Origin of the sequence: Aneurinibacillus tyrosinisolvens (assembly GCF_001015055.1) — a bacterium.
Classification (GTDB): Bacteria; Bacillota; Bacilli; order Aneurinibacillales; family Aneurinibacillaceae; genus Aneurinibacillus_A; species Aneurinibacillus_A tyrosinisolvens.
Map to the genome: position 1 here is coordinate 1 of NZ_BBWZ01000038.1, position 48,495 is coordinate 48,495.

General features: G+C 45.8%; 44 protein-coding genes, 1 pseudogene and 2 other annotated features. Of the genes and pseudogenes, 42 read left to right on the plus strand and 3 right to left on the minus strand.

Going from position 1 to position 48,495, the window contains the following annotated elements:
* Positions 1 to 488: 488 nt before the first annotated feature.
* From pstS to tuf, 38 genes and pseudogenes are all read left to right on the plus strand, one after another.
* The gene (gene pstS, locus MBEAL2_RS22670) at positions 489 to 1,619 is read left to right on the plus strand and encodes a phosphate ABC transporter substrate-binding protein PstS (protein WP_201780841.1); all 1,131 of its coding nucleotides are present in this window, start codon (positions 489 to 491) and stop codon (positions 1,617 to 1,619) included.
* A 96-nt stretch (positions 1,620 to 1,715) separates the two neighbouring features.
* On the plus strand, positions 1,716 to 2,639 hold the full coding sequence (pstC, locus tag MBEAL2_RS22675) for a phosphate ABC transporter permease subunit PstC (protein WP_047154519.1): 924 nt from the start codon (positions 1,716 to 1,718) through the stop codon (positions 2,637 to 2,639).
* A complete protein-coding gene (gene pstA, locus MBEAL2_RS22680; protein WP_047154520.1) occupies positions 2,639 to 3,517 on the plus strand; it encodes a phosphate ABC transporter permease PstA in 879 nt (292 codons plus the stop codon). Before pstC ends, pstA begins: the two co-directional genes overlap by 1 nt.
* A gap of 20 nt (positions 3,518 to 3,537) precedes the next feature.
* Positions 3,538 to 4,305 (plus strand): phosphate ABC transporter ATP-binding protein PstB, encoded by a 768-nt coding sequence (gene pstB, locus MBEAL2_RS22685; protein ID WP_082130105.1) that lies wholly within the window; start codon positions 3,538 to 3,540, stop codon positions 4,303 to 4,305.
* 93 nt (positions 4,306 to 4,398) lie between these two features.
* On the plus strand, positions 4,399 to 5,082 hold the full coding sequence (locus MBEAL2_RS22690; protein WP_047154521.1) for an HAD family hydrolase: 684 nt from the start codon (positions 4,399 to 4,401) through the stop codon (positions 5,080 to 5,082).
* Between the two features lie 219 nt (positions 5,083 to 5,301).
* Positions 5,302 to 5,760: a CtsR family transcriptional regulator gene (locus MBEAL2_RS22695; protein WP_047154522.1), complete on the plus strand. Its 459-nt coding sequence runs from the start codon at positions 5,302 to 5,304 to the stop codon at positions 5,758 to 5,760.
* Between the two features lie 37 nt (positions 5,761 to 5,797).
* Positions 5,798 to 6,322: a protein-arginine kinase activator protein McsA gene (gene mcsA, locus MBEAL2_RS22700; RefSeq protein WP_047154523.1), complete on the plus strand. Its 525-nt coding sequence runs from the start codon at positions 5,798 to 5,800 to the stop codon at positions 6,320 to 6,322.
* A gap of 12 nt (positions 6,323 to 6,334) precedes the next feature.
* Positions 6,335 to 7,402, plus strand: a complete 1,068-nt coding sequence (gene mcsB, locus MBEAL2_RS22705) for a protein-arginine kinase McsB (protein WP_047154524.1) — start codon at positions 6,335 to 6,337, stop codon at positions 7,400 to 7,402.
* A gap of 38 nt (positions 7,403 to 7,440) precedes the next feature.
* Positions 7,441 to 9,891, plus strand: coding sequence for an ATP-dependent Clp protease ATP-binding subunit (locus MBEAL2_RS22710; protein ID WP_047154525.1), 2,451 nt, complete (start codon positions 7,441 to 7,443; stop codon positions 9,889 to 9,891).
* Positions 9,892 to 10,065: 174 nt separating this feature from the next.
* On the plus strand, positions 10,066 to 11,436 hold the full coding sequence (radA, locus tag MBEAL2_RS22715; protein ID WP_047154526.1) for a DNA repair protein RadA: 1,371 nt from the start codon (positions 10,066 to 10,068) through the stop codon (positions 11,434 to 11,436).
* 1 nt (position 11,437) lies between these two features.
* Positions 11,438 to 12,526: a DNA integrity scanning diadenylate cyclase DisA gene (gene disA, locus MBEAL2_RS22720; protein WP_047154527.1), complete on the plus strand. Its 1,089-nt coding sequence runs from the start codon at positions 11,438 to 11,440 to the stop codon at positions 12,524 to 12,526.
* 105 nt (positions 12,527 to 12,631) lie between these two features.
* A complete protein-coding gene (pssA, locus tag MBEAL2_RS22725; RefSeq protein WP_047154528.1) occupies positions 12,632 to 13,360 on the plus strand; it encodes a CDP-diacylglycerol--serine O-phosphatidyltransferase in 729 nt (242 codons plus the stop codon).
* A 351-nt stretch (positions 13,361 to 13,711) separates the two neighbouring features.
* Positions 13,712 to 14,206: a CarD family transcriptional regulator gene (locus MBEAL2_RS22730; protein WP_201780842.1), complete on the plus strand. Its 495-nt coding sequence runs from the start codon at positions 13,712 to 13,714 to the stop codon at positions 14,204 to 14,206.
* Positions 14,207 to 14,452: 246 nt separating this feature from the next.
* Positions 14,453 to 15,547 (plus strand): PIN/TRAM domain-containing protein, encoded by a 1,095-nt coding sequence (locus tag MBEAL2_RS22735; protein WP_047154529.1) that lies wholly within the window; start codon positions 14,453 to 14,455, stop codon positions 15,545 to 15,547.
* A 16-nt stretch (positions 15,548 to 15,563) separates the two neighbouring features.
* Positions 15,564 to 16,247 carry a 2-C-methyl-D-erythritol 4-phosphate cytidylyltransferase gene (gene ispD / locus MBEAL2_RS22740; RefSeq protein ID WP_047154530.1) on the plus strand — a complete coding sequence of 228 codons (684 nt, stop codon included), beginning with the start codon at positions 15,564 to 15,566 and terminating at the stop codon, positions 16,245 to 16,247.
* Positions 16,248 to 16,730, plus strand: a complete 483-nt coding sequence (ispF, locus tag MBEAL2_RS22745; RefSeq protein ID WP_047154531.1) for a 2-C-methyl-D-erythritol 2,4-cyclodiphosphate synthase — start codon at positions 16,248 to 16,250, stop codon at positions 16,728 to 16,730.
* Positions 16,731 to 16,781: 51 nt separating this feature from the next.
* Positions 16,782 to 18,259 (plus strand): annotated as a pseudogene (gene gltX / locus MBEAL2_RS22750) (glutamate--tRNA ligase).
* Positions 18,260 to 18,261: 2 nt separating this feature from the next.
* Positions 18,262 to 18,495: a binding site (T-box leader), on the plus strand.
* Positions 18,496 to 18,554: 59 nt separating this feature from the next.
* Positions 18,555 to 19,217: a serine O-acetyltransferase gene (gene cysE, locus MBEAL2_RS22755; protein ID WP_047154532.1), complete on the plus strand. Its 663-nt coding sequence runs from the start codon at positions 18,555 to 18,557 to the stop codon at positions 19,215 to 19,217.
* Complete coding sequence (gene cysS / locus MBEAL2_RS22760; RefSeq protein WP_047154533.1) at positions 19,210 to 20,625, plus strand: cysteine--tRNA ligase; 1,416 nt, start codon at positions 19,210 to 19,212, stop codon at positions 20,623 to 20,625. Before cysE ends, cysS begins: the two co-directional genes overlap by 8 nt.
* Positions 20,626 to 20,641: 16 nt before the next feature.
* Positions 20,642 to 21,058 (plus strand): Mini-ribonuclease 3, encoded by a 417-nt coding sequence (locus MBEAL2_RS22765; RefSeq protein WP_047154534.1) that lies wholly within the window; start codon positions 20,642 to 20,644, stop codon positions 21,056 to 21,058.
* Positions 21,059 to 21,087: 29 nt separating this feature from the next.
* A complete protein-coding gene (gene rlmB, locus MBEAL2_RS22770) occupies positions 21,088 to 21,831 on the plus strand; it encodes a 23S rRNA (guanosine(2251)-2'-O)-methyltransferase RlmB (protein WP_047154535.1) in 744 nt (247 codons plus the stop codon).
* Positions 21,832 to 21,843: 12 nt separating this feature from the next.
* Entirely contained in the window at positions 21,844 to 22,356 is a 513-nt protein-coding gene (locus MBEAL2_RS22775; RefSeq protein ID WP_047154536.1) for an NYN domain-containing protein, read from the plus strand.
* A gap of 72 nt (positions 22,357 to 22,428) precedes the next feature.
* The gene (gene sigH / locus MBEAL2_RS22780; protein WP_047154537.1) at positions 22,429 to 23,073 is read left to right on the plus strand and encodes an RNA polymerase sporulation sigma factor SigH; all 645 of its coding nucleotides are present in this window, start codon (positions 22,429 to 22,431) and stop codon (positions 23,071 to 23,073) included.
* A 270-nt stretch (positions 23,074 to 23,343) separates the two neighbouring features.
* Positions 23,344 to 23,493: a 50S ribosomal protein L33 gene (gene rpmG, locus MBEAL2_RS30570; RefSeq protein ID WP_082130106.1), complete on the plus strand. Its 150-nt coding sequence runs from the start codon at positions 23,344 to 23,346 to the stop codon at positions 23,491 to 23,493.
* Between the two features lie 36 nt (positions 23,494 to 23,529).
* The gene (gene secE / locus MBEAL2_RS22785) at positions 23,530 to 23,739 is read left to right on the plus strand and encodes a preprotein translocase subunit SecE (RefSeq protein ID WP_047154538.1); all 210 of its coding nucleotides are present in this window, start codon (positions 23,530 to 23,532) and stop codon (positions 23,737 to 23,739) included.
* A 39-nt stretch (positions 23,740 to 23,778) separates the two neighbouring features.
* Complete coding sequence (nusG, locus tag MBEAL2_RS22790) at positions 23,779 to 24,312, plus strand: transcription termination/antitermination protein NusG (RefSeq protein WP_047154539.1); 534 nt, start codon at positions 23,779 to 23,781, stop codon at positions 24,310 to 24,312.
* A gap of 84 nt (positions 24,313 to 24,396) precedes the next feature.
* Positions 24,397 to 24,822, plus strand: coding sequence for a 50S ribosomal protein L11 (rplK, locus tag MBEAL2_RS22795; protein ID WP_047154540.1), 426 nt, complete (start codon positions 24,397 to 24,399; stop codon positions 24,820 to 24,822).
* Positions 24,823 to 24,949: 127 nt separating this feature from the next.
* Complete coding sequence (rplA, locus tag MBEAL2_RS22800; RefSeq protein ID WP_047154541.1) at positions 24,950 to 25,651, plus strand: 50S ribosomal protein L1; 702 nt, start codon at positions 24,950 to 24,952, stop codon at positions 25,649 to 25,651.
* Between the two features lie 45 nt (positions 25,652 to 25,696).
* Positions 25,697 to 25,825 (plus strand) — a sequence feature (ribosomal protein L10 leader region).
* A gap of 23 nt (positions 25,826 to 25,848) precedes the next feature.
* Entirely contained in the window at positions 25,849 to 26,349 is a 501-nt protein-coding gene (gene rplJ, locus MBEAL2_RS22805) for a 50S ribosomal protein L10 (protein WP_047154542.1), read from the plus strand.
* Positions 26,350 to 26,378: 29 nt separating this feature from the next.
* Positions 26,379 to 26,744, plus strand: coding sequence for a 50S ribosomal protein L7/L12 (gene rplL, locus MBEAL2_RS22810; protein ID WP_047154543.1), 366 nt, complete (start codon positions 26,379 to 26,381; stop codon positions 26,742 to 26,744).
* 113 nt (positions 26,745 to 26,857) lie between these two features.
* Positions 26,858 to 27,457, plus strand: coding sequence for a class I SAM-dependent methyltransferase (locus tag MBEAL2_RS22815; RefSeq protein WP_047154544.1), 600 nt, complete (start codon positions 26,858 to 26,860; stop codon positions 27,455 to 27,457).
* 310 nt (positions 27,458 to 27,767) lie between these two features.
* Entirely contained in the window at positions 27,768 to 31,295 is a 3,528-nt protein-coding gene (gene rpoB, locus MBEAL2_RS22820) for a DNA-directed RNA polymerase subunit beta (RefSeq protein ID WP_047154545.1), read from the plus strand.
* A gap of 35 nt (positions 31,296 to 31,330) precedes the next feature.
* Positions 31,331 to 34,975 (plus strand): DNA-directed RNA polymerase subunit beta', encoded by a 3,645-nt coding sequence (gene rpoC, locus MBEAL2_RS22825; protein ID WP_047154546.1) that lies wholly within the window; start codon positions 31,331 to 31,333, stop codon positions 34,973 to 34,975.
* Positions 34,976 to 35,061: 86 nt separating this feature from the next.
* Complete coding sequence (locus MBEAL2_RS22830) at positions 35,062 to 35,316, plus strand: 50S ribosomal protein L7ae-like protein (RefSeq protein WP_047154547.1); 255 nt, start codon at positions 35,062 to 35,064, stop codon at positions 35,314 to 35,316.
* Positions 35,317 to 35,462: 146 nt separating this feature from the next.
* The gene (rpsL, locus tag MBEAL2_RS22835; RefSeq protein ID WP_047154548.1) at positions 35,463 to 35,885 is read left to right on the plus strand and encodes a 30S ribosomal protein S12; all 423 of its coding nucleotides are present in this window, start codon (positions 35,463 to 35,465) and stop codon (positions 35,883 to 35,885) included.
* Positions 35,886 to 35,945: 60 nt separating this feature from the next.
* The gene (rpsG, locus tag MBEAL2_RS22840; RefSeq protein WP_047154549.1) at positions 35,946 to 36,416 is read left to right on the plus strand and encodes a 30S ribosomal protein S7; all 471 of its coding nucleotides are present in this window, start codon (positions 35,946 to 35,948) and stop codon (positions 36,414 to 36,416) included.
* A gap of 68 nt (positions 36,417 to 36,484) precedes the next feature.
* On the plus strand, positions 36,485 to 38,566 hold the full coding sequence (gene fusA / locus MBEAL2_RS22845; RefSeq protein ID WP_047154550.1) for an elongation factor G: 2,082 nt from the start codon (positions 36,485 to 36,487) through the stop codon (positions 38,564 to 38,566).
* A gap of 135 nt (positions 38,567 to 38,701) precedes the next feature.
* Entirely contained in the window at positions 38,702 to 39,892 is a 1,191-nt protein-coding gene (tuf, locus tag MBEAL2_RS22850; RefSeq protein WP_047154551.1) for an elongation factor Tu, read from the plus strand.
* 53 nt (positions 39,893 to 39,945) lie between these two features.
* Here tuf and mnmH read toward each other — a convergent pair whose 3' ends face one another.
* Positions 39,946 to 41,025 (minus strand): tRNA 2-selenouridine(34) synthase MnmH, encoded by a 1,080-nt coding sequence (mnmH, locus tag MBEAL2_RS22855; protein ID WP_047154552.1) that lies wholly within the window; start codon positions 41,023 to 41,025, stop codon positions 39,946 to 39,948.
* Between the two features lie 61 nt (positions 41,026 to 41,086).
* Here mnmH and selD point away from each other — a divergent pair, with 61 nt between their 5' ends.
* Positions 41,087 to 42,157 carry a selenide, water dikinase SelD gene (gene selD, locus MBEAL2_RS22860; protein ID WP_082130109.1) on the plus strand — a complete coding sequence of 357 codons (1,071 nt, stop codon included), beginning with the start codon at positions 41,087 to 41,089 and terminating at the stop codon, positions 42,155 to 42,157.
* 51 nt (positions 42,158 to 42,208) lie between these two features.
* A complete protein-coding gene (selA, locus tag MBEAL2_RS22865) occupies positions 42,209 to 43,627 on the plus strand; it encodes an L-seryl-tRNA(Sec) selenium transferase (RefSeq protein ID WP_052947929.1) in 1,419 nt (472 codons plus the stop codon).
* A gap of 49 nt (positions 43,628 to 43,676) precedes the next feature.
* Here selA and ftsW read toward each other — a convergent pair whose 3' ends face one another.
* Positions 43,677 to 44,864, minus strand: a complete 1,188-nt coding sequence (gene ftsW, locus MBEAL2_RS22870) for a putative lipid II flippase FtsW (RefSeq protein ID WP_047154553.1) — start codon at positions 44,862 to 44,864, stop codon at positions 43,677 to 43,679.
* A gap of 277 nt (positions 44,865 to 45,141) precedes the next feature.
* Here ftsW and phoU point away from each other — a divergent pair, with 277 nt between their 5' ends.
* Both phoU and MBEAL2_RS29635 read left to right on the plus strand, forming a co-directional pair.
* Positions 45,142 to 45,786, plus strand: coding sequence for a phosphate signaling complex protein PhoU (gene phoU / locus MBEAL2_RS22875; RefSeq protein ID WP_047154554.1), 645 nt, complete (start codon positions 45,142 to 45,144; stop codon positions 45,784 to 45,786).
* 382 nt (positions 45,787 to 46,168) lie between these two features.
* On the plus strand, positions 46,169 to 48,133 hold the full coding sequence (locus MBEAL2_RS29635; RefSeq protein ID WP_052947930.1) for a sensor domain-containing diguanylate cyclase: 1,965 nt from the start codon (positions 46,169 to 46,171) through the stop codon (positions 48,131 to 48,133).
* 141 nt (positions 48,134 to 48,274) lie between these two features.
* Here the strand turns inward: MBEAL2_RS29635 and MBEAL2_RS33165 are convergent.
* On the minus strand, positions 48,275 to 48,495 hold a 221-nt coding region (locus tag MBEAL2_RS33165), incomplete at its 5' end, for a hypothetical protein (protein WP_236692981.1).

The window sequence follows — 48,495 nt, forward strand, 5'->3', positions numbered from 1 at the left end:
TTCAGTTTTGAAGGTGTAATGGAAAAGGCCTCTATCCGGCGTGGGTAGGGGCCTTTTTGTATTAGCAAAGTAAAAGAACCGTAAGGTTCGTTAAACAAAAAAGACCGCAATTGTCTCCATCACCCCGCTACCCAGATGTTTTGCGGGCTCTGCTCGCAGGGAGGTGGAGCGGACAGTTTCTACTTCTTTGCGGAAGGGAAAGGCAAGTAGACTGAACTCCCTTTTTTCGCCCCTTCCTTTTTTCATTTCTTAATAAAAAATTTACAATTTTTCTTACCTGTCTAAAAACTGAGTGAATTCAAGGGATCCAAGCCATGGAGAAAGCTGGAAAGAAGCGCATTTTTAAAGGTGTAAACGAATTGTAAAGAAAGCATAAAGATAATGTAAAATACCTTGTTCCATGATTCGACAACGTTTATCATGAATCTCGTAAGTCAGCAAGAAAATATTGAAATGAAGCAGCAAAAATTTTAAGGGGGCTTTTCCAGGTGAATTTCAAGAAATTTGGTTTTCTGTTTATTGCAATCATCATGGCTTTTTCTCTGGCAGCTTGTGGTTCTAACAACCTGACTCCAGAAGGCAACAAAGATGCACAAAATACACCGAAAACAGATGGTGGAAATAATGCCGCGGGTGGCGACGCAACTTTGCTTAACGGAGCAGGCTCCACCTTTATCAATCCTTTGTTTTCTAAAATGTTCAGTGAATACGCTAAATCGCATACAGATGTAAAAGTTAACTACCAGTCTATCGGTTCAGGTGGCGGTATTAAACAATTAATTGCAAAAACAGTTGACTTTGCAGCATCCGATGCTCCAATGAAAGAAGATGAAATTAAATCTGCAGGCGGAAATGTCCTTCACATCCCTGCAACACTCGGTGGTGTAGCACTAGCCTACAACCTTGATGGTGTAAAAGATCTTAAGTTAACCGCTGAAAACGTGGCTGACATTTATAACGGTAAAATCAAGAAATGGAACGACGCGAAAATTGCAGCAAACAATCAAGGTGTAAAACTTCCTGCAACGGATATCTTCCCGGTACACCGTTCTGACGGTTCCGGTACAAGCAGCATTTTCACTACCTACTTAAACGATGCAGTTCCAACTTCTTGGCCGAAAGACTTAGTAGGTAAATCGATCAAGTGGGCAAACGTAGGTACAGGTGCGAAAGGTAACGAAGGTGTAGCGGGACAGGTTCAAAACACTCCAGGATCCATTGGATATGTTGAATTAGCTTATGTTATTCAAAATAACATGACAGTGGCACAAGTTAAAAACAAAGATGGCCAGTTTGTAAAACCATCGCTTGATACAGTAAGTGCAGCGGCAGCCGGAGGACTTTCAAATATTCCGGAAGATTTGAAAGTAAAGCTGGTAAACCAACCTGGTAAAGACAGCTATCCAATCGTAGGTGCTACATGGGTTCTAGTACCTCAAGATTTGAAGATGGATAAAGCAAAAGCTGAGAAAATGCTTACTATGCTTCAATGGTCTCTTACAGATGGCCAGCAATATGCTAGCGATTTACAGTACGCTCCACTTCCAAAAGAACTTCAGGATAAGGGCGTTGCTAAATTGAAAACAGTAAAAGTTAATGGTGAACAAGTTCTGAAATAAGTAACATTAAAATAAGCAGTACTATTAGAGAAGCGTGCAAAAAACTCTAACTTGGAGTTTTTTGCCGCTTTTTTCAAGAGAATAGGAGTGTAATCCTTGAAGAAAAGATATGGAGATCAAATCTTTAAAGCGATAGCTTACATTTTCGGATGTTCGATTATTGCGCTGTTGGGCATAATGTTATGGGAAATGTTCCGCGGATCCAGCTTTGCGATAAATAAATACGGCCCGAGTTTTCTTTTTAGCCGCGCATGGGATCCGGTAGCGGAAGAATTTGGCGCCTGGCCTTTTATTTACGGTACAATTGTTTCTTCTCTCCTGGCTCTATTAATTGCAACCCCAATTAGTATCGGTATTGCAATTTTTCTTGTTGAAGTTGCACCAAAATGGTTTCGTGATGTTATCGGATTTTTAATCGAGTTGTTAGCGGCTATTCCGTCCATTGTATATGGCCTTTGGGGAATTTTTATACTCTCTCCTATTATTCGCGAATATATCGCACCGTTATTTATTAATACGCTGGGAACATTTATCCCGTTCTTTAAAGGACCTTCTTTTGGCGTTGGTATTTTCACGGCGGGCGTTATCCTGGCCATTATGATTATTCCAACCATTGCTTCCATTTCCCGTGAGGTATTAATGGTTGTACCAGATGCACAGCGAGAAGCTGCGCTGGCCCTAGGTGCGACAAAGTGGGAAATGATTCGAAAAGCTGTACTGACTTATTCTCGTTCAGGCATCCTTGGCGCTATGATTATCGGTCTTGGCCGCGCAATCGGGGAAACAATGTCTGTAACCATGGTTATCGGAAATCGACCGGAAGTTCCGGATTCAATATTTGATCCTGCTTATACTATGGCCAGTGTAATCGCGAATGAATTTAATGAAGCTTCCTCTAATCTTTATCTGTCAACTTTAATTGAAATCGGCTTCTTATTGTTCGCTGTTACATTAGTAGTAAATATCTTTGCGCGATTCCTCGTCTGGTCTACTTCCAGAGGCGTACAGGAGGCGAAATAATGGACGCTGCAATACAGGATGCAAAAAGAAAAAAGGCAGATAGATTAAGCGCAAAAATTGGTAAACGGAGAGCGTTTAGCTCCTTTATGGTTGCTTTAACTGTATTAAGCATGATGCTTGCGCTCACACCTTTGTTCAGTATTCTTGGGTATGTAATTGTAAAAGGTGCCTCTGCCCTCAATCTTAGTTTCTTCACCCATTTGCCTGCACCTCCCGGTGAGATAGGGGGAGGAATGGCAAACGGAATTATAGGGACCTTTATTCTTATCGGACTTGCTTCGGTTATTGGGATTCCGATTGGACTTATGTCGGGTATTTTCTTATCTGAATACGGGAGAAACCGCCTTGGTAAATTAGTTTCATTCCTGACGGATATTCTGCTCGGTGTGCCTTCTATTGTTGTCGGGATTGTTGTATATGCTCTTGTTGTGCTTTCTATGGGGGGATTCTCTGCTTATGCTGGCGGGATTGCCTTGGCTTTTATTATGCTCCCTGCAGTAACAAGAACAACAGAAGAAATGCTAAAGCTTGTACCGAATAATATCCGGGAAGCGGGTCTTGCTCTTGGAATTCCAAAGTGGCGTGTCATCTTACTCATTATCCTGCCAACAGCACTTCGGGGTATCATTACCGGTGTTATGCTAGCCATCGCCCGTGTTGCCGGAGAAACAGCCCCGCTGCTGTTTACTGCTTTTGGCAACATGTACTGGAACAAAACGCTGAATGAGCCAATTGCTTCGATGCCTGTTCTCATATTCAACTACGCGATTTCCCCTTATGCTAGCTGGAAGGCTCAAGCATGGGCAGGGGCTTTAACGCTCATTCTTATGGTTGTTATTTTAAACGTATCAGCACGCTTATTAACGAGAAAGCGATAAAAAATAGAGGTGGAAAAGCGATGGTTATTACACAGCCGATGATCGAAGCGAAAAATTTGAATTTATGGTATGGAGACTTCCATGCAATTAAAGATATCAACATGAAGGTTGAAAAAAACAAAGTGACCGCTTTTATCGGGCCTTCTGGCTGCGGAAAATCAACCTTCTTGCGTGCGATTAACCGCATGCATGAAGTGATTGAAGGCGCCAAAGTAAAGGGAGAGCTTATTGTAGAAGGGGAAAACATTTACGAAGCGGATCGTGACCCTGTAACGGTGCGCCAGCAGGTTGGAATGGTATTCCAGAAGCCGAACCCGTTCCCAACCATGTCGATTTATGAAAATGTAGCAGCAGGTCTCCGCATTAACGGGATTCGAAACAAAAAGCAGCTCGACGAAGTCGTGGAGAAATGCTTAGTTCAAGCGGGCCTGTGGAACGAAGTGAAAGATCGTTTAAATAAGAACGCGATGGGGCTGTCCGGCGGGCAGCAGCAGCGTCTTTGCATTGCCAGAACGCTCGCTGTTGAACCGGAAGTGGTTTTAATGGATGAGCCGACATCTGCGCTTGATCCGATTTCTACCCAGAAGGTAGAGGAACTGCTTTTTGAATTGAAGAAGAAGTACACGATTATCATCGTTACACACAATATGCAGCAGGCGGCACGCGTTTCAGATTATACCGCTTTCTTCCTCCTGGGAGAAATGATCGAATTTGATCAGACGGAAACGATTTTTACAAACCCGCAGGACAAAAGAACAGAAGATTATATTTCCGGACGTTTTGGATGATATAATTTTTCACAAAGCCATCGTAAAAATACGGTGGCTTTTTCTAATGGGAAGAAGAAAGAATGGGGTAAAATACAGGAGGAGGTGATACGCATGGAAGAAAAAATCCCTTTTGCTATCTTCTTTGATATGGACGGTACGCTGCTGCAAACAGAGAATATCGCTTTGCCAGCAGTGCGGGACACATTTGAACAGTTAAAGCGGGAAGGGACTATTCAGGGAGAGATCCCATCCGATAAAGAAATTATCAATGTATTTGGAATGACGACGGAAGAGCTGTGGAACAAGCTGCTGCCTGATGGATCAGAGGAAACTAAGCACAAAGCAAACGGGGTAATGCTTGATTTCAATATCAAGCGGTTGAGGCAGAAACAGGGCCGGCTTTATCCTGAAGTAATACAAACGCTGAAGTCCTTGCGTGAGAAAGGGATCCCGCTTTTTGTCGTGAGCAATGGGATGGAAGAATATATCCAGGCGGTTTGTGAAAATGCAAACCTGCTCCCTCTTTTTACCGATTTATACAGTGCAGGGCGGTTTCATACAGCGACGAAGAACGATCTTGTTGCCCTTTTGCTGAAGGATTATCAGATTGAACGGGCGGTCATGGTAGGGGATCGACACTCAGACGTAGAAGCAGGGCGGGTAAATGGCCTCTTTACGATTGCCTGCGACTTTGGATTCGCCAAAGACGGTGAGCTGGACGGAGCCGACGAACGGATTCGCCGGTTTTCTTCCATTATTCCCATCATTGAAAAACAGAAAGAAAATCGTAAGTGAAGTTTCGCTTAAGATTTTTTTGTTATGCGAGAGAAAAAAAGGGTACATAACTATAAGGATACATAACTATAAGGAGACATAACACTTAAATCGAATATAAAAAGGAGGCAGAGGCAACAATAACAGCATAGAGGACTTGAAAGTAAATAAAAATGTCAGTATAATTAAAGTCAAAGAAAGTCAAAGTCAAAGTCGAGCGCTGATGGAGGAGGTGGGAACATGAGGAATATATCCGACATCATTGAACAACATCTAAAGAATATTTTGCAGCAAAGCCACAATGGTGCGGTGGAAATACAGCGCAGCGAACTGGCTGATAGATTCCAATGTGTTCCTTCGCAGATTAATTACGTTATCAGCACCCGTTTCACTACAGAAAAAGGATATCTTGTAGAAAGTAAACGCGGCGGGGGCGGATATATTCGCATCCGGAAAGTTGAAATCATTAATCAGCAGCGCTTCTACTATAAACTGATGGAGAGTATCGGAGACAGCATTACAGCTGCGGTGGCGGAGAATATTATTATCAGGCTTGCGGAAGAGGGAATTATTACAGTGAAAGAGATGAGTTTAATGAAGGCCGCAATAGGACGATCACTCACTTGCGTACCGGTTTCCGCGCGTGATAACCTGCGGGCCCACCTTCTGCGCTCTATGCTTATGGCTATTTTTATGTAGCAAATTTTTATCACGTAAATTCAGGAGGAGACGCTTTATGATTTGTCAGGAATGTCATCAGCGTCCGGCAACGCTGCATTTTACGAAAATTGTTAATGGGGAAAAAACCGAATCTCATGTTTGTGAAATATGTGCTCAGGAAAAAGGAGAACTGTTTCCGGATGGGATGAATAACTTTTCCATACATCATCTGCTATCCGGCTTACTGCTTAATAATACAGAATCCGGGGCGAATCCCTTTGAAGTAAAGCAGGAAAAGCCGCTCCGTTGTGAGAACTGCGGTCTTACGTATTCACAATTCAGCAACAGCGGGCGTTTTGGCTGCAGCAATTGCTATGAAGCGTTTGAGGAAAAGCTCGATCCGCTGTTCCGCCGGGTCCATGGGAATACACACCACAGCGGGAAGGTTCCCGAACGCTCCGGGGGAACCATTAAGCTGAAAAAGGAAATGGCTCAGTTGAAGAAAGATCTTTACCGCTGCATTGATCAAGAAGAATTTGAGGAAGCAGCCCATCTTCGTGATCGGATTCGCGAGCTAGAGCAGCAAATTGGAGGTTTGTAGGAGGGAATTAAGATGTCTTTCCAGAAGTTTATTACCAATGCGGTAAGTGAATGGATGAACGGGGAAGGTGCTGACGCCGACATTGCGATTAGCAGCCGGGTCCGTCTGGCACGGAATCTCCGCGAACATCCCTTTCCCATGCTTGCGACAGACGTACAGTCGGAGCAGATTATTCAGAAAGTAGAACAAGCCATGCGGGATGATGCCTTTAACCAGCTTGGAGCGTTCGAGATGATAAAGATGGACGATCTTTCCATGCTGCAAAAAAGGGTGCTTGTTGAAAAGCATCTCATCAGCCCTAATCTCGCTGCAGAATCCCGGAAAGGTGCAGCCGTCCTGAGCGAAAATGAGGACATAAGCATCATGATTAACGAGGAGGATCACCTTCGCATTCAATGTCTGTTTTCCGGTCTTCAGCTTAAAAAAGCCTGGGAAGCGGCTGATAAAATTGATGACATCTTTGAGAAACACGTTGACTTCGCATTTGATGAGCAGAGGGGATTTCTAACGAGCTGCCCTACAAATGTCGGAACAGGTATCCGCGCTTCTATCATGATGCATTTGCCGGCACTCGTCCTTACCCAGCAGATTAACCGGATCCTATCGGCGATTACACAGGTGGGCCTGGTGGTAAGAGGGCTCTACGGTGAAGGGAGTGAAGCGACCGGGAATCTGTTTCAAATCTCCAACCAGGTTACCCTTGGCCAATCTGAGATAGAGATTATTGAAAACCTGGACAGCGTAGCACGGCAAATCGTTGAACAGGAACGGGCCGCCAGACGCCACCTTATGGAAAATAGAAGGCTTCAGCTGGAGGATCGAATCTGCCGTTCGTATGGGATTTTAACAAACGCGCGCACGATTGAATCGAAGGAGGCGTCTGACAAACTGTCAGATGTAAGGCTGGGAATTGACCTTGATGTTATTAAAGGCATTCCCGTTCATATAATGAATGAACTTATGATTATGACACAGCCCGGTTTTCTCCAGCAGCATGCAGGACAGCAGCTTACTTCATCTTCCCGCGATGAACGGCGGGCCCGTCTGATCCGTGAACGTTTGCAATCAGCAATGGAATAGTATAATGAATTAACTACCCTTTTGGAGGTGTCTATTTTATGATGTTTGGTCGTTTTACTGAAAGAGCACAAAAAGTACTGGCGCTTGCACAGGAAGAGGCAGTTCGTCTAGGGCACAAAAATATAGGGACTGAACATATCCTTCTCGGTTTAATTCGAGAAGGGGACGGCATCGCCGCAAAAGCTTTGCAGGCACTCGGCCTTGGCTTAGATAAAATTCAGGGTGAAGTCGAATCGTTAATCGGCCGCGGGGGTGAACAGCCGAGCAATATCAACTATACTCCGCGCGCGAAAAAGGTTATCGAGCTATCAATGGACGAAGCAAGGAAGCTGGGCCATACGTATGTAGGGACGGAGCACATCCTGCTCGGCCTCATCCGTGAAGGTGAAGGCGTGGCTGCTCGTGTGTTAAATAATCTCGGTGTGAGCCTAAATAAAGCCCGCCAGCAGGTATTGCAGCTTCTCGGAAGCAGCGAAGCGCTGTCCTCCCACCAGCAAAGCTCTAGCAATGCGGCTGTAAATACGCCGACACTTGATAGTCTTGCCCGGGATTTAACTGCGGTAGCCCGTGAAGGGGGGCTTGACCCGGTTATCGGCCGCGCAAAAGAAATTGAGCGGGTCATCCAGGTATTAAGCCGCCGGACAAAGAATAATCCAGTGCTCATCGGGGAGCCAGGCGTAGGGAAGACAGCCGTTGCGGAAGGTCTTGCTCAGCGTATTATAAATAATGAAATCCCGGAAACGCTTCGCAATAAGCGTGTCATGACGCTGGATATGGGTACAGTGGTAGCCGGTACGAAGTATCGAGGGGAATTTGAAGACCGTTTGAAAAAAATCATGGATGAGATTCGCCAGGCGGGCAATATTATTCTTTTCATCGATGAGCTTCATACACTAATCGGTGCCGGTGGTGCGGAAGGTGCGATTGACGCCTCCAATATCCTGAAACCATCTCTGGCTCGTGGTGAGCTGCAGTGCATTGGTGCAACCACTCTCGATGAATATCGTAAATATATTGAGAAAGACGCCGCCCTTGAACGTCGCTTCCAGCCGATCCGGGTTGATGAGCCGTCTGCGGAGGAAGCTGTACAGATTTTATTCGGACTGCGCGACCGGTATGAGGCACACCACCGTGTGAATATTACGGATGAAGCGATTCGTCAGGCCGTTCACCTTTCCGATCGTTATATTTCGGACCGTTTCCTGCCTGATAAAGCGATTGATTTAATCGATGAGGCAGCTTCCAAGGTTCGCCTTCAATCGTATACGATTCCGCCGAATTTGAAAGAGCTGGAGCAGCGTTTGGAAGAAGTGCGCAAGGAAAAAGACGCGGCTGTACAGAGCCAGGAGTTTGAAAAGGCGGCTTCCATGCGTGACAGCGAGCAGAAGCTGCGTGAAGAATTAGACAGAACGAAGAACGACTGGCAGGAAAAACAGGGGCAGACGGATTCCGAAGTAACACCGGAAGACATTGCTTCCGTTGTTGCCAGCTGGACCGGCATCCCGGTAGTGAAGCTGAAAGAAGAAGAAACCGAGCGTCTTCTTAAGATGGAAGAGATTCTTCATAACCGTATCATCGGCCAGGAAGATGCGGTAAAATCTATCTCCCGCGCTGTACGCCGCGCCCGTGCCGGATTGAAAGATCCGAAGCGCCCTATTGGTTCCTTTATTTTCTTAGGGCCGACAGGGGTGGGGAAAACCGAACTTGCCCGCGCGCTTGCGGAAGCGCTGTTTGGAGCGGAGGACGCGATGATTCGCATCGATATGTCTGAGTACATGGAGAAGCACTCCACTTCCCGTTTGGTGGGCGCCCCTCCAGGATATGTAGGATTTGATGAAGGCGGACAGTTAACGGAGAAAGTACGCCGCAAGCCATATTCCGTTGTTCTGCTTGATGAGATTGAAAAAGCGCACCCTGAGGTGTTCAACATCCTCCTGCAAGTTTTGGAAGACGGCCGTCTGACCGATTCCAAAGGAAGAACCGTTGATTTCCGTAACACGGTTATTATCATGACATCTAACGTAGGGGCGGATTTAATTAAGAAAAATACGTCGCTTGGTTTTACGACGCCGAACAGCTCGAAAAACTATGATGATATGAAGGAACGGGTTCTTGGTGAACTGAAGCGCAGCTTCCGTCCTGAATTCTTAAACCGTGTCGATGAATTAATCGTATTCCACTCTCTTGATGAAACACACATTGCAGAAATTGTTGTGCTTATGTCTGAAGAGCTGCGTAAACGATTAAATGAACAGGAAATTGACTTCGTGCTTACGGATGAGGCGAAGAAGTTCCTATCGAAGGAAGGGTTTGACCCGGCTTACGGAGCACGCCCGCTCCGCCGCGCAATCCAGCGTCATATCGAGGATCGTCTGTCTGAGGAACTGCTGACAGGCAGCATCAAAAAGGGCGATATAGTAAAGATTGATGTGAAAGACGGCACACTTACGGTAGAAAAAGCGGAAGCGGGAGAATCAGTTTCCAAGTAACATGTAGTATAATATTAATGATGGGCTCTCCTGGAGTGACTTTTTAACCCGGGAGAGCCTTTTTAACGTGTATAATGAAAGGACTGACATTCTTTCCATGCGATGTTAGCAGGATATTGTACCTGTTTGCGAGAAACTATTTACTATAGATAGAGGAGAACGGAGAGTATAACCATGGCAAAATACAAGTCAAAGTACGTATGCCAGGAATGCGGGTATGAAACCCCGAAATGGATGGGGAAGTGTCCCGGATGCGGAAGCTGGAATACGCTGGTGGAGGAACTGGAGGAGCGGACCAGGTCAGGAGCCACTGCGCGGAAAGGACCCTCCTCTTCAGCGCGGCTCGCCCCGATTACCTCCATCATAGGGGAAGATGAACCGCGCCTGGATACAAATATGAGTGAATTAAACCGCGTGCTCGGTGGGGGCGTTGTTCCTGGGTCGCTTGTGCTTGTGGGCGGTGACCCTGGGATTGGGAAATCGACGCTGCTGCTGCAGACGTCCCAGCAGCTGGCGAATAAGAATCATAAGGTATTATATATATCAGGGGAAGAATCCGCGAAGCAAATTAAATTAAGGGCGGAGAGATTGGGAGCGAACAGTGACAATTTGTATGTACTGGCAGAGACCGATTTATTCCTTGTGGAACAGCAGATTTCTGAGCTCATGCCTGCTGTTGTCATTATGGACTCCATTCAAACGATCTTTCATCCGGATGTTACGTCCGCTCCAGGGAGCGTAGCACAGGTCCGTGAGTGTACGGCCCATCTGATGAAGCTGGCAAAAACAAAGGAAATCGCCATCCTGATTGTAGGACATGTGACAAAGCAGGGTGCCATTGCCGGCCCAAGGCTGCTTGAGCACATGGTTGACTCTGTGCTTTATTTTGAAGGGGAGCGCCATAATACCTATCGGATACTAAGAGCGGTAAAGAACCGGTTTGGTTCGACGAACGAGATTGGGATTTTTGAGATGGTAGAGCAGGGGCTTGTGGAGGTTACCAATCCTTCTGAACTATTTCTGTCCGAGCGCTCGATGGGCGTGGCCGGATCGACTGTTGTCGCCAGTATGGAGGGAACACGTCCGGTGCTCGTTGAGATGCAGGCGCTCGTGACGCCGACCGGGTTTGCCACACCACGGCGAATGGCAACCGGGGTAGATCATAATCGGATCGCCATGATTATGGCGGTACTGGAAAAACGAGTTGGACTTCTTTTACAGAACCAAGATGCATATGTTAATGTGGCGGGAGGCGTACGTTTGGACGAACCCGCGATAGATTTGGCAGTTGCGGTAAGCCTGGCATCAAGCTTCCGTGATAAGCAGACCCGCCCGTATGACGTAGTCATTGGCGAAGTGGGCCTGACAGGCGAGGTAAGGGGAGTTTCTCGCATTGAGCAGCGAGTAAAAGAAGCCCAGAAACTAGGCTTTAAGCGTATCATTATACCCGCGAAAAATGCGACGGGCTGGGAGCACCCGGAGGGGATCGAAGTAGTTGGGGTTCAAACCGTCTCTGATGCGCTGCGGGAAGCATTAGGAGGATAAGATGGCAACGGATAAAACGGATAATAAACGTGAACAATTTATGAGTGAAGTGCTGCGTTTTGTCTCACCGGGCACGGCCTTTAGAGAGGGACTTGAGAATGTTCTGCGCGCGAAGACGGGGGCGCTCATTGTTATCGGCAATACGCCCACCATGCAATCCATTGTAGACGGTGGATTTTCGATTAACTGCGAACTGACTCCCGCTCATTTATACGAGCTGGCAAAAATGGACGGAGCGATTATCCTCAGTGATGACGCAAAGAAGATTTTGTATGCAAATACACAGTTAATTCCTGACTCTTCTATTTCATCAACAGAGACAGGGATTCGGCATCGGACGGCAGAGCGGGTAGCCAAGCAGACAGGTCAGCTTGTCATTTCGATTTCCCAGAGGAGAAACGTCATCACACTGTACCGTGGGCCTTATCGTTACTCGTTAAAGGACATTGGGGTTATCCTGACAAAAGCGAACCAGGCGATTCAAACGCTGGAAAAATATAAATCAGTTCTCGATCAGGCGCTTACAAATCTCGGGGCCCTGGAATTTGAGGAGCTTGTGACGCTCCACGAGGTTGCCCTTGTTGTCCAGCGTATTGAGATGGTCCTGCGCATTAAAGCTGAGATTTTAAAATATATTAATGAATTAGGGACAGAAGGGCGCCTCATCAGTATGCAGATGGAAGAACTTGTTTCCAATATCGAGGATGATGCATATCTTTTAATTAAAGATTATTGCAGGACAGGAGAGGAAACAGATCCGGATGTCGTCCTCTCCCAGCTCCACAGGCTGTCGGCTGATGAATTGCTTGAACCGGCCAATATTCTTAAGGTGCTCGGTTATACAGGCGGCACGAACCTTCATGACGAACCTGCATTCCCGAGGGGGTACCGTATTTTGAGCAAAATTCCCCGTCTGCCGGTCTCTATTGTAACGAACCTGATTGACGAGTTTTCAAGTTTACCGCAGGTCATGATGGCTACGATCGAAGAACTCGATGAGGTGGAAGGCATCGGAGAGGTGCGGGCGCGCGCAATAAAGGAAGGGTTAAAGAGGATACAGGAACAAGTATTTATTGACAGACATATTTAAAAAGCCTAAAATAAGATGATTGTTTGACCAAAAACAGCTTTTCTTTTGAAAAGGGGAGCCGTGTCGTTTGAGGCGAAACGGCAATAGGGAGGTATTAGAGGCTATATGATAGCTAAGACAATTCCTAATTTATTTACGGTGGGCAATCTATTTCTCGGGATTGTTGCCATGCTGCTGGCTTTTAATGGTGACGCGCTCTATCTTAACTACGCTGCGATTATGGTTATTATTGGAATGGTGCTTGACGGGCTCGACGGAAGATTGGCCCGCATGCTTAATGTACAAAGTGAATTTGGAAAAGAACTGGATTCTTTATCCGATGTTGTTACGTTTGGTGTAGCTCCTGCACTTATTATGTATGTTGTTCTTTTGCAAGATATGGGCTGGGTCGGGATTCTGCTTACAGGTTTGTTTCCTGTGTGTGGTGCGCTTCGTTTGGCCCGGTTTAACTCAGCGACTGGCGGGAATACCGGCTATTTTGTTGGTCTGCCGATTACTGCAGCCGGTGGCGTGCTGGCCACGCTGGCGCTTTACCATAATGCGTTCCCTCCTGTGTACCTTATTCTGGGGATGCTTGGGTTGTCTTATTTAATGGTTAGCAACATTAAATATCCGAATTTCAAGAAGGTAGGCATCCCGCGTTCAGCGTACTGGATGACACCCATTATTGTAGCGATTGTCGCTATATTTGCCGTGCGGTTTCCTGCACAATTTCCAATGATTATCTTTATCCCGCTTGCATTCTACGCTTTTTATGGAATGAAACGGAACATTGAGCGGGTTTTTAGGAAGAATCGCGAAAGAAATGCAGAAGAAGAAATCATAAACTCATAAAAAGGATCAGGGAGAAATTCCCTGGTCCTTTTTTTAGTATTGCTTATATGTTAATGGTATTCCTTATAGCCATTTTATCAAACATTTGCATTCAAGTTGTAGGAAACGCAGCCGGCCTCATAAAGAGGAAAGCTGCGTTTTTTAGTCGTCATCTTTCATTTTTTTTGAGTACCTTCGGTACTCCTGTCTTCATAAAGTGCCCTTTTGCAGAGCTCTCCAAATGGGCGCTCTTTTTTTATTTGTAAATATTTTTTTAAGTTTTATTGACATAATTCTTTTACATATGATATTATATTAAATTTCAATTTGACATCTAAGTGTATTTTTGTTATCTTGAAGGTGGATACTCTGTTGGGGGTGGATTTGTTGTTTCAAATTGGCGACAAAATTGTTTATCCGATGCATGGTGCAGGTGTGATAGAAGCCATTGAAGAGAAAGAAATCCTAGGGGAGAAACAGCAGTATTATGTCATGAAGATGCCGGTTGGGAACATGCAGGTTATGATTCCGATGGCGAAGGTCACGAACCTTGGCATTCGCGAGGTAATTGATACCCATGACATGGAGAACGTGCTAATGATTTTGCGTCATGAAGAGTCAGATTTATCAACCAATTGGAATCGCAGGTATCGTATGAACATGGACAAAATGCGGACCGGGGATATTTTCGAAGTAGCCCATGTTGTCCGGGATTTAATGAGAAGGGAAAGAGAGAAGGGGCTTTCAACAGGCGAGCGAAAAATGCTGGACAATGCCCGCCAGATTTTGTTGAGTGAGCTTGTGCTCGTGAAAGACATGGATCAGGACCAGGCAACGGATTTGTTGGACCAGGTTGTTAATAGTTAGAGGGGAAAGCTTCTCTAAGAGAAGCTTTTTTGTTGTTAAAGAAAGTGTATGTTGCTTTAAAGTCGTAGAGAAAAAGACCGCAAGGTCAAAAACGTTAGAAAAAAGGGAGGACAGTCTCCTCTTCCCCGCGGAAGGGAAAGGCAAGTGGACTGAACTTTCTTTTTTCCTGTTGTTTTTGGTTTAAACCGTTTTTTATTTGGTAGATATGACTATAATGGAATAGAAAGAAAAAAAGGAGGTGAATGTATGTTAAAAAGAATTATCCAGTTGTTCTTTCTTTTAGTTGGCGCAGGACTGGGTTATCAGTTCGGGCCGGATCTGGCTGCGCTGCTTGGCTCCCTCATTAACATTGGGAAAGTACCGGGAGCGGAGTATATTGGAGCTGTGCTTGGAGCGTTGGTGTTTTTCTTGCTTACAACCAGACCAACAGAGTATCTTGTGAGAAGCATACATCGCAGCGAGGAGACATTAATCAAGCTTCCGATAACGGATGTCTTGTTTGGGGCTATGGGGCTTATTATTGGACTTATAGTTGCATTTTTACTTTTTCTCCCTATCAGTAGCATTCCAATTCCGATCGTTGCGAAGTTATTGCCTTTGCTTATCTCCGTATTATGCGGATATATCGGGTTTCAGGTAGGATTGCGTAAACGGGATGAAATTATGTCTGTATTTTCAATTGGCCGCCTGAACAGAGAAAAGAAAAAAGAAGAAAAGCAAGGAGCAAGCGGCACGGAATACAAAATTCTTGATACGAGCGTTATTATCGACGGGCGGATTGCCGATATTTGCAAAACGGAATTTATTGAAGGCGCACTCGTAATTCCGGAGTTCGTTCTGGAAGAGCTTCAGCATATCGCAGATTCTTCTGACGCCCTGAAGCGGAATCGCGGGCGCCGCGGACTTGATATTTTGAATAAAATCCAGAAAGAGCTTAAGGTGAAGGTTATCATTACCGATCAGGATTTTGAAGACATTAGCGAGGTTGACAGCAAACTCGTTAAGCTTGCCAAGGTAATGAAAGGAAAAGTTGTAACAAATGACTTTAACCTTAACAAGGTGTGCGAATTGCAGGGTGTTTCTGTTCTAAATATTAATGATCTTGCTAATGCAGTGAAACCGGTTGTTCTTCCTGGAGAAGAACTGCATGTCCAGGTTATCAAAGACGGAAAAGAGAACGGACAGGGAGTGGCTTACCTGGACGACGGAACGATGATCGTTGTCGAAGGCGGGCGTGAATATATCGGAACTGTAATTGATGTAGTTGTAACGAGTGTACTGCAAACATCAGCGGGCCGGATGATTTTCGCGAAGCCTAAGTTAATGGAAAAAGCGTTGTAGGAAATGAGTGAACGGTATGGCGATAGGGGTAGTCATCGCAGCGGCAGGCCAGGGGAAAAGAATGGGCGGCTCTGTGAAAAAGCAATTTATCGAACTGGATGGCAAAGCCGTTCTTCTTCACACACTTGCTCTTTTTACCGAATTAGAGGATGTAGCTGAAATTGTCGTCGTAACAGGGGCGGAGGATGTGTCCCGTATGAGGCGGCTGCTGGGTAGTTATCCGGACGTTAAGGTAGTGGCCGGAGGGGCGGAACGCCAGGACAGTGTACGTATGGGACTTAACGCTCTTCGTTTCTCCGACTATGTTTTGATTCACGATGGGGCGCGTCCCTTTGTTTCCCGTGGCGCGCTTCTTCGGTTAATCAAGACGGTAAAACAATTAGGGTCTGCTATTCTTGCTGTTCCGGTCAAGGATACAATTAAACAGGTAAGCGATCAGGGGACTGTTATCAGTACACCCCCGAGAAAGAGCTTGTGGGCTGTGCAAACGCCACAAGCTTTTGCTCGTTCTCTCATTCTGGAGGCCCACCAGCGGGCAAGCAAAGAAGAATTTATCGGAACGGATGATGCCTCGCTTGTTGAGCGGATGGGGCAGGAGGTTCATATTGTTGAGGGTGAATACACGAATATTAAGCTGACGACACAGGATGATCTTCTTGTGGGAGAGGCAATCCTTAGGCAGAGAAAAGGAGAAATCTAGATGATACGAATCGGACAAGGATATGATGTCCATCAGCTGGTGGAAGGGCGTAAGCTTATTATTGGGGGCATAGAAATCCCTTTTGAGAAAGGCTTGCTCGGGCATTCCGACGCCGATGTTTTGCTTCATGCGATTACAGATGCGATTTTAGGGGCACTGGGGATGGGGGACATCGGAAAACACTTCCCTGATACGGATGATGCATTTAAAGATGCTGACAGCAAAGAGCTGCTTCGAAATGTATGGAAGCTTGTTCGGACCAAAGGATACATACTGGGAAACGTGGATGCAACCATTATTGCCCAGCGGCCAAAGATGGCTCCGCACATAGAACAGATAAGAGAAACGCTTGCGCGCTGCCTGGAATCGGAGATAGGTAAAATAAACGTAAAGGCGACAACAACGGAAAAGCTTGGGTTTACAGGCCGTGAGGAAGGAATCGCTTCGATGGCGGTTGTATTGTTGCAGAAGGAAGGACTATAATAGGATGTACAAAAACTTCGATTAGAAAAAGGGTAAGGATGGTGGCAGTTCATGTCGAAACAAATCCGTGTACGATTTGCTCCAAGTCCGACCGGACATTTACATATCGGCGGTGCCCGTTCGGCACTGTTTAATTACTTGTTTGCCCGTCACCATGGCGGAAGTTTTATTATCCGTATTGAGGATACAGACCGAAAGCGAAACGTGGAAGACGCAGAAGCGAAGCTTATTAAGAGCCTGCGCTGGTTCGGTACGGAGTGGGATGAAAGCATCGACAAAGAGGGAGAGGTAGGTCCTTACCGTTCGATGGATCGCCTTGACATTTATACAGATCATGTGAACAAGCTGGTAGCGGAAGGGAAAGCGTACCACTGCTATTGTACGGAAGAAGAATTAAACGAAGAGCGTGAAGCGTTAAAGGCAAAAGGAGAAACGCCTCGCTATATGGGAAGATGCCGTTCCTTAACAGCTGAACAGGTGGAAGCATATAAGGCGGAAGGGCGAACTTCATCGATTCGTTTCCGTGTGCCAGATGACCGTAACTATGTTGTGCATGACCACGTGCGTGGTGAAGTGGAATTTGATTCGAATGGGATTGGTGATTTCGTTATTGCCCGCCCGGATGGGATTCCAACATACAATTTCGCCGTGACGATCGATGATCATTTAATGGAAATTACGCATGTCATCCGAGGGGAAGAACACCTTTCCAACACGCCCCGGCAGTTAGCGATCTATGAGGCGTTTGGCTGGGAAACTCCTGACTTTGCACACGTTTCCCTTATTCTAAACCCCGATCGCCAGAAGATGAGCAAACGCGACGAGTCGATTATTCAATTTGTTGAGCAATACAGAGAACTTGGGTATTTGCCTGAAGCACTGATGAACTTCCTGGCACTTCTTGGCTGGTCTCCTGAAGGAGAAGAGGAGATTTTCACGAAAGAGGAGCTTATTGCACAGTTCTCTCTGAATCGGGTATCTAAGTCTCCGGCCGTTTTTGACGTCAACAAGTTAAATTGGATGAACAATCATTATATTAAAGAGGCGCCGGTTGAACGCATTGCAGAGCTTTGCTATCCGCACATGCAAAAGGCGGGCCAGCTGCCGGAACAATTGAGCGATGAACGGCGAGAATGGGCAAAACAAATCGTTGCCCTCTATCAGGAGCAGCTGCAGTATGCGGCAGAGATTGTAGAGCTTGCTTCACTTTTCTTTGCGGACGAAGTTGAATATAATGAGGAAGCAAAGCAGGTGCTTGGAGAAGAGCAAGTTCCTGAAGTAATGAAAGCTTTCCATGAAGAAATCATTCTCTCGACGATTATGCACCGGAAACGATTAAAGCGGCATTGAAGGCTGTGCAGAAATCAACAGGGCATAAAGGCAAGAAGCTTTTCATGCCGGTACGGGTCGCTGCAACGGGTGCAACACACGGACGTGACCTGGAAAAAACCCTTTTTCTTCTTGGCCGTGAAAAAGTAGCGGAAAGAATTCTGGATGTAATCAATCGCTATGAGCAAATCATAAAATAATTGTAACAGCAATGAGCGGAAGAAGTACGAAGGATAGGAGAATCCCAGAGAGGGTCGCCGGAATGAAAGAAATTCTGTGCTGAAAGTGACCCATTCTCTCCCTTCGGAAATGCATCCGTGAGCTAAGTCCCTGAATGAGAAAAGTAGGGGGCTTCGTTTCCCTCGTTACGGGCTTGAGTGTACCCTGGGTAAGCCGGGGTAAATCAGAGTGGAACCGCGGAACGACCGCCTCTGTAGTCTTTTTAGGCTATGGAGGCTTTTTTTATGTATCGAGTAAAGGGAAGAGGTGGGAACTATGTTTAAGAGAATACGGGAGGACATTCAAGTTGTTATGGAGCGCGATCCGGCGGCGAGGAGTGCTCTCGAAGTGATGCTCACGTATTCCGGGCTGCATGCTATCTGGTATCACCGTATAAGCCACAGGCTGTGGAAAAATAAATTTTATACGCTTGCCCGTGTTGTCTCTCAGGTTGGCAGGTTCGCTACAGGGATTGAGATCCATCCGGGGGCCAAAATAGGGAAAGGCCTTTTTATTGATCATGGGATGGGGGTAGTGATTGGAGAGACGTGCGAGATCGGAGATGACGTAACCCTGTACCAGGGGGTTACACTCGGCGGTACCGGCAAGGAAAAAGGCAAACGCCACCCAACAATCGGCGATAATGTACTCATTGCTTCCGGGGCCAAAGTGCTTGGCTCCATGAAAATTGGTAACAACTCAAAAATTGGTGCAGGTTCTGTTGTGCTTCAAGAAGTACCGCCCAATTCGACGGTCGTAGGAATTCCGGGAAGGATTATCGTTCAAAATGGCGTTAGAATAAAGCAGGATTTCGATCATACGAATCTGGGTGACCCGATAGGCGAAGTTCTGCGATCCATGCAGAAAGAACTCGATGGCCTTAGACAGGAAGTTCATCGATTAAAAAAAAGCAAGGAGGAAGAATACCTCAATGAATAAGATTAAAATATACAATACTCTCACGAGAAAAAAAGAAGAAATGATGACGCTCGAGCCGGGTAAAGTGAAAATGTACGTATGCGGCCCGACGGTATATAATTTCATTCACATTGGAAACGCCCGCCCGCCGATCGTATTTGACGTGGTGCGCCGCTACCTCAGCTATAGAGGATATGAGGTTACGTACGTTCAGAATTTCACGGATATAGACGACAAGATTATTAAAAAGGCGGAAGAACTAGGGCAGGCAGTGGATCAGGTAGCCGGCCAGTTTATCCAGGCTTTTAAAGAAGATGTGAGAGCGCTCGGAGTGAAAGAGGCAGATGTTCATCCGAAGGTGACGGAGCACATTCCGGAAATCATTTCTTTTATTAAAGCACTCATTGAAAAAGGCCATGCCTATGCGGCAGGCGGGGATGTATATTTTCGCACCGCTTCGTTCCCGGCTTATGGAAAGCTGTCTCATCAGAATGTTGAAGATCTCCAGGCAGGTGCCCGGATCGAGGTGAATGAAAAGAAAGAGAACCCCCTTGATTTTGTTCTTTGGAAAGGAGCAAAACCGGGCGAGATTTCATGGGATAGCCCCTGGGGGGAAGGAAGACCGGGCTGGCATATCGAATGCTCGGCGATGTCGATGAAGTATTTAGGGGAAACGTTTGATATCCATGGCGGAGGGCATGATTTAACATTTCCGCACCATGAGAATGAAATTGCCCAGACAGAATGCTATACCGGCCATCCGATGGCTACATACTGGATGCATAATGGGTATATTAATATTGAAAATGAAAAGATGTCCAAGTCTGTGGGCAATGTCATCCTGGTTAAAAACTTGTGCCAGGATTACGCACCACGTATTATTCGGTTTTTTATGTTAAGTGGGCACTATCGCAATCCGATAAACTTCAGTGATGAATTGCTGCGGCAGGCCGCGAATAGCATTGAACGGATTGATACGGCTGTCCGTAATCTTAAGCACCGCTTCCTGGCGGCCAACGATGCGACGGTAACGGAAGAAGAATATAAAGAACTTGAGTCGTACCGGACGCGCTTCATCGAAGAGATGGATAATGATTTCAATACAGCCGACGGTTTAACGATTCTGTTTGACATGGTTCGGGGGGCCAACCAGCTTCTTGCAGCGGATAAGGTTAAGAAGCGGCTCCTGGAAGCTTACCTATCCCTTTTTACTGAACTGGGGGGTGTTCTCGGCATTGCTTTTGGTGAAGGGGATGAACGGAACAGCTCGGGTCCTTCCGATGAAGAAATAGACGCCCTCATTGCCGAACGGGTGAATGCACGCAAAGAGAAGAATTTTGCCAGAGCAGATGGAATCCGCAACCAGCTTCAGGAAGCAGGAATTGTTCTTGAGGATACGCCGCAGGGAGTGCGCTGGCACAGAAAATAGCCGGGGGACATAAAATATGGAACGTGACGACTTAACAAGAGACCCGAGACAATTGAATTCACTTGCCCTCGCCTATATGGGAGATGCCGTATTGGAGATCCGTGTCCGGCAGCATCTTTTAGCGGGCGGAGAAGTAAAGCCCAACCTGCTTCAGCGGCGGGCCATTCGCTATGTTTCTGCCAAAGCCCAGGCCTCGATTGTACATGGGATTTGGGACCGCTTGAGTGAGGAAGAGCAGGCGGTTCTAAAGCGGGGCAGAAATGCGAAGTCCGCGACGATGCCCAAAAATGCAGATGTTGCGGAGTACCGGCTAAGCACCGGTTTTGAAGCACTGCTTGGCTTCCTTTATCTTTCCAAGCAGGATGAGCGTCTGGACGAGATTTTATCCCATGCGATTTCCTGGGTAAATGAAAGTTTGCAGAAAAACGAGTGACCATTACATTGGAATAAGAGGGGTTCAATATGAGTGAATATATCGTAGGAAAAAACCCGATTCTTGAAGCACTGCGATCTGGCCGTTCCATTAATAAGATCTGGATTGCGGAAGGCTCCCAGAAAGGCGTGACGGGACAGGTAACCGCTCTGGCAAAGGAGGCGGGTGTCACTGTTCAAATCGTTCCGCGCAAAAAGCTTGACCAAGTGGCGGAAGGTGAAAGCCACCAGGGGGTTCTTGCCTATATTGCAGCATATGACTATGTGGAAGTGGAAGATATATTGCGGAGAGCTGAAGAGGCCGGTCAGCCCCCTTTTTTGGTCATCCTTGATGAAATCGAAGACCCGCACAATTTGGGATCCATCCTGCGGACAGCAGATGCAACCGGAGTGCACGGGGTTATTATTCCAAAGCGCCGCTCCGCCGGGCTTACTTCTACCGTCGCCAAGGCATCTGCCGGTGCGATCGAATACGTCCCTGTCGCCCGTGTAACAAACATTGCCCGTACGATAGAAGAGTTAAAAGAGCGGAATATTTGGGTGGCAGGAACGGACGCATCCGGGGAACAGGAATTCCGTGAAGCGCGGTTTGATATGGGGATTGCCCTTGTTATAGGCAGTGAAGGCAAGGGGATGAGCAGGCTGGTAAAAGAAAAATGTGATTTTACCCTCCAATTGCCAATGACAGGGCGCGTAACGTCACTGAATGCTTCGGTGGCCGGGGCGCTGCTCATGTATGAGGTATATCGCCAGCGCCACCCTCTGTCTAAATAGGGATGAGAGACCATGGAGGAAATATTAATCGTTGATGGGTACAACGTAATCGGGGATTGGAAACGGTTAAAGGAAAAGAAGCATATAAGCCTGGAGGAAGCCAGAGATGATTTGCTCGGTTTTCTGGCGGAATATCAGGGATACACGGGGATTCGGGTCATAGTTGTTTTCGACGCCCACAATGTAAAGGGCCAGGGAAAGAAGATGAAAGAATACCGCCTCGATATTCGCTACACAAAAGAGAAGGAAACTGCCGATGAATGCATTGAGCGCCTTGTCTTCGAGCTTTTCCATCGCCACCGCCAGATTTATGTAGCCACCTCCGACTATACGGAGCAGCGGGTTACCTTTGGTTATGGGGCCCTGCGTAAATCAGCGAGGGAATTGTGGATCGATATGAAGCAGGTTCACCAGGATATTGGCGAGAAGGTCAAGGAAACGAAACAACAGCCCAAGGGAAGAGGGCTTGAATTGAGTGACGAAATTAAAAAAAAATTCGAAAATTGGCGCCGGGGGAACACCTGATTTCATTGACGCTGCAAGGTTACATAATGTATAATATCTTTATCTGATGCATGATGGCAGGTCGGAGGGATAATGTTGGGCGTTGCAGACCATACCCGTTATGACGTTCTGTACGATGAAGATATTGTGGATCTTGTACGGTTAGGCGATAGCGATGCACTGGAATATTTGATCAATAAGTACAGGAATTTTGTCCGTGCGAAAGCTCGCTCTTATTTTCTTATTGGAGCGGACCGCGAAGATATTGTGCAGGAAGGTATGATTGGCCTGTATAAATCAATTCGGGATTTTAGAGGGGACAAGCTCGCTTCTTTTAAAGCATTTGCCGAATTGTGCATTACACGCCAGATTATTACAGCAATTAAGACAGCTACCCGGCAGAAACATATTCCGCTTAATTCGTATGTTTCGTTGGACAAACCGATTTATGACGAAGATTCTGATCGTACTTTGCTGGATATTATCTGCGGTACCCGGGTCACGGACCCGGAGGAGCTTATTATTAACCAGGAAGAATATGACGACATCGAAGACAAAATGAGTGAGATTTTGAGCGATTTGGAACAGCAGGTTCTTCTTCTGTATCTCGATGGCCGCTCCTATCAGGAGATTGCCGTTGACTTGAGCAGGCACGTGAAATCCATCGACAATGCCCTCCAGCGTGTAAAAAGAAAGCTCGAAAAATACCTGGAAGTACGTGAAGTTTCGCAGGTATAACCTATTTCTAATGAAGGACAGGGTGAACAGCCCTGTCTTTTTTTTTGTGTGCATTTGCGCTGCAAGGTACACTGCAGTGAAATTCCCTCCCGCTTATGAAAGGTATGAATGAAACGATAAGGGGCAACAATGGGTACAAGTAAAAAATATTTGACTCCAAAATTCCATTGTGATAAAGTATTGGAGGTAGCCGTGTACTTACACGGTTTTACTTTATGCTTTTAATAAACGATAGGCGATATAAGCCAATTATGTGGGAGGTGTAACATCATGCGGGTAACTGTGACTCTAGCGTGCACCGAGTGCAAACAGCGCAACTATACCACAACCAAAAACAAACGTAAGCAAACGGATCGCATCGAGATGAAGAAACATTGCAAATTCTGTAATGACCATACTCTTCATCGTGAGACTCGCTAATTTTTTTTGGAGAGTTAAAGTAATTGGGGGTGCGTTATGGGTTTTATAGATAGACTCAAACGCGGACCGGTCTTTCTCAAAGAGGTCTGGACCGAATTGAAGAAAGTTACATGGCCTACTCGTAAGGAGTTAACCTCTTATACGCTCGTGGTTATCGTAACAGTTGTGCTCATCGCTGTCTTCTTCGCAATCATTGATCTAGGTATTTCCCAACTCCTTGGACTTCTTTTTAAGGCAGGGAAATAATCATTAGGGGGGTTAAGGACACCTGTTTGTCCTCGAATCATGGAAAAACGCTGGTATGTTGTTCATACTTATTCAGGTTATGAGAATAAAGTTAAAACAAACCTCGAAAAACGGGTTGAGTCTATGGGGATGGAAGACAAGATCTTCCGTGTCATGATTCCGACAGAAGAAGAAACCGAAGTTCGTGACGGCAAGAAAAAAGTTGTAACGAAGAAGGTTTTTCCAGGTTATGTTCTCGTTGAAATGGCGATGACGGATGATTCCTGGTATGTTGTGCGGAATACCCCGGGTGTAACCGGATTCGTTGGCTCCGCAGGTGCAGGTTCAAAACCGACTCCTTTACTTCCTGAAGAAGTAACAACGATTATGAAGCAGATGGGCATGGAAGAATCCGTGCAACGTATAGACTTTGCATTAAAGGAAACGGTCAGGGTAAAAGAAGGTCCGTTCGCCAATATGGTTGGTTCCATTGAAGAGATTCAAATGGACAAGCGCAAAGTACGAGTTTTGGTTGATATGTTTGGAAGAGAAACACCGGTTGAGTTAGATTTTACTCAAGTGGCTAAATTATAGATGTTTACCATTTGTTTTTTTCGTTTCTCTTAGAGTAGACAAATCTCTATTCATCGAAAGCTACTGTTTTAGGAGGTGTGTTACATGGCTAAAAAGGTAATTAAAATGGTTAAGCTGCAAATTCCTGCAGGCAAAGCAAATCCAGCACCACCGGTTGGTCCGGCACTTGGTCAGGCTGGTGTGAATATCATGGGTTTCTGTAAAGAATTCAATGCTCGTACACAAGATCAGGCGGGTCTTATTATCCCGGTTGAAATTACTGTGTTCGAAGACCGTTCATTTACATTCATTACAAAAACTCCGCCGGCTGCCGTTCTTCTGAAGAAAGCAGCGGGAATTGAATCCGGTTCTGCTGTACCGAATAAGACGAAGGTTGCTACCGTGAAACGCGATAAAGTTCGCGAAATTGCTGAGCTTAAAATGCCTGACCTGAACGCTGCAAACGTCGAGTCTGCTATGCGTATGGTAGAAGGTACTGCTCGCAGCATGGGTATCACAATCGAAGACTAATTCGTAAGCTAACCAGATAGGTTTCTACCGGGGGGTTGTGTAAAAAGCGGAGAAAATTCCGTTATGCGCGCAACCTTCTTTCGTGGGAGGCAAAACCGTTATAACCACAATTGAGGAGGAAATGAAAGTGTCTAAAAAAGGAAAAAACTATCAAGAAGCTACCAAGCTAATTGACCGTGCGAACCAGTATGAAATAAATGAAGCCATTGAACTTGTGAAAAAAGCTTCCAAAGCTAAATTCGACGAAACTGTTGAAGCAGCTTTTCGTCTTGGCGTTGATCCTCGTAAGAACGATCAACAAATCCGTGGCGCGGTTGTATTACCGCACGGAACAGGTAAAACACAACGTGTTCTTGTGTTTGCTAAAGGAGAAAAAGCAAAAGAAGCCGAAGCTGCTGGTGCAGATTATGTAGGCGATGAAGAATATGTAAACAAAATCCAACAGGGATGGTTCGATTTTGACGTTGTTGTTGCAACGCCAGACATGATGGGAACTGTTGGTAAACTTGGTCGTGTGCTTGGACCGAAGGGCTTGATGCCAAACCCGAAAACAGGTACTGTTACGTTTGAAGTAGAAAGAGCTGTAAGAGAAATCAAAGCCGGTAAAATTGAGTACCGTACAGATAAAGCGGGTAACATCCACGCTCCAATCGGTAAAGTTTCTTTCGAAGCTGATAAGCTTGAAGAAAACCTTCGTACGCTTGCTGATGCTCTTCTAAAAGCGAAGCCTGCTGCAGCAAAAGGTACGTATATGCAAAATGTTACGATCAGCTCTACAATGGGACCTGGCGTACGTGTAAACACTTTGAAAATCGGCGCAACAAAATAATTGCTTGACATTCTTTTTTCAAAGTGATAATCTAGTTTTTGTTGACAAATGAATATGCCGTTACCGTAGACAGAAGGTGCGAGGTTTTGCCTCAGCTTAATTATCCTTCCGAGGTGCTGAAGAATATAAATTTCGAAGCCTTCGCATGTCTGCGTGGGCTTTTTTCATTATAAAAGTCTCATGCTACAGGAGGTGTAATGATGTCCGTACGTGAAGAAAAATCGCAGGTTGTTAGTGAGATTGCTGAAAAGCTTCGCGCTAGCAAAAGTACAGTATTAACTGACTACCGTGGATTAAACGTTGCTCAAGTTACACAACTTCGCAAGCTTTGCCGTGAAGCTGGTGTTGATTTTAAAGTTTATAAGAACACACTTGCTCGCCGTGCAACGGCTGAAGTTGGGTTAACAGAACTTGATGAAATGTTAACAGGCCCAACTGCTATCGCGTTCAGCACAGAAGATGAAATGGCTGCTGCGAAAATCTTATCAGACTTCGCGAAAACAAACGACGCTCTTGAAATCAAGGGTGGGGTTATGGAAGGTAAAGCAATGACTGCTGATGAAGTGAAAGCAATTGCCAGCCTGCCAAACCGCGAAGGTCTGCTTTCTATGTTGCTTAGCGTGCTCCAAGCTCCTATGCGCAACTTTGCTCTTGCTGTTAAAGCTGTCGGTGACCAAAAAGAAGGCCAAGAGGCTTAATCTAAATATCTGTTAGGAGGATCTATCCAATGAGTAAAGAACAAATCATTGAAGCGATTAAAGAAATGTCCGTTCTTGAACTGAACGACCTTGTTAAAGCAATTGAAGAAGAATTCGGCGTAACGGCTGCTGCTCCTGTAGCAATGGCTGGTGGCGCTGCTGGTGGCGCTGCTGAAGCTGAACAAACTGAATTCACAGTTATTCTTACAAGCGCTGGTGGTTCTAAAATCAACGTAATCAAAGTAGTTCGCGAAATCACTGGCCTTGGCTTGAAAGAAGCAAAAGCTATGGTTGATGGCGCTCCTGCTAACGTTAAAGAAGGCATTTCTAAAGAAGATGCTGAAGGCATCAAAGCTAAGCTTGAAGAAGCTGGCGCATCTGTAGAAGTTAAGTAGTTTTTACTGCCTTCTCATAAAAAGTCCGGCGTATTACAATACGCCGGACTTTTTTGTATAAAGGAAGGGAAAGGATATAATAGAAGAAACCGATGTGAAAAGTGGTGACATACATGGAGCATTACTATACGAATCAACCTGGAACCGACAGTAAAGAACAAACGTTTACGTTTACGCTCAGGGATAGAGATTTTCGGTTTGTGACGGATCGCGGTGTTTTTTCTAAGGATCGAATTGATTTTGGCAGTGTGCTGCTCGTTGAAACGATGGAAATTACAGATGGCATGGACGTTCTGGATGTGGGATGCGGGTATGGTCCGATTGGCATGTGTGCCGCCGCCCTTACCCCTTCAGGAAAAGTAGACATGGTAGACGTCAACGAAAGAGCAGTGGCGCTGGCGAACCGAAATCTTCAATTAAACGGACTGGGTAATGCAAGGGCCTGGGTCAGTGATTTGTTCTCCGCTATCGCGGACGAAGATATGTACGATGCGATCCTGACAAACCCGCCGATCCGTGCGGGAAAACAGGTTGTACACGGGATATTCGAACAAGCCCATGCGCATCTAAAACCAGGAGGAAGCCTGTGGGTTGTGATTCAAAAAAAGCAAGGGGCTCCTTCCGCCTTCGCAAAGCTAAACGAATTATATGACAAGGTCGAGGATGTAGCAAAAAAGAAAGGCTACCACATCTTCCGCGCAACAAAGCGTTAAAATTGCCGACCGGCCCGAAGGGGAAAGGCAAGATTTTTTATTATTTAATTTTCTGTTTGACATTGCTTTTCCGTTGTGATATCGTTATTTAATGCCACTGATCTTATGGACGTATAAGTGGAAATTGCATAAATTGTCAACCTTTTTTTGTTGGAATAAAGGAAGGTCGTAAGAATTGGTATGAAACTATTACATTTCGGGAATCTTAATGTAATAGTGACGATCGGTTCTTTAAATTAATAATAAAGTCTTCTATTAAGGGAGACTTTGTTCTTTTTTGTGCAAAAACTCGGTTTGAGAGGTGAATAAGTTGGCAGGTCATCTAATTCAGTCTGGACGTCATCGCCAGCGTCGCAGTTACTCAAGAATTCAAGAGGTAATGGAATTACCAAACTTGATTGAAATCCAACAGAAATCGTATCAGTGGTTCCTTGATGAAGGACTGCGCGAAATGTTTCATGACATTTCTCCGATTCAGGATTTCACAGGTAATCTCGTTTTGGAATTTATCGACTATAGCCTGGGCGAGCCCAAGTATTCTGTGGATGAATCCAAAGAACGTGATGTAACGTATGCTGCTCCGCTGCGCGTGAAAGTTCGTCTCATTAACAAGGAAACGGGAGAAGTCAAAGAACAGGAAGTATTTATGGGTGATTTCCCGCTTATGACAGAGACGGGTACTTTCGTAATTAATGGAGCTGAAAGGGTCATTGTCAGTCAGCTTGTTCGTTCTCCCAGCGTTTATTTCAGCACAAAAGTAGATAAAAACGGTAAGCAGGCGTACACAGCGACAGTGATTCCGAATCGTGGGGCCTGGCTTGAGCTTGAAACTGATGCTAAAGATATTATTTATGTTCGTATTGACCGTACAAGAAAAATACCCGTTACGGTTCTTTTGCGTTCATTAGGCTTTGGTACAGATGTGGAAATCTTAAATTTGCTCGGCGAAGACGAGTATATTAAGAACACACTGGAGAAAGACAATACAGATTCTACAGAGAAGGCGTTAATTGAGATTTATGAAAGATTGCGCCCGGGTGAACCGCCTACTGTAGAAAATGCGAAAAGTCTCCTGGTGTCCCGATTCTTCGATCCAAAGAGATATGATCTGGCTAACGTAGGCCGTTACAAAATCAACAAGAAGCTACATATCAAGAATCGCTTGTATAATCAGCGGTTGGCTGAAACTCTTGTTGATGCAGAGACAGGAGAGATTCTTGCAGAAGCGGGACAAATGATTGACCGCCGTTTGCTTGATCGCATTTTGCCTCTTCTGGAAGATCATGTTGGATTTGTTACAGCCAAGCCGCGTGGTGGTGTGCTGGAAGAAGATATCCGCCTCCAATCCATTAATATTTTCTCGCCGATTGAAGACGGGAAAGTTATTAAAGTAACAGCGAACGGTATAATTGATAAAACCATTAAGCATATTACACCGGCTGATATTATTGCTTCTATTAACTACTTTATTAATTTACTCCATGGGGTCGGAACAACAGATGATATTGACCATCTTGGAAACCGCCGTCTCCGTTCTGTAGGGGAATTGCTCCAAAACCAGTTCCGTATCGGGCTTTCCCGTATGGAACGTGTGGTTCGCGAACGGATGTCGATTCAGGATGCGAATGCCATTACGCCTCAGGCTTTAATTAACATACGCCCTGTCATTGCGTCGATTAAAGAGTTCTTCGGAAGTTCTCAGTTGTCGCAGTTTATGGATCAAACGAATCCGCTGGCAGAGTTGACACATAAACGCCGTCTATCGGCGCTTGGACCAGGTGGACTTACTCGTGAGCGCGCAGGCTTCGAAGTGCGTGACGTTCACTACTCCCACTATGGCCGCATGTGTCCAATCGAGACACCGGAAGGTCCGAATATCGGGTTGATCAATTCACTTTCCAGCTATGCTCGGATTAATGAATATGGATTTATTGAAACACCGCGCCGCAAGGTCGATCCGGAAACGGGCCGCATTACGATGCAGATCGACTACATGACTGCGGATGAAGAAGATGTTTACAACGTTGCGCAGGCAAATACACCGCTGACGGATGAAGGCGAATTTATTAATGAAACGGTTATTTGCCGCCGCAGAGGCGAAATCGTTACCGTTCCACGCGATAAGGTCGATTTCATGGATGTATCACCGAGACAGGTTGTATCTGTTGCGACAGCAATGATTCCGTTCCTTGAAAACGATGACGCCAATCGTGCACTCATGGGTGCGAACATGCAGCGGCAGGCCGTGCCTCTACTTGTTCCGGAAGCGCCGTTCATCGGTACAGGGATGGAGCATAAATCGGCGAAAGACTCCGGCGTAGCGATAGTTGTTCGCCGCCCGGGTGTGGTCGAACGCGTAACCGCCCGCGAGATTTGGGTACGCCGCCAGGAAGAACTGGATGGGCGCACAATCATGGGCGACATCGATAAATATAAGCTACACAAATTCGAACGTTCCAACCAGGGAACATGCATTAACCAGCGCCCGATTATTAAAAGAGGCGAGGTTGTAGCAGCCGGCGACATCATTGCTGACGGCCCTTCTACAGAAGCCGGTGAACTGGCGCTTGGACGTAACGTAGTCGTTGCCTTCATGACATGGGAAGGTTACAACTATGAGGATGCGATCCTGCTTAGTGAGAAGCTTGTAAAAGAAGACGTGTATACGTCGATTCATATAGAAGAGTACGAAGCCGAAGCGCGGGATACGAAGCTTGGACCGGAAGAGATTACCCGCGATATTCCGAATGTAGGGGAAGATGCTCTCCGCAACCTTGATGAACGTGGTATTATCCGCATCGGTGCGGAAATCAATGACGGTGATATTCTTGTCGGAAAAGTAACGCCAAAGGGTGTTACAGAGCTGACAGCAGAAGAACGCCTGCTCCACGCGATTTTCGGCGAGAAAGCGCGTGAAGTACGTGATACGTCACTCCGTGTGCCGCACGGTGGTTCCGGTATTGTCGTCGACGTTAAAGTGTTTACCCGTGATAACGGCGATGAACTGCCGCCGGGTGTAAACCAGCTCGTTCGCTGCTATATTGCCCAGAAGCGGAAGATTTCCGTAGGGGATAAAATGGCCGGACGCCACGGAAACAAAGGGGTTATTGCCCGTATTCTTCCGGAAGAAGATATGCCGTTCCTGCCGGATGGCACGCCAGTACAGGTTGTATTAAATCCACTGGGTGTACCTTCACGGATGAATATCGGCCAGGCGCTGGAGGTTCACCTTGGAATGGCGGCCAAAATGCTTGGTATTCATATCGCAACACCGGTATTTGACGGTGCAACAGAAGATGATGTGTTCGATACATTGGAAGAAGCCGGCTTAAGCAGAAGCGGAAAAACGGTTTTATATGACGGCCGGACAGGTGAACCATTCGACCGTACGGTAACCGTTGGTGTCATGTATATGATTAAATTGGCCCACATGGTTGACGATAAAATCCATGCGCGTTCCACAGGACCGTACTCTCTCGTTACGCAGCAGCCACTTGGCGGTAAAGCACAATTCGGTGGACAGCGTTTCGGGGAGATGGAGGTATGGGCTCTCGAAGCTTATGGAGCAGCGTATACTCTTCAGGAAATTCTCACGGTCAAGTCGGATGATGTTGTTGGTCGTGTGAAAACATATGAAGCCATTGTTAAGGGAGAAAATGTACCGGAACCTGGTGTACCGGAGTCCTTTAAAGTATTGATTAAAGAGTTGCAGAGTTTAGGTATGGACGTGAAGATTCTATCCGAAGATGAGCAGGAGATTGAAATGCGTGATTCGGATGAGGATGAGGAAGCGTCCGGTGAGAAACTGAACCTGAACATCAGCGGTGTCGAAGAATAAAGGATGAAGCCGGGAAGTAATGGGAGGTATGCGCCTTGTTAGATGTGAATAATTTTGAGTATATGAAAATCGGTCTCGCATCACCGGATAAAATCCGTTCCTGGTCCTTCGGTGAAGTGAAGAAGCCTGAAACGATTAACTACCGGACATTGAAGCCGGAAAAAGAAGGCTTGTTCTGCGAAAAAATCTTCGGACCTACAAAGGACTGGGAATGCCATTGCGGAAAGTACAAGCGTGTTCGCTATAAAGGTGTAGTATGTGACCGATGCGGTGTAGAGGTTACACGTGCAAAAGTCCGCCGGGAACGCATGGGGCATATTGAGCTTGCTGCCCCTGTCTCCCATATCTGGTACTTCAAGGGGATTCCGAGCCGGATGGGCCTTGTGCTTGACATGTCCCCCCGGTCTCTTGAAGAAGTTATTTACTTTGCCTCTTATGTTGTAACAGACCCAGGTGAAACACCACTTGAAAAGAAGCAATTGCTTTCTGAAAAGGAATTTCGGAATTACCGGGAAAAATACGGTACAGCCTTCTCAGCTTCGATGGGTGCAGAATCCATCAAAAGACTGCTGGCAGAAATCGACCTTGATAAAGAAGTTGATTACCTGAAGGAAGAGCTGAAATCCGCACAGGGTCAGCGCCGCACACGTGTCATTAAGCGCCTTGAGGTGTTGGAATCATTCCGGAACTCGGGAAATCGTCCTGATTGGATGGTTCTTGATGTGCTTCCGGTTATTCCTCCCGAATTGCGCCCAATGGTACAGCTTGATGGGGGCCGCTTTGCGACTTCTGACTTAAACGATTTGTACCGCCGTGTGATTAACCGGAATAACCGGTTGAAGCGTCTGCTTGATCTCGGTGCTCCGGATATTATCGTTCAAAACGAAAAGCGGATGCTTCAGGAAGCGGTAGATGCGCTTATCGACAACGGACGCCGTGGCCGTCCGGTAACAGGTCCAGGTAACCGTCCATTGAAGTCCCTCAGCCATATGCTGAAAGGGAAGCAAGGACGTTTCCGCCAAAACCTGCTCGGTAAACGTGTTGACTACTCCGGCCGTTCCGTTATCGTTGTAGGGCCACATCTGAAGATGTACCAGTGCGGTCTTCCAAAAGAAATGGCACTTGAATTATTCAAGCCTTTTGTAATGAAAGAGCTTGTAAGTCAGGGGCTTGCCCATAATATTAAATCTGCTAAACGCAAGGTAGAGAGAATTCACCCTGAAGTATGGGATGTGCTCGAGGATGTAATTAAAGAACACCCGGTTCTTTTAAACCGTGCCCCCACACTGCATAGATTGGGAATCCAGGCGTTTGAACCAACGCTTGTAGAAGGCCGTGCCATTCGTCTGCATCCGCTTGTTTGTACAGCGTACAACGCTGACTTCGACGGTGACCAAATGGCGGTTCACGTTCCGCTTTCTGCTGAAGCTCAGGCTGAAGCCCGCATTCTTATGCTGGCAGCTCAGAATATCCTGAATCCGAAGGACGGAAAACCTGTTGTTACCCCATCTCAGGATATGGTTCTTGGTACGTTCTATCTGACAATGGAAGACGGCAAGGCTAAGGGTGAGGGGAAAATCTTCCCGAACGCTGACCAGGCTATTTCAGCGTACGCAAATGACCATATTACACTGCATACGCGTATCGCGGTGCCGCCGCAAAATTTGAATAAAACTTCGCTTACTCCAAGGCAGCAGGATGCTTACCTAATGGTTACGACAGTCGGAAAGCTCATCTTTAACGAGATTTTCCCGCCTGAACTGCCGTATCTTAACGAACCAACGAAGAGTAATCTTCAGAAACAGACACCTGATAAATTCTTCATCTTTGAAAAAGGTACGGATGTAAAAGAATTTATTAAGCAGCTGCCGGAACAGGATGCGGTGAAAAAAGGGTACCTTGGTACGATTATTTCCGAGTGTTTCCGCCGATTCGGTACAACGGAGACGTCCGTCATTCTTGATAAAATCAAAGCGAACGGATTTAAATTCTCGACAAAAGCTGGAATTACCGTTGCGGTTTCTGACATTACTACGCCACCGGAGAAGCAGGATATTCTTGCAGAAGCGGACAAAAAGGTTGATATGGTTATGCAGCAGTTCCGTCGCGGTTTAATCACAGAAAATGAAAGATACGACCGTGTTATCTCCATCTGGAGTAAGGCAAAGGATGATGTTACAACCGTATTGATGAAGTCTCTTGATAAATTCAATGCGATTAACATGATGGCGACTTCCGGTGCCCGTGGTAACGTTTCTCAGATTACCCAGCTGGCAGGTATGCGGGGTCTTATGGCAAACCCATCCGGACGTATCATTGAGCTTCCGATTAAATCGAACTTCCGTGAAGGTCTTACCGTCTTGGAATACTTTATTTCTACCCATGGTGCGCGGAAAGGTCTTGCGGATACTGCTCTTCGTACCGCTGACTCCGGTTACCTAACACGCCGACTCGTTGACGTTGCGCAGGATGTTATCGCCCGTGAAGAAGATTGTGGTACGGATAAAGGGGTTCCCGCCCGTGCAATTCGTGATGGTAATGAAATCATCGAAGATCTGTACGATCGCCTTGTTGGACGGTATGCTTTCCAAACCCTGCGCCATCCTGAAACAGGAGAGGTTATGGTTGGAAGGAATGAGCTTATTGATGAAGATCTTGCGGATGAAATCGTTGCTGCAGGTATTGAAGAAGTAATGATTCGTTCTGTTATCGGCTGTCGTACACAGCATGGCGTATGTAAGAAGTGCTACGGCCGGAACCTTGCAACCGGAAAAGAAGTGGACGTCGGCGAAGCGGTTGGTATTATCGCAGCTCAGTCTATCGGGGAACCGGGTACACAGTTAACGATGCGTACATTCCATACTGGTGGGGTTGCCGGAGACGATATCACACAGGGTCTTCCACGTATTCAAGAGTTGTTTGAAGCACGGAATCCGAAGGGCCAGGCGGTTATTACCGAAATCGAGGGTGAAGTTATCGACATTCGCGAAGGCAAAGACCGCCGTGAGGTAGAAGTGCGCGGTGAGACAGAGAATAAGGTGTATCAAATTCCTTATGGCTCGCGCCTAAAAGTAACGGTTGGTGCGAAGGTGGATATCGGGCAGGAACTCACCGAAGGTTCAATCGATCCGAAGGAAATGCTGAAGATTCGCGGTATGCGCGGTGTTCAGTATTATATCCTGCAAGAAGTACAGAAGGTATATCGTATGCAGGGGGTAGAAATCAACGACAAGCACGTTGAGGTTATGATTCGCCAAATGCTGCGTAAAGTTCGCGTCATCGACAGCGGAGAAACCGACTTGCTGCCAGGTTCCTTCGTAGAGATTCATCAGTTTGAAGAGGCGAATAGAAAGACGCTATGGGATGGAAAACAGCCGGCTGTTGCCCGCCCAATCCTCCTTGGTATTACGAAGGCGTCTCTTGAAACCGACTCGTTCCTTTCCGCGGCTTCCTTCCAGGAAACAACACGCGTTCTTACCGACGCAGCGATTAAAGGAAAAGTTGACCGCCTGTTAGGTCTCAAGGAGAATGTTATCATTGGTAAACTTGTTCCAGCGGGAACGGGAATGAACCGATACCGTAACATTACTCTCCAGCATGATTTACTCCCGCAGGGAGAAAAAGAAGCTGGCAATTCTTTCGCATCGGCAGAAGAATACGATGTGATGGTAGAAAAATAAATCAAATCAAAATGTGTTGACACGGCTCGTGATAGGTGATATGATATTTGAGTGTGCCTAACACCTGTGCTTTGGAGGATATGTAAATGTCTTATGAAAAAGTTGAACAGGCTGCGTCAATTATCATCGGCACAAAGCAGACGGCCCGGGCGATTGAAACAAATTCCGTATCGGAAGTCATCGTTGCCAGGGATGCGGATGCAAGGGTAGTCGGAAAGATTATTTCCTTATGCAAAGATAAAGGTCTGCCGGTTCATTATGTTGATTCAATGCGCAGGCTTGGTAAAGCGTGTGGAATCGATGTAGGTACTGCGGTGGTTGCTGTTAAATATCATATGTAAGTCAAATTCTGTTTTTGCCTTATGGCTGCGTGTCTGGTGCGTGTTTCATACCAGACACGCAGTGGCAAAAACCTTTCATTTGCTTTTTTATGAACCACCAGGACCTGTGGTCTTAAATATGTATAGTTTGGAAGGAGGTGCGACGAATGCCAACTATTAATCAGCTGGTGCGTAAAGGTCGCGAAAGTAAAGTTTACAAATCTAAATCCCCGGCTCTTGGTAAGGGATACAACAGTATGAAGAAAGAGTTGACCAACACAAACTCTCCACAAAAGCGTGGGGTATGTACTCGTGTTGGTACAATGACACCGAAGAAGCCAAACTCTGCCCTGCGTAAATACGCTCGTGTTCGTTTAACAAACGGAATCGAGGTTACTGCGTATATCCCAGGAATCGGCCATAACCTGCAAGAGCACAGTGTTGTTCTTATCCGTGGTGGCCGTGTGAAGGACTTACCAGGTGTGCGTTACAAAATCGTACGTGGAGCTCTTGATACTGCCGGTGTGCAAAACCGCCTGCAATCCCGTTCCAAATACGGTACAAAACGTCCAAAAGCGCCTAAAGCTTAATATAGCTTAACGCGAAACAAAACGATTCATTCAAAACTAGAAGCAAAGGAGGGGAATTGAATGCCACGTAAAGGCCCAGTACCTCGTCGTGATGTATTACCTGACCCGATTTATAATAGTAAATTAGTAACCCGTCTTATTAACCGTATGATGATTGACGGAAAACGTGGGGTTTCCCAGCGTATTTTATATGATGCTTTCAATCTTGTTCAACAACGTACAGGTCGTGAACCTATGGAAGTGTTTGAAGAAGCAATGAAAAACATCATGCCGGTTCTTGAAGTGCGCGCTCGCCGTGTAGGTGGTGCTAACTATCAGGTTCCTGTTGAAGTTCGTCCAGACCGTCGTACAACTCTTGGACTTCGCTGGTTAGTAGAATACTCACGTAAACGCGGAGAGAAAACAATGGAAGAGCGCTTAGCAGGGGAAATCCTTGATGCTGCTAACAGCGCCGGTTCTGCCGTGAAGAAGCGTGAAGATACACATAAAATGGCAGAAGCAAACAAAGCGTTTGCTCACTACCGCTGGTAGAATCATAAGCGGATATATATCCGCTTGCGATTCCCAAATCTCTAAAATGAGAAAGGGGCTACTATTCAATGGGACGCGATTTCCCTTTAGCCAGAACTCGTAATATCGGTATCATGGCTCATATCGATGCCGGTAAAACGACGACGACTGAGCGTATCCTGTTCTATACCGGCCGCGTGCACAAAATCGGTGAAACACACGAAGGTGCTTCGCAAATGGACTGGATGGAACAAGAGCAAGAGCGTGGTATCACGATTACGTCGGCTGCCACAACTGCTCAATGGAAAGAACACCGTGTAAACATTATTGATACACCTGGACACGTAGACTTCACAGTGGAAGTAGAACGTTCCCTTCGTGTACTTGATGGTGCGGTTGGGGTTCTTGACGCACAGTCTGGTGTAGAACCACAAACAGAAACAGTATGGCGCCAGGCAACAACATACGGCGTACCACGTATTGTTTTCGTAAACAAGATGGATAAACTGGGAGCCGACTTCCTGTATTCTGTACGTACGCTTCATGAGCGTTTACAAGCGAATGCACACCCGATTCAATTGCCGATCGGTGCGGAAGACGATTTCCGTGGAATCATTGACCTTGTTGAGAAAAAGACATACATCTATACCAATGACCTTGGTACAGATATCGAAACTACTGACGGTTTCCCGGCTGAATATGCAGATCAAGCAGAAGAACTGCGTGGCAAGTTAATTGAAGCAGTTGCTGATTTCGATGAAGATCTTATGATGAAGTATCTTGAAGGTGAAGAAGTTTCTATTGCGGAGCTTAAAGCGGCAATTCGTAAAGGGACCATTAGCGTTCAATTCTTCCCTGTTGTTTGCGGTTCGGCCTTCAAGAATAAAGGTGTTCAACCAATGCTTGACGCTGTTATTGACTACCTTCCATCGCCACTTGATGTTCCATCGATTAAAGGGGTACTTCCAGACAGCGATGAGCAGGTAACACGTGAATCTAGCGATGAAGGTCCATTCTCGGCCCTCGCTTTCAAAATCATGACGGACCCTTATGTAGGTAAGCTAACGTTCTTCCGCGTATATTCAGGTACACTTGAATCCGGTTCATACGTATTGAACTCTACAAAAGGCAAGCGTGAGCGTATCGGTCGTATTCTGCAAATGCATGCGAACTCCCGTGAAGAAATCAAAATGGTTTACTCCGGTGATATCGCTGCAGGTGTAGGTTTAAAAGATACAACAACTGGCGATACTCTTTGCGACGAGAAGGATCCTGTAATTCTTGAAGCTATGGAATTCCCTGAGCCGGTTATTCGTATTGCAATCGAGCCAAAAACAAAAGCCGACCAGGATAAAATGGGTATGGCGCTTTCAAAACTGGCTGATGAGGATCCAACATTCAAAACGTATACTGATGAAGAAACAGGACAAACGATTATCGCTGGTATGGGTGAGCTTCACCTTGATATCATTGTGGATCGTATGCGCCGTGAATTCAAAGTAGAAGCGAATGTAGGTGCTCCACAGGTTGCATTCAAAGAATCCTTCCGCCAACCTGCGAAAGTTGAAGCTAAATATGCTAAGCAGTCCGGTGGTAAGGGTCAATACGGCCACGTTGTGGTTGAATTCGAACCAGGTGAACCAGGTTCAGGCTATATCTTTGAAAACAAGGTCGTTGGTGGTGCGATTCCTCGTGAATATGTCCCGGCAGTACAAGCTGGTATCGAAGAAGCCATGTCAAATGGTGTTCTTGCAGGCTATCCGCTGCTTGACCTGAAAGCTCGACTTGTTCATGGTAGCTACCATGAAGTTGACTCATCTGAGATGGCGTTCAAAATCGCCGGATCTATGGCGTTCAAAGAAGCTGGTAAGAAGGCAAACCCTGCTATTCTTGAACCAATGATGAGAGTAGAAGTAACTGTACCGGAAGAATACATGGGCGATATTATGGGTGACGTTAGTTCTCGTCGCGGACGTATCGAAGGTATGGAAGCTCGCGGTAACGCGCAGGTAGTTCGTGCGTTTGTACCACTTTCTGAAATGTTCGGTTATGCAACAAACCTGCGTTCCCGTACACAAGGCCGCGGTACGTACTCTATGCACTTCGATCACTATGAAGAAGTACCGAGAAACATCGCGGAAGAAATTATTAAAAAAGCTAAAGGTGTTTAATTTTTAATAAAACCCCTTTATTGTAAACCGAGAAAGGTTTAAAATGTGTAGTGGGTACATACCCGTTTCCCATTTTGACCTTTCTTGCAAATACTTAATTAAAAAACCAACCTTATTAAGGAGGCTTTTTTCCAAATGGCTAAAGAAAAATTTGAGCGGAATAAACCGCACGTAAACATCGGTACTATCGGTCACGTTGACCACGGTAAAACAACTCTTACAGCTGCTATCACAACTGTACTTGCTCAGTCTGGTCAAGCAAAAGCTATGGACTACGGTTCAATCGATGCTGCTCCAGAAGAGCGTGAGCGCGGGATTACAATCTCTACTGCACACGTTGAGTATGAAACTGATAACCGCCACTATGCACACGTTGACTGCCCAGGTCACGCTGACTATGTTAAAAACATGATCACTGGTGCTGCTCAAATGGACGGAGCTATCCTTGTAGTATCTGCTGCTGACGGTCCTATGCCACAAACTCGTGAGCACATCCTTCTTTCTCGCCAGGTAGGCGTTCCTTACATCGTTGTATTCATGAACAAATGTGACATGGTTGATGATGAAGAATTGCTTGAACTTGTTGAAATGGAAATTCGTGACCTTCTTTCTGAATACGAATTCCCAGGAGACGACATCCCAGTTGTTAAGGGTTCTGCTAAAGAAGCTCTTGAAAACCCAACTGGTGAATGGGCTGAGCGCATTAAAGAACTTATGGCTGAAGTTGATGCTTACATCCCGACTCCAGAACGTGCAGTTGACCTACCATTCCTAATGCCTGTAGAGGACGTGTTCTCTATCACAGGTCGTGGAACAGTTGCAACTGGTCGTGTAGAGCGCGGTGTTGTAAAAGTTGGAGAGCAAGTTCAAATCCTTGGTCTTACTGAAGAACCAAAAACTACAACTGTAACAGGTGTAGAAATGTTCCGTAAGCTTCTTGATCAAGCTCAAGCTGGTGACAACATCGGTGCGCTTCTTCGCGGTGTTGACCGTACAGATATCGAGCGTGGACAAGTACTTGCTAAGCCAGGTTCTGTAAAGCCTCACACTGTTTTCACAGCTCAAATCTATGTTCTTTCTAAAGAAGAGGGTGGACGTCACACTCCATTCTTCGCTAACTACCGTCCTCAGTTCTACTTCCGTACAACTGACGTAACTGGTATCATCAAACTTCCAGAAGGCACTGAAATGGTTATGCCTGGCGATAACATTGAGATCACTGTTGAACTCATCAGTTCTATCGCTATGGAAGAAGGTACTCGCTTCGCGATCCGTGAAGGCGGACGTACAGTTGGTGCCGGTGCGGTTGCTACTATCGTTAAGTAATAACTTCACTGTATATAGAAAAGGACCCGGCTTTTGCCGGGTCCTTTTTGTAATCAGGAAATTCGTGCCTTTTTTGATTTGCGTTTTTTATCTGCATGGTACTCCATCAGTTGTTTTGCCGCCTGCTTAATGTCCGAGGCATCAACATGGATAAATTCCCCTTCATACTCTTCTTCCTTGTGCGAATACCGGGGGTCGTAATATGTTTGAAGCAGGGTACGTATAAAGAGACGGTATTTTCGTTCTACCAGGTAGCGGTAGCAATCATTGCGGGCAGATGTCTCCATCCGGCGGGCGATTGCCTGAAATGCCTCGGTAACTTGTTGAATAAACCAGCCTTTATCCTGGTACGGTATAATATAATCCTCATATAAACGCTCTACTCTTACCTCCAGTGGAGCCTCTACAGAAAAATGAATTCCTTTTCTTTTTCCTTCAACTAAAAACTCGGGCAGTACGATTTTTCCGATCCTTCGGCTTTCTGCCTCCATGTAAGCATACGAGTCATCATTTTTCTTTATTTCAAGAAGATTTTCATATAACAAAGCGTCAAACATCTTCTGATTTTTTTCTTCAATGCCAATGGAACCGAATACAGAGCCACGGTGTCCGGCATAATCCTCTAAGTCCAGAACATGCTGCTCCCAGGCTGCAAGCTGGGTAAGAATATGCGTTTTTCCAACCCCGGTCATTCCGTGCAGCACGTAAAGTACATCAGGAAGGAGGGCAGCCGTTAAATGTTCGTTAACATGCTGGCGGTACGCTCTATATCCGCCTGTAAGACGTAAAACCGGAAGGCCTGAGAACTGGGCAAAAGTAGCCATAGAAAGGCTGCGCATCCCACCTCGCCAGCAAAAAACAACAGGCTGTTTACCCGTAGTATGCTCCTTGATTTGCTCCATTAACCGGGGGAGTTTTGGCGATACAAGGTGCATCCCCTGCCATTTCGCTTCCTTCTGGCCGCGGTGCTTGTATGCGATACCGATTTCGGCGCGCTCTTCATCTGTAAACAATGGAACATTCACCGCGCCAGGAATGGTTGCCTCTTTATATTCTCCAGGGCTGCGGACATCAATTAGTACATAATCTTTTTCCTGTTTGGCTAATTTTTCTACAGGAATATCTCTTGTCATCAAAGCAAGTACATCTCCTTTTTGAAGTGGAAGGCCTCTATGGTATAGTAAAGATATAACAATGAAAGGGGTGGACAGAGTGGACAAGGAAATCATTAAGCTTACATCACTCTCGACAAAGGCTGGTTGAGGCTGCAAAATCGGCCCGGCCGACCTGGCGCAAGTTTTGTGCCATTTACCCAAGCAGTCAACAACAGACGCAAACGTTCTTGTAGGTTTAAATGTTCCCGATGATGCCGGTGTTTATAAGTTGAACGACGAAACAGCGCTGGTGCAGACGGTTGACTATTTTACCCCTATTGTCGACGATCCATACCTGTTTGGTCAAATTGCAGCGTCAAACGCCCTGAGTGATGTGTATGCAATGGGCGGAAAACCACTTACAGTTCTGAACATCGTAGGCTTCCCTATTAAAAAGCTTGACCCATCTATTTTAGCAGAAATTTTGCGTGGTGCGTCAGATAAAGTAATGGAAGCGGGAGCTGTCATCATTGGCGGCCACTCAATTGATGATCAGGAGCCGAAGTTTGGCATGGCGGTTACAGGCACAGTCCATCCGGATAAAGTGTGGACGAACCATGGTGCTAAACCTGGGGATGTGCTCATATTAACCAAACCAATTGGTGTTGGCATCCAGACAACGGGGATTAAACGGGACTTGCTTCAGGCTCAAGAAATCGAGCGAGTATCCCGTGTGATGGCGGAGCTAAATAAAACTCCAGCAGAGATTGCTGCTCCATTCTCCGTTCATTCATGTACCGATATTACAGGATTTGGCCTGCTGGGCCATTTGAAAGAAATGGCGGAAGGAAGCGGAGTGGGCATAGAACTGAATACAGACAATGTTCCTATTCTTCCACGGACGCGGGAATTAGCGGAACTCGGGGCTGTACCAGGAGGAACGAAAGCCAATTATGCCTGGCTGCAGGACAATGTTTTGTATCCGGAAACAATGGATGAAATCGATCGATGGATTTTATGCGATGCCGTTACCTCGGGTGGCCTGGCCCTCAGTCTTCCAGCTGAACAGGCAGATAAGTTACTTATACGGCTGCATGAAACAGGAATTGAGGAAGCCCGCCTTATCGGACAGATTACAGCGGACCATCCCGGTAAAATTCGCGTCCTGTAATGCACTAACAGATATGGCCGTCTGTTCATTTGGTGAATCAAGGAGTAAAAAATGAACGCTGAACAAAAGCAAAAATTACGCAGTCTTCCCGCTGTTCATAAATTTATTCAGGAGCCGGACTTTATACAGTGGCGCTCGGAGAACGGTTATGGGGAAGAAGAACTTGTCCCGATTATCCGGCAAGTCATAGAGGATGAGCGGCAAGCCATTATGAGCGGGGAATCGGAAAAAGAAGACAAGATGTATAATTGTATAGATTTTTGGATTTCTATGCTCCAGAAACATGTTTATACATTATACGAACCCCATCTCGTACGCGTCATTAACGGCGCTGGAGTGATTCTTCACACGAACCTCGGCAGGGCGGTTCTTTCTGAACGGGCGGTTCAGCATATGACAGAGGTTGCCCTCCATTACAGCAATTTGGAGTATCACCTCGGGAAAGGAACCAGGGGTTCGCGCCATGACCATGTGGAAAGGCTGATTACCCGGTTAACAGGGGCAGAATCGGCTATGGTAGTCAACAACAATGCCGCTGCTGTTTTCCTCGTTTTGCGTCAGATGGCGGGTGGGAGAGAGGTTATTGTCTCCCGTGGGCAGCTTGTAGAGATTGGCGGTTCGTTTCGTGTTTCGGAAATTATGCGGGAGAGCGGTGCTATTTTACGTGAGGTTGGAACGACAAATAAAACGCACCCGTATGATTATGAAAACCACATTACAGACCAAACGGCTTTGCTGATGAAGGTACATACAAGCAATTTCAAAATAACCGGTTTTACCAAAGAGGTATGTATGGAAGAATTGGCCGAAATCGGGCGAAGAAACGAGATTCCTATATACGAGGATTTGGGAAGCGGTATGCTGTATAACCTGGCTGCGCACGGAATTGGCGATGAACCGCTTGTTTCAGATGTAGTCAAGGCAGGTGCAGACATTATTTCTTTTAGTGGGGATAAGCTTCTTGGCGGTCCCCAGGCAGGTATCATTGCAGGGAAGAAGAAATATATCGATGCGATGAAAAAAAACCAGATGGCCCGTGTACTCCGGGTGGACAAGGTTACACTTGCTGCTCTGGAGTCTACGCTTCTATCCTACCTGCATCCGGAGCGTGCTGTTCATGACATCCCTGTACTTCGTGATATTCTGCAGCCTGCTGAAGCAGTAAAACAGCGGGCGGATTCGTTTGCTTCAGCGATGAAGGCTTCCGGCCTTGATGTTACCGCAGTGGTGCGTGAGGATGAAGCTGAGGTAGGGGGCGGAACGCTTCCGGGAGTGACTGTTCCCTCATGGGTTGTTGCCCTTCGCTCTGCGCGCCACAGTGCCTCATCTCTCGAGCGGCTGCTCCGTTGTGGAAACCCGGCTGTTATCGGAAGAATTCATGATGACTGGTTTCTGCTTGACTTTCGAACGATTTCGGAAAATGAAATCGAAGTAGTTATAGAGGCCGTGAAAAAAGCCATTAAAGAGTAAACCAAAAGAAGCCGCCTGCGAATTGGACAGGCGGCTTCTTTTCATGCGCTTAGGCCTTTTTTCGAATGTTTTTAAAAGCGACAACCGCCGAGTTGGAAGAAGGCTCTTCTACGGCTGCCTTTTTCAACTCCTGTTTATATGTTTCCCGCGAAATGCTCAGTACGATCCCAATGCTAATCATGTTGACCAGCAGCGATGAGCCACCATAGCTAATAAAGGGGAGGGGGACACCCGTAATTGGAATCAACCCGGTGACACCGCCGATATTAATAAACGCCTGGATAAATATCATGCTTACCACGCCAATCCCCATAAGATTTGCAAACGGATCCTGCAGCCGGAGGGTAACGGTGATAATTCTCCATAGATAAAACAGGTAGATGAGCAGGAAGAGTGTTCCTCCGATAAACCCTAATTCTTCGGACATAATCGCAAAAATAAAGTCCGTCTGCGCTTCCGGAAGATAGAGGAACTTCTCAATGCTTTTACCGAAGCCAGCCCCGGCTATTCCCCCATGCGCCAGTGCAAAGTAAGAATGCATTAATTGAAACCCCTTATCCAATCCATTCGCCCCATCAGCCCACGGATCGCTGAAATTAGCAATACGTGCCCATCGGTAAGGAGATGTAACGATATAAATAATGCTAAAGATAGAAAAAACTACGCCTAGTGCAGCCAGGTGTTTTAAGTTGGCGCCGCCGGCAAAAATAACGGCAGCTGCTGTAAGAGCTAAAATGGTAGCGGAGCCAAAGTCAGGCTGCTTCGCAATAATGAGGAAAAAAGCACCGACGATGACCATGCTAGGCATGAAGCCTTTCTTAAAATGGCGGACATGTTCTCCTTTTTTCGCAATCAATGCCGATAAATAAATAATAACAGCAAGCTTGGCAAATTCAGCGGGCTGAACTGAAAAAGCACCCAAACTAATCCAGCTGCGTGCACCGTTTAGCCTAGTACCTATACCTGGAATAAGGACGGCGGCCAAAATAAAAAGGGCAGTAACCATAATCGGAACAAATGACTTTTTAAAAAATGTATAGGGGACGTTCATTATGGAGAACATCGCTGTGATTCCAATTAACGCCCACATCAACTGTTTCTTCATGAAGTAAGTATCGTTATGGAACTTGTACAGGGAAAAGACGGAGCTGGCACTGTATACCATCACAATCCCAAATCCAACGAGCAGCAACGTGAGGATAAGAAGTAAAAAGTCGGGCTTTCCTCTTGTTTTCATAGATTCCTCCAATAAGGATTGATGCATTTTAATTTTAATGATGAAGCTTCTACTCATAGTTTACTATACTCTTGCCTGTTGAGCCGAGCATTTTTTTAATTTTTTTACCAACGCAACATTAATGCCGCGTTAACATTTCATTCATATTAACTTAATAATTTTCGAGTATGATTATCTACTATAATCTTATTTGCAGCAGGCCGTTGATATAAAGTTAAAAATTAGGAATGTCAATTTCGATAAACATATGACAAGAGAAACGGGGAGAGAAACCTCAATGCAGGAAAACCAAATAATGGAGTTAAAGGATAAAGTTTTAGAATTGGCATATTTAGCCCAGGAAGGTTTTATTCAATCATGGAAGTCATTTGAGGAAGGAAATCTTGAAATAGCCAAAGGGGTCATTGTCCGCGATGAAAAGTTGAATGTGGTGGCCGAAAAAATCTTTAAAATGAGCTTAAGCTTGATTGCTCTCCAGGCTCCTGTTGCCACTGATTTACGAATGGTCGGTTCGTACTTAAAAATCGCTACGGATCTTGAGAGGATTGGAGATTTAGCAGTGGAAATTGCTAAAGTCGTTGTCCGTCTCGGCGGAAGTCCGTACGCCATTTCGTTATTCGAAATTCCTACAATGGCTGCAAAAGTTCACGAGATGCTTGATGTAGGCGTAGAAGCACTGCGCAGCTGGGATACGAGCCGGCTGCGCTCCCTTGATGAAATGGATGATGTGATTGATGCATATTACAGCAAATGTTTTAATTATCTGGAAGTCAGTATGGAAAGCAATCCGGCCTTTGTTAAAGAAGGAGCGCAGCTGCTGAAAGTAATCCAAACACTGGAACGCATTGGAGACCATACTACCAATCTTGGTGAATGGACTTTCTATATGACAACAGGAAGTATTGCAGACTTAAATACATGAGAAGAAGGGGCTGTCTTTGTGACAGTTCTTTTTTTATTTCTTATCAGTAAAGCAGCTTGGAATTTTCTTATTGTAAGTTCCGCGTCGCCTATAGAGAAAAATAATAAGCATATTGATGAGATGGAAACAGAAAATGAGGCACTTGGCAGCTCTGTTACCTCCTCTTAATTATGAAAGGGTATGTAAGTGAAAAAATACTTGCATGCCCTTTTTTTATAACGGTGTAGGCATAAAGAAATGAAACTTTTGTTATTTCTGTTTCATTTTTTAAAATAATGGGTACTTAGTATCATGGAAGAGGAACAAAAGGTTCATTTCATATGGTAAAATAATGCAGATAATTAAATTCTTTACTACATACTTTTGAATGGCGGGAATCATAATGACACTGCATAAAAAAACATTGCTTCTTATTAGTGTCACGATTATAGGGCTGCTTACTGTTCTTTATTTCACGCTGCGCTTTATTTTATTAGAGAACTTCGAACAGGTAGAGCGGCAAATAGTGAAAACGAACGTAGAGCGAGCGTGCAATGCTTTGAATAATACAATTCAGGGTCTGGATAGCTTCGCAACGGACTATGGAGGTTCGGATGATACATACCGATTTGTTGTTGATAGGAACAGGCAATATATTGCATCCGTTTTAAATGACGATACCTTTAGTAAAAATAGATTCAACCTGCTTCTTATGATTAATTCTTCAGGTCGAATCTTATATGCAAAAGCATTTGATACCCGCAACAAGAAGCAGGTACCGCTCCCGAATGAATTAAAAACCCGCGATTTCTCTAAAGGCTTCGTTGTACAGCATAAAAATATAAATAGCAGTATAACAGGTATAATAAATTTATCGGAAGGACCGATGCTGGTGGCAGCGCGGCCTATTCTAACGAGTGAATATAAAGGACCGGTAAGAGGAACGCTCGTTATAGGCCGGTATCTGGATGACTTAGAGGTAAAGAAAATTGCTTCCATGACCAACCTGGCTATCGGAATGAAGAGGTTTGAAGATAAACATCTCTCCTCCGATTTTCTAGAAGCCAAAAAGGGTTTAGCGGGATCGAGTGGGATCTTTGTCAAACCAACAGGTCAGAACACCATTTCGGGGTATATGCTGTGGCGTGACATATATGGGAATCCAGCCTTGCTAATAAAGGTAGACAGGCCGCGCGATATATACAGCAAAGGGCAGCTCGGTATGCTCTGTTTTCTCATTGCTCTTCTTCTGGCTGGCCTTGTTTTTGCGCTGGTGACTTTATTTATTGTCGAAAGAGTCATTTTGTCAAAGGTAGGCTCTCTTAACCGAAGTGTACGTGATATTGAGCAGTGGAGGGATCTTTCCGCTCGTATTGCTATAGAGGGGCGAGATGAGATAGCGGGGCTTGCTATTCAAATCAACCGCATGCTCGCGGCTCTGGAGAAATCCAGTAAGGAAATTCATTTGAATGAAGAGAAGCTGCGGCGGGTTACGGACTCAACGCTTGATCTTATTTGTGAAATTAATGGAAGGGGAGAATTTATTTACAATAATTCTGCTTACAAGAATATATTGGGGTACAGCCTGAGTGAGTTAGCCGGGGATTCTATATACAGGCGAATTCATCGGGAAGATGTGGCCGGTGTGCGTGCCGCTATACAGCGATCGCTGACGGCAAGAAGTACAGGCAGAATGGAATTTCGCCATAGGCATAAAGGTGGACAATATTTATGGATGGAGGTAATCGGCAATCCTCTTTTTGATGAGAACGGAAAGTATACAGGAGCGATCCTTACGATGAGAGAAGTAACGGAACGGAAGCTTGCTGAGGAGCAAATCCGGTACCAGGCATATTATGATCAGCTTACTGGGCTGCCAAATCGGAATCTGTTTTATGATCGGTTTTCGATCGCATTGGCGCAGGCAAAGAGAAATGAACAAATGCTGGCGGTTATGTTTCTTGACCTGGATGGCTTTAAGCTTGTCAATGATACATACGGGCATGATGTCGGGGATTTTCTTCTACAGGCAGCCGCCAGCCGCCTGAGGGGATGTGTACGTGCAGGGGATACGGTTGCAAGGCTGGGGGGCGACGAGTTTACGATTATTCTTGAAGGAATTCAGCAGGCGGCAGACGCTTCCGCTGTGGCCAAAAAAATTATTACTACATTAGAGGAGCCTTTTTTATTAAGTGGAAATGAGCTCAGGGTGACAACAAGTATAGGTATTAGCGTATATCCACACAGCGGGGAAGAAATGGAATCACTTGTTAAAAACGCCGACTCCGCCATGTATGAGGCAAAACAGTGTGGGAAAAACCAATACCAATTCCATGAACTTGCCGCGCAAGGCAATATTTTTGTATAAAGGAAAGTGTATGTTGCTTTAAAGTCATGATAAAGTTTTTGTTAGGCAGCTGCAGGATATAATGGCAGCAAACCGACAACATGATTAATTTTTTATGGTTTATATTTCCTCTTTTCATTGCCGTAACGGTGTGATATATTATTAAGGTCGCCAATTAAACGACAGCGAAATAAAATGGCTATCTTTTAAATGGCCAGCAAAAAATAACAACAAATAAGTTGTTGCAATTTGCCTGGTGATTTGATAAGATATAAAAGTCGCCGCGTGAACGAGCGGATGACGCTGAAATAATAGTTCCTTGAAAACTGAACAGTGAAACTTCGAATGTGTGCGAGTTAAATTTTTATCCGGCAACATGACTG

What these genes read in the sequence shown, in the direction of transcription:
- pstA (WP_047154520.1), top strand. Translation starts at nt 2,639, where the DNA reads ATGGACGCTGCAATACAGGATGCAAAAAGAAAAAAGGCAGATAGATTA.
- pstB (WP_082130105.1), top strand. Translation starts at nt 3,538, where the DNA reads ATGGTTATTACACAGCCGATGATCGAAGCGAAAAATTTGAATTTATGG.
- MBEAL2_RS22690 (WP_047154521.1), top strand. Translation starts at nt 4,399, where the DNA reads ATGGAAGAAAAAATCCCTTTTGCTATCTTCTTTGATATGGACGGTACG.
- MBEAL2_RS22695 (WP_047154522.1), top strand. Translation starts at nt 5,302, where the DNA reads ATGAGGAATATATCCGACATCATTGAACAACATCTAAAGAATATTTTG.
- mcsA (WP_047154523.1), top strand. Translation starts at nt 5,798, where the DNA reads ATGATTTGTCAGGAATGTCATCAGCGTCCGGCAACGCTGCATTTTACG.
- mcsB (WP_047154524.1), top strand. Translation starts at nt 6,335, where the DNA reads ATGTCTTTCCAGAAGTTTATTACCAATGCGGTAAGTGAATGGATGAAC.
- MBEAL2_RS22710 (WP_047154525.1), top strand. Translation starts at nt 7,441, where the DNA reads ATGATGTTTGGTCGTTTTACTGAAAGAGCACAAAAAGTACTGGCGCTT.
- radA (WP_047154526.1), top strand. Translation starts at nt 10,066, where the DNA reads ATGGCAAAATACAAGTCAAAGTACGTATGCCAGGAATGCGGGTATGAA.
- disA (WP_047154527.1), top strand. Translation starts at nt 11,438, where the DNA reads ATGGCAACGGATAAAACGGATAATAAACGTGAACAATTTATGAGTGAA.
- pssA (WP_047154528.1), top strand. Translation starts at nt 12,632, where the DNA reads ATGATAGCTAAGACAATTCCTAATTTATTTACGGTGGGCAATCTATTT.
- MBEAL2_RS22735 (WP_047154529.1), top strand. Translation starts at nt 14,453, where the DNA reads ATGTTAAAAAGAATTATCCAGTTGTTCTTTCTTTTAGTTGGCGCAGGA.
- ispD (WP_047154530.1), top strand. Translation starts at nt 15,564, where the DNA reads ATGGCGATAGGGGTAGTCATCGCAGCGGCAGGCCAGGGGAAAAGAATG.
- ispF (WP_047154531.1), top strand. Translation starts at nt 16,248, where the DNA reads ATGATACGAATCGGACAAGGATATGATGTCCATCAGCTGGTGGAAGGG.
- cysE (WP_047154532.1), top strand. Translation starts at nt 18,555, where the DNA reads ATGTTTAAGAGAATACGGGAGGACATTCAAGTTGTTATGGAGCGCGAT.
- cysS (WP_047154533.1), top strand. Translation starts at nt 19,210, where the DNA reads ATGAATAAGATTAAAATATACAATACTCTCACGAGAAAAAAAGAAGAA.
- MBEAL2_RS22765 (WP_047154534.1), top strand. Translation starts at nt 20,642, where the DNA reads ATGGAACGTGACGACTTAACAAGAGACCCGAGACAATTGAATTCACTT.
- rlmB (WP_047154535.1), top strand. Translation starts at nt 21,088, where the DNA reads ATGAGTGAATATATCGTAGGAAAAAACCCGATTCTTGAAGCACTGCGA.
- MBEAL2_RS22775 (WP_047154536.1), top strand. Translation starts at nt 21,844, where the DNA reads ATGGAGGAAATATTAATCGTTGATGGGTACAACGTAATCGGGGATTGG.
- sigH (WP_047154537.1), top strand. Translation starts at nt 22,429, where the DNA reads ATGTTGGGCGTTGCAGACCATACCCGTTATGACGTTCTGTACGATGAA.
- rpmG (WP_082130106.1), top strand. Translation starts at nt 23,344, where the DNA reads ATGCGGGTAACTGTGACTCTAGCGTGCACCGAGTGCAAACAGCGCAAC.
- secE (WP_047154538.1), top strand. Translation starts at nt 23,530, where the DNA reads ATGGGTTTTATAGATAGACTCAAACGCGGACCGGTCTTTCTCAAAGAG.
- nusG (WP_047154539.1), top strand. Translation starts at nt 23,779, where the DNA reads ATGGAAAAACGCTGGTATGTTGTTCATACTTATTCAGGTTATGAGAAT.
- rplK (WP_047154540.1), top strand. Translation starts at nt 24,397, where the DNA reads ATGGCTAAAAAGGTAATTAAAATGGTTAAGCTGCAAATTCCTGCAGGC.
- rplJ (WP_047154542.1), top strand. Translation starts at nt 25,849, where the DNA reads ATGATGTCCGTACGTGAAGAAAAATCGCAGGTTGTTAGTGAGATTGCT.
- rplL (WP_047154543.1), top strand. Translation starts at nt 26,379, where the DNA reads ATGAGTAAAGAACAAATCATTGAAGCGATTAAAGAAATGTCCGTTCTT.
- MBEAL2_RS22815 (WP_047154544.1), top strand. Translation starts at nt 26,858, where the DNA reads ATGGAGCATTACTATACGAATCAACCTGGAACCGACAGTAAAGAACAA.
- MBEAL2_RS22830 (WP_047154547.1), top strand. Translation starts at nt 35,062, where the DNA reads ATGTCTTATGAAAAAGTTGAACAGGCTGCGTCAATTATCATCGGCACA.
- rpsL (WP_047154548.1), top strand. Translation starts at nt 35,463, where the DNA reads ATGCCAACTATTAATCAGCTGGTGCGTAAAGGTCGCGAAAGTAAAGTT.
- rpsG (WP_047154549.1), top strand. Translation starts at nt 35,946, where the DNA reads ATGCCACGTAAAGGCCCAGTACCTCGTCGTGATGTATTACCTGACCCG.
- fusA (WP_047154550.1), top strand. Translation starts at nt 36,485, where the DNA reads ATGGGACGCGATTTCCCTTTAGCCAGAACTCGTAATATCGGTATCATG.
- tuf (WP_047154551.1), top strand. Translation starts at nt 38,702, where the DNA reads ATGGCTAAAGAAAAATTTGAGCGGAATAAACCGCACGTAAACATCGGT.
- mnmH (WP_047154552.1), bottom strand. Translation starts at nt 41,025, where the DNA reads ATGACAAGAGATATTCCTGTAGAAAAATTAGCCAAACAGGAAAAAGAT.
- selA (WP_052947929.1), top strand. Translation starts at nt 42,209, where the DNA reads ATGAACGCTGAACAAAAGCAAAAATTACGCAGTCTTCCCGCTGTTCAT.
- ftsW (WP_047154553.1), bottom strand. Translation starts at nt 44,864, where the DNA reads ATGAAAACAAGAGGAAAGCCCGACTTTTTACTTCTTATCCTCACGTTG.
- phoU (WP_047154554.1), top strand. Translation starts at nt 45,142, where the DNA reads ATGCAGGAAAACCAAATAATGGAGTTAAAGGATAAAGTTTTAGAATTG.
- MBEAL2_RS29635 (WP_052947930.1), top strand. Translation starts at nt 46,169, where the DNA reads ATGACACTGCATAAAAAAACATTGCTTCTTATTAGTGTCACGATTATA.